Origin of the sequence: Sulfitobacter sp. SH22, assembly GCF_965641905.1 — a bacterium.
GTDB lineage: Bacteria > Pseudomonadota > Alphaproteobacteria > Rhodobacterales > Rhodobacteraceae > Sulfitobacter.
In genome coordinates, this window is the sequence record NZ_OZ282573.1 from 60,172 (window position 1) to 117,842 (window position 57,671).

The 57,671-nt window shown below is 59.1% G+C and carries 52 protein-coding genes, 1 tRNA gene and 1 other RNA gene (1 of these 54 running past the window's edge); 35 read left to right on the forward strand and 19 right to left on the reverse strand.

What is annotated here, in order from left to right; genetic code table 11:
- The 7 genes from ACSQ13_RS02390 to ACSQ13_RS02420 form a co-directional block, all read left to right on the forward strand.
- Nucleotides 1-1,257 carry the 3' portion of a DUF262 domain-containing protein gene (locus ACSQ13_RS02390; protein ID WP_295512866.1) on the forward strand. 369 nt of this gene lie to the left of the window's left edge, so the window shows 1,257 of its 1,626 coding nt (coding positions 370-1,626); its start codon lies beyond the left edge, outside the window; it ends in the stop codon at nt 1,255-1,257.
- A gap of 8 nt (nt 1,258-1,265) precedes the next feature.
- Entirely contained in the window at nt 1,266-1,547 is a 282-nt protein-coding gene (locus ACSQ13_RS02395) for a hypothetical protein (protein ID WP_295512865.1), read from the forward strand.
- 70 nt (nt 1,548-1,617) lie between these two features.
- Nucleotides 1,618-1,692 (forward strand) — tRNA-Gly (locus tag ACSQ13_RS02400).
- Nucleotides 1,693-1,945: 253 nt separating this feature from the next.
- Nucleotides 1,946-3,742: an ABC transporter transmembrane domain-containing protein gene (locus tag ACSQ13_RS02405; RefSeq protein WP_176248594.1), complete on the forward strand. Its 1,797-nt coding sequence runs from the start codon at nt 1,946-1,948 to the stop codon at nt 3,740-3,742.
- A gap of 65 nt (nt 3,743-3,807) precedes the next feature.
- Nucleotides 3,808-4,239, forward strand: coding sequence for a peptidoglycan-binding protein LysM (lysM, locus tag ACSQ13_RS02410; protein ID WP_176248593.1), 432 nt, complete (start codon nt 3,808-3,810; stop codon nt 4,237-4,239).
- A 213-nt stretch (nt 4,240-4,452) separates the two neighbouring features.
- A complete protein-coding gene (locus ACSQ13_RS02415) occupies nt 4,453-6,330 on the forward strand; it encodes an acyl-CoA synthetase (RefSeq protein ID WP_295512864.1) in 1,878 nt (625 codons plus the stop codon).
- Complete coding sequence (locus ACSQ13_RS02420) at nt 6,327-7,268, forward strand: alpha/beta hydrolase (protein ID WP_176248591.1); 942 nt, start codon at nt 6,327-6,329, stop codon at nt 7,266-7,268. Before ACSQ13_RS02415 ends, ACSQ13_RS02420 begins: the two co-directional genes overlap by 4 nt.
- Here ACSQ13_RS02420 and ACSQ13_RS02425 read toward each other — a convergent pair.
- From ACSQ13_RS02425 to ACSQ13_RS02450, 6 genes are all read right to left on the reverse strand, one after another.
- Nucleotides 7,265-8,101: an alkaline phosphatase family protein gene (locus tag ACSQ13_RS02425; RefSeq protein ID WP_176248590.1), complete on the reverse strand. Its 837-nt coding sequence runs from the start codon at nt 8,099-8,101 to the stop codon at nt 7,265-7,267. The two genes, ACSQ13_RS02420 and ACSQ13_RS02425, sit on opposite strands and share 4 nt — an antisense overlap.
- 77 nt (nt 8,102-8,178) lie before the next feature.
- Nucleotides 8,179-9,816: an ABC transporter ATP-binding protein gene (locus tag ACSQ13_RS02430; protein WP_295512863.1), complete on the reverse strand. Its 1,638-nt coding sequence runs from the start codon at nt 9,814-9,816 to the stop codon at nt 8,179-8,181.
- Nucleotides 9,813-10,628, reverse strand: a complete 816-nt coding sequence (locus ACSQ13_RS02435; RefSeq protein WP_176248588.1) for an ABC transporter permease — start codon at nt 10,626-10,628, stop codon at nt 9,813-9,815. Before ACSQ13_RS02435 ends, ACSQ13_RS02430 begins: the two co-directional genes overlap by 4 nt.
- Nucleotides 10,629-10,761: 133 nt before the next feature.
- Nucleotides 10,762-11,718: an ABC transporter permease gene (locus ACSQ13_RS02440; protein WP_176248587.1), complete on the reverse strand. Its 957-nt coding sequence runs from the start codon at nt 11,716-11,718 to the stop codon at nt 10,762-10,764.
- Nucleotides 11,719-11,730: 12 nt separating this feature from the next.
- Complete coding sequence (locus ACSQ13_RS02445; protein ID WP_295512862.1) at nt 11,731-13,335, reverse strand: ABC transporter substrate-binding protein; 1,605 nt, start codon at nt 13,333-13,335, stop codon at nt 11,731-11,733.
- A 131-nt stretch (nt 13,336-13,466) separates the two neighbouring features.
- A complete protein-coding gene (locus tag ACSQ13_RS02450) occupies nt 13,467-15,461 on the reverse strand; it encodes a CocE/NonD family hydrolase (RefSeq protein WP_295512861.1) in 1,995 nt (664 codons plus the stop codon).
- A gap of 368 nt (nt 15,462-15,829) precedes the next feature.
- Between ACSQ13_RS02450 and ACSQ13_RS02455 the strand changes: the two genes are divergently transcribed.
- The 6 genes from ACSQ13_RS02455 (at nt 15,830) to ACSQ13_RS02480 (ending at nt 25,340) form a co-directional block, all read left to right on the forward strand.
- A complete protein-coding gene (locus tag ACSQ13_RS02455; RefSeq protein ID WP_295512860.1) occupies nt 15,830-18,691 on the forward strand; it encodes an Ig-like domain-containing protein in 2,862 nt (953 codons plus the stop codon).
- A 44-nt stretch (nt 18,692-18,735) separates the two neighbouring features.
- Nucleotides 18,736-19,865 (forward strand): IS3 family transposase gene (locus tag ACSQ13_RS02460; protein WP_295513100.1). Its coding sequence is split into 2 segments (ribosomal slippage): nt 18,736-18,982 and nt 18,982-19,865, totalling 1,131 coding nucleotides; the frame shifts between segments, so codons are not numbered across the junction.
- A 48-nt stretch (nt 19,866-19,913) separates the two neighbouring features.
- A complete protein-coding gene (locus ACSQ13_RS02465) occupies nt 19,914-20,528 on the forward strand; it encodes a hypothetical protein (RefSeq protein WP_295511807.1) in 615 nt (204 codons plus the stop codon).
- 113 nt (nt 20,529-20,641) lie between these two features.
- Nucleotides 20,642-21,934, forward strand: coding sequence for a TolC family protein (locus tag ACSQ13_RS02470; protein WP_176248645.1), 1,293 nt, complete (start codon nt 20,642-20,644; stop codon nt 21,932-21,934).
- Nucleotides 21,931-24,153: an ATP-binding cassette domain-containing protein gene (locus tag ACSQ13_RS02475; protein ID WP_295511810.1), complete on the forward strand. Its 2,223-nt coding sequence runs from the start codon at nt 21,931-21,933 to the stop codon at nt 24,151-24,153. Before ACSQ13_RS02470 ends, ACSQ13_RS02475 begins: the two co-directional genes overlap by 4 nt.
- On the forward strand, nt 24,150-25,340 hold the full coding sequence (locus ACSQ13_RS02480; RefSeq protein ID WP_295511812.1) for an HlyD family efflux transporter periplasmic adaptor subunit: 1,191 nt from the start codon (nt 24,150-24,152) through the stop codon (nt 25,338-25,340). The genes ACSQ13_RS02475 and ACSQ13_RS02480 overlap by 4 nt, the downstream gene beginning before the upstream one ends.
- Nucleotides 25,341-25,448: 108 nt before the next feature.
- Here the strand turns inward: ACSQ13_RS02480 and dtd are convergent, their stop codons facing one another.
- From dtd to ACSQ13_RS02525, 9 genes are all read right to left on the reverse strand, one after another.
- On the reverse strand, nt 25,449-25,895 hold the full coding sequence (gene dtd, locus ACSQ13_RS02485; RefSeq protein ID WP_295511813.1) for a D-aminoacyl-tRNA deacylase: 447 nt from the start codon (nt 25,893-25,895) through the stop codon (nt 25,449-25,451).
- 1 nt (nt 25,896) lies between these two features.
- Nucleotides 25,897-26,571 carry a nitroreductase gene (locus tag ACSQ13_RS02490; RefSeq protein WP_176248580.1) on the reverse strand — a complete coding sequence of 225 codons (675 nt, stop codon included), beginning with the start codon at nt 26,569-26,571 and terminating at the stop codon, nt 25,897-25,899.
- On the reverse strand, nt 26,568-27,695 hold the full coding sequence (locus ACSQ13_RS02495) for a TFIIB-type zinc finger domain-containing protein (protein ID WP_176248579.1): 1,128 nt from the start codon (nt 27,693-27,695) through the stop codon (nt 26,568-26,570). Before ACSQ13_RS02495 ends, ACSQ13_RS02490 begins: the two co-directional genes overlap by 4 nt.
- A gap of 223 nt (nt 27,696-27,918) precedes the next feature.
- Nucleotides 27,919-29,028: an SPFH domain-containing protein gene (locus tag ACSQ13_RS02500; RefSeq protein WP_295511816.1), complete on the reverse strand. Its 1,110-nt coding sequence runs from the start codon at nt 29,026-29,028 to the stop codon at nt 27,919-27,921.
- Between the two features lie 32 nt (nt 29,029-29,060).
- Nucleotides 29,061-29,942: a DUF2927 domain-containing protein gene (locus tag ACSQ13_RS02505; protein ID WP_176248644.1), complete on the reverse strand. Its 882-nt coding sequence runs from the start codon at nt 29,940-29,942 to the stop codon at nt 29,061-29,063.
- Nucleotides 29,943-30,039: 97 nt separating this feature from the next.
- Nucleotides 30,040-31,206: a toxic anion resistance protein gene (locus ACSQ13_RS02510; protein WP_176248577.1), complete on the reverse strand. Its 1,167-nt coding sequence runs from the start codon at nt 31,204-31,206 to the stop codon at nt 30,040-30,042.
- Between the two features lie 34 nt (nt 31,207-31,240).
- On the reverse strand, nt 31,241-32,113 hold the full coding sequence (locus tag ACSQ13_RS02515; RefSeq protein ID WP_176248576.1) for a 5-bromo-4-chloroindolyl phosphate hydrolysis family protein: 873 nt from the start codon (nt 32,111-32,113) through the stop codon (nt 31,241-31,243).
- Complete coding sequence (locus ACSQ13_RS02520; RefSeq protein ID WP_176248575.1) at nt 32,113-32,343, reverse strand: hypothetical protein; 231 nt, start codon at nt 32,341-32,343, stop codon at nt 32,113-32,115. Before ACSQ13_RS02520 ends, ACSQ13_RS02515 begins: the two co-directional genes overlap by 1 nt.
- Nucleotides 32,344-32,439: 96 nt before the next feature.
- Complete coding sequence (locus tag ACSQ13_RS02525) at nt 32,440-33,450, reverse strand: pseudouridine synthase (protein ID WP_176248574.1); 1,011 nt, start codon at nt 33,448-33,450, stop codon at nt 32,440-32,442.
- A 63-nt stretch (nt 33,451-33,513) separates the two neighbouring features.
- Here ACSQ13_RS02525 and ACSQ13_RS02530 point away from each other — a divergent pair, with 63 nt between their 5' ends.
- From ACSQ13_RS02530 to ACSQ13_RS02540, 3 genes are read left to right on the forward strand one after another with little or no spacing between them, the layout of a single operon-like run.
- On the forward strand, nt 33,514-33,969 hold the full coding sequence (locus tag ACSQ13_RS02530) for a nucleoside deaminase (protein ID WP_176248573.1): 456 nt from the start codon (nt 33,514-33,516) through the stop codon (nt 33,967-33,969).
- Nucleotides 33,970-33,972: 3 nt separating this feature from the next.
- Nucleotides 33,973-34,593, forward strand: a complete 621-nt coding sequence (locus ACSQ13_RS02535) for a DUF5671 domain-containing protein (protein WP_176248572.1) — start codon at nt 33,973-33,975, stop codon at nt 34,591-34,593.
- Nucleotides 34,590-35,006, forward strand: a complete 417-nt coding sequence (locus tag ACSQ13_RS02540) for a hypothetical protein (protein ID WP_176248571.1) — start codon at nt 34,590-34,592, stop codon at nt 35,004-35,006. The genes ACSQ13_RS02535 and ACSQ13_RS02540 overlap by 4 nt, the downstream gene beginning before the upstream one ends.
- Nucleotides 35,007-35,025: 19 nt before the next feature.
- Here ACSQ13_RS02540 and ACSQ13_RS02545 read toward each other — a convergent pair whose 3' ends face one another.
- Nucleotides 35,026-35,718, reverse strand: a complete 693-nt coding sequence (locus tag ACSQ13_RS02545) for a metal-dependent hydrolase (protein ID WP_295511820.1) — start codon at nt 35,716-35,718, stop codon at nt 35,026-35,028.
- A 183-nt stretch (nt 35,719-35,901) separates the two neighbouring features.
- On the opposite strand from ACSQ13_RS02545, the gene gatC reads away from it, so the two are divergent.
- The 7 genes from gatC to ACSQ13_RS02580 all read left to right on the forward strand — a co-directional run bounded on the left by gatC (nt 35,902) and on the right by ACSQ13_RS02580 (nt 40,783).
- Complete coding sequence (gene gatC / locus ACSQ13_RS02550; protein WP_176248569.1) at nt 35,902-36,189, forward strand: Asp-tRNA(Asn)/Glu-tRNA(Gln) amidotransferase subunit GatC; 288 nt, start codon at nt 35,902-35,904, stop codon at nt 36,187-36,189.
- A complete protein-coding gene (gene gatA, locus ACSQ13_RS02555; RefSeq protein ID WP_176248568.1) occupies nt 36,189-37,676 on the forward strand; it encodes an Asp-tRNA(Asn)/Glu-tRNA(Gln) amidotransferase subunit GatA in 1,488 nt (495 codons plus the stop codon). The genes gatC and gatA overlap by 1 nt, the downstream gene beginning before the upstream one ends.
- A gap of 39 nt (nt 37,677-37,715) precedes the next feature.
- Nucleotides 37,716-38,459 (forward strand): hypothetical protein, encoded by a 744-nt coding sequence (locus ACSQ13_RS02560; RefSeq protein WP_176248567.1) that lies wholly within the window; start codon nt 37,716-37,718, stop codon nt 38,457-38,459.
- Nucleotides 38,460-38,468: 9 nt separating this feature from the next.
- Nucleotides 38,469-39,200: an N-acetylmuramoyl-L-alanine amidase gene (locus ACSQ13_RS02565; protein WP_255200083.1), complete on the forward strand. Its 732-nt coding sequence runs from the start codon at nt 38,469-38,471 to the stop codon at nt 39,198-39,200.
- 11 nt (nt 39,201-39,211) lie between these two features.
- Nucleotides 39,212-39,624, forward strand: an RNA gene (rnpB, locus tag ACSQ13_RS02570) — RNase P RNA component class A.
- A 185-nt stretch (nt 39,625-39,809) separates the two neighbouring features.
- A complete protein-coding gene (rpmG, locus tag ACSQ13_RS02575) occupies nt 39,810-39,977 on the forward strand; it encodes a 50S ribosomal protein L33 (RefSeq protein WP_005852281.1) in 168 nt (55 codons plus the stop codon).
- A 116-nt stretch (nt 39,978-40,093) separates the two neighbouring features.
- The gene (locus ACSQ13_RS02580; RefSeq protein WP_176248566.1) at nt 40,094-40,783 is read left to right on the forward strand and encodes a VIT1/CCC1 transporter family protein; all 690 of its coding nucleotides are present in this window, start codon (nt 40,094-40,096) and stop codon (nt 40,781-40,783) included.
- A gap of 60 nt (nt 40,784-40,843) precedes the next feature.
- Here the strand turns inward: ACSQ13_RS02580 and ACSQ13_RS02585 are convergent, their stop codons facing one another.
- Both ACSQ13_RS02585 and ACSQ13_RS02590 read right to left on the reverse strand, forming a co-directional pair.
- Nucleotides 40,844-41,152 (reverse strand): DUF1272 domain-containing protein, encoded by a 309-nt coding sequence (locus tag ACSQ13_RS02585; RefSeq protein ID WP_176248565.1) that lies wholly within the window; start codon nt 41,150-41,152, stop codon nt 40,844-40,846.
- A 159-nt stretch (nt 41,153-41,311) separates the two neighbouring features.
- On the reverse strand, nt 41,312-42,088 hold the full coding sequence (locus ACSQ13_RS02590) for a Bax inhibitor-1/YccA family protein (protein WP_176248564.1): 777 nt from the start codon (nt 42,086-42,088) through the stop codon (nt 41,312-41,314).
- A gap of 380 nt (nt 42,089-42,468) precedes the next feature.
- On the opposite strand from ACSQ13_RS02590, the gene ACSQ13_RS02595 reads away from it, so the two are divergent.
- The 5 genes from ACSQ13_RS02595 (at nt 42,469) to ACSQ13_RS02615 (ending at nt 46,784) form a co-directional block, all read left to right on the forward strand.
- Nucleotides 42,469-43,314, forward strand: coding sequence for a LysR family transcriptional regulator (locus tag ACSQ13_RS02595; protein ID WP_176248563.1), 846 nt, complete (start codon nt 42,469-42,471; stop codon nt 43,312-43,314).
- A 473-nt stretch (nt 43,315-43,787) separates the two neighbouring features.
- Nucleotides 43,788-44,162 carry a helix-turn-helix domain-containing protein gene (locus ACSQ13_RS02600; RefSeq protein WP_176248562.1) on the forward strand — a complete coding sequence of 125 codons (375 nt, stop codon included), beginning with the start codon at nt 43,788-43,790 and terminating at the stop codon, nt 44,160-44,162.
- A gap of 56 nt (nt 44,163-44,218) precedes the next feature.
- Complete coding sequence (locus ACSQ13_RS02605; RefSeq protein WP_176248561.1) at nt 44,219-45,025, forward strand: inositol monophosphatase family protein; 807 nt, start codon at nt 44,219-44,221, stop codon at nt 45,023-45,025.
- Complete coding sequence (locus ACSQ13_RS02610) at nt 45,022-46,362, forward strand: 8-oxoguanine deaminase (protein ID WP_295511827.1); 1,341 nt, start codon at nt 45,022-45,024, stop codon at nt 46,360-46,362. The genes ACSQ13_RS02605 and ACSQ13_RS02610 overlap by 4 nt, the downstream gene beginning before the upstream one ends.
- 47 nt (nt 46,363-46,409) lie before the next feature.
- Nucleotides 46,410-46,784 (forward strand): CAP domain-containing protein, encoded by a 375-nt coding sequence (locus tag ACSQ13_RS02615; protein WP_295511914.1) that lies wholly within the window; start codon nt 46,410-46,412, stop codon nt 46,782-46,784.
- A 135-nt stretch (nt 46,785-46,919) separates the two neighbouring features.
- On the opposite strand, the gene guaD is transcribed toward ACSQ13_RS02615, so the two are convergent.
- Nucleotides 46,920-48,212 (reverse strand): guanine deaminase, encoded by a 1,293-nt coding sequence (guaD, locus tag ACSQ13_RS02620; RefSeq protein ID WP_295511829.1) that lies wholly within the window; start codon nt 48,210-48,212, stop codon nt 46,920-46,922.
- Nucleotides 48,213-48,329: 117 nt separating this feature from the next.
- On the opposite strand from guaD, the gene mgtE reads away from it, so the two are divergent.
- The 7 genes from mgtE to ACSQ13_RS02655 all read left to right on the forward strand — a co-directional run bounded on the left by mgtE (nt 48,330) and on the right by ACSQ13_RS02655 (nt 57,287).
- Nucleotides 48,330-49,733: a magnesium transporter gene (gene mgtE / locus ACSQ13_RS02625; RefSeq protein WP_176248558.1), complete on the forward strand. Its 1,404-nt coding sequence runs from the start codon at nt 48,330-48,332 to the stop codon at nt 49,731-49,733.
- Nucleotides 49,730-50,293, forward strand: coding sequence for a 5-formyltetrahydrofolate cyclo-ligase (locus tag ACSQ13_RS02630; protein WP_295511831.1), 564 nt, complete (start codon nt 49,730-49,732; stop codon nt 50,291-50,293). Before mgtE ends, ACSQ13_RS02630 begins: the two co-directional genes overlap by 4 nt.
- Nucleotides 50,290-51,477: a hypothetical protein gene (locus ACSQ13_RS02635; protein WP_295511833.1), complete on the forward strand. Its 1,188-nt coding sequence runs from the start codon at nt 50,290-50,292 to the stop codon at nt 51,475-51,477. The genes ACSQ13_RS02630 and ACSQ13_RS02635 overlap by 4 nt, the downstream gene beginning before the upstream one ends.
- Before the next feature lie 95 nt (nt 51,478-51,572).
- On the forward strand, nt 51,573-52,385 hold the full coding sequence (locus tag ACSQ13_RS02640) for a TIGR00282 family metallophosphoesterase (protein WP_176248555.1): 813 nt from the start codon (nt 51,573-51,575) through the stop codon (nt 52,383-52,385).
- Nucleotides 52,382-53,311, forward strand: a complete 930-nt coding sequence (locus tag ACSQ13_RS02645) for a DMT family transporter (protein ID WP_295511835.1) — start codon at nt 52,382-52,384, stop codon at nt 53,309-53,311. Before ACSQ13_RS02640 ends, ACSQ13_RS02645 begins: the two co-directional genes overlap by 4 nt.
- Nucleotides 53,312-53,345: 34 nt before the next feature.
- Complete coding sequence (locus ACSQ13_RS02650; protein ID WP_295511837.1) at nt 53,346-55,118, forward strand: SLC13 family permease; 1,773 nt, start codon at nt 53,346-53,348, stop codon at nt 55,116-55,118.
- Between the two features lie 672 nt (nt 55,119-55,790).
- Nucleotides 55,791-57,287 (forward strand): recombinase family protein, encoded by a 1,497-nt coding sequence (locus ACSQ13_RS02655; RefSeq protein WP_295511839.1) that lies wholly within the window; start codon nt 55,791-55,793, stop codon nt 57,285-57,287.
- The last annotated feature ends 384 nt before the right edge of the window (nt 57,288-57,671 follow it).

Below are 57,671 nucleotides of genomic sequence, written 5' to 3' on the forward strand. Positions count from 1 at the left end.
AAGCTGATCGAGATCATCGCGTATGCGGATGAGGACGCTTACACTATCTTTGAGACCATGAACGACCGTGGCCTGTCCCTGACCCCGACTGATATGCTCAAAGGCTACCTGCTGGCCAACATCGACAACGTCGAAAAGCGGCTTGAGGCTGACAAGCTCATCAAAAAATATCTGGCGCTTTTTGCGGAACACGGCAAGGAAACCGACTCCGATTTCTTCAAGGCGTGGCTGCGGTCGCAATACGCACAGAAGATCAGGGAACGAAAGAAAGACGCCAAGCCTGAAGACTTCGATCTGATCGGCACCGAATACCATCGCTGGATCAGAAACCATTCCGCTGATCTGGGGCTGAACCAAAGCACTGACTTTTATCAGTTCGTTATGCAAAATTTCCGCTACTATGCAGCCCTTTATCTGCGGCTCTTGGATGCGGCCACCACACGTATGGACGGGTTGGAAAGCGTCCGCTATGTCGCGGATGCGGGGTTCACACTTCAACATCATGTGACCCTCGCAGCAGTCATGCCAGAGGATGACAAGGACACGGCCACCGCCAAGGTTGGGGTCATTGCTGGTTTTCTCGACTCCTGGCTAAACCTGCGCTTCTGGAATTTCAAATCCAATAGCTATTCCACCATGTCGTATGCAGTGTTCCTTGTGATCCGGAGCATCCGTGGCAAAACCCTGTCTGAAGTTCGCACCATCCTGCACGACCAGTTGAAGCACGAGATGTCCGAGATCGACTTTTCCAAACCGGTTCACCTGAGCCAATACACGTCCAAAGCGGTCCACCGCCAACTCGCCCGCTTCACCGATTGGCTGGAACAACAATCAGGTGTGCCAGGAAAATACGAGGATTACATCGTTCGGTCAGGCAAGAACGCGTATGAGGTCGAACACATTTGGGCCAATCACTATGACCGGTTCGCGGATGTGTTTGACCAACAGGGAGACTTTGACCGCACCCGCAATCATATCGGGGGGCTGTTACTGCTGCCCAAAAAGATCAACGCGAGCCTGAGCGACATGACCTACGCTGAAAAGCTGCCGCATTACCTCAAGGCCAACGCCCTGACCCAATCGCTGCACGAAGCGTTTTATGACAAGAACCCTGGTTTCCGGCAGACACTGCAAAGACACGGGCTTGAGTTCAAACCGCTGGAGGAGTTTGGGCTGACTGAGATGGAGAAGCGATCCGAGCTCTATTCCAGACTCGCCGCCCTGATTTGGTCGCCTGATCGGCTGCTGGGTGAATAGATAACGTAATGCTGGATGGACAATCCATATTTGACAGCTACAAAGACTGTGGCGTTGACTGGATTGGGCTGCTTCCTTCTGGCTTGAGCATCGTCAAAAACCGTGTACTCTTTCGAGAAGTTAAACAGCTTGGCAACGCGGATTTTCCGGTAATGTCGGTCTCCATCCACAACGGTGTTTCCACAGAGGAGCTATCTGAGGAGGAGTGTCCGGCCTGGCGGACCGCACCACAGCATCAGATTGCTATCGTAAATGGCGGTTTTGGGCCGGAAGAGGCTGTTGGATCGTAGATCTTTTTTGCTTATCCTTCATGGCTTACTTGACGCCCATACAGGTATGAAATACTAACGCTTTTGTCGAGCGGGCGTTGTGTAATGGTTAAGACCTCAGTTTTCCAAACTGAAGATGAGGGTTCGATTCCCTCCGCCCGCTCCAGAAATTCATTTCCGACACATTACCTACTAAGCCCGAAGTTCTCATTGATTAACCAATTCAATACATTTGATTAATCAGGTTTTGCGCCGCAGTTTTCCAAACTGAAGATGAGGGTTCGATTCCCTCCGCCCGCTCCAGTATCCCGTTGTGAAAATACTTCGTGCTGTGGTTTGCCGCAGATATGATGCCTTTGTCGGGCCTTGACCCCATGCGCCGTGCAGGCGATGACACGGGAGCATGAAAAGGAATTCCCATGGCTCGCAAACCCACGCCCGCACCCGCCCAAGAAGAACGCGAAAAATCCCGCGAACTGGGTGCCTTGCGTGCGCTTGCCCCGTTTCTGGCCCCCTATCGCGGCCTGATGATCGCAGCGATTCTGGCCCTGATCAGCACGGCGATGATTTCGCTGATGCTGCCATTGGCCGTGCGTCGGGTGATTGATAACTTTAGCAGCGGCGAGCAGTTGCTGGACCATTATTTTGTCGCGGCCCTCGCGATTGCGGCGCTTTTGGCGGTGGGAACCGGGCTGCGCTATGCCTTGGTCACGCGCTTTGGCGAACGGGTTGTTGCCGACATTCGCAAGGCCGTGTTCGACCGTGTGATCGGGATGAGCCCGTCGTTTTATGAACGCATCATGACCGGAGAAGTTCTGAGCCGGATCACCACCGACACAACCCTGATCCTGTCCGTGATCGGGTCGTCGGTATCCATTGCGCTGCGTAATGTACTGATCTTTAGCGGCGGGTTGATCCTGATGCTGATCACCTCGGCCAAGCTGACGGGGATGGTGTTGTTGCTGGTTCCGGCTGTGGTTGTGCCTATCCTGGTGCTGGGGCGCAAGCTGCGGGTGATGAGCCGCGAAAACCAGGATTGGATCGCAGCAAGTTCGGGCAACGCCTCCGAAAGCCTGAGTGCGGTGCAGACCGTGCAGGCCTTTACCCACGAGGCCGCCAGCCGCGCGCAATTCGCACAGATGACCGAAGCGTCCTTTGACGCCGCACGCCGCAGGATCAAGACGCGGGCTCTGATGACCGTCATCGTTATTTTCCTGGTCTTTGCCGGCGTTGTCGGGGTGTTGTGGATGGGCGCACGCGATGTGCGCGCGGGCGATATGACCCCCGGTGCCTTGGTGCAATTCGTGATCTATACCGTGATGGTGGCAGGCGGCGTTGCCGCATTGTCGGAAATCTGGGGCGAATTGCAGCGCGCGGCGGGGGCCACCGAACGTCTGGTCGAATTGCTGCAAACCAATGACGACGTGCGCGACCCTGCCACATCGACGGCATTGCCCGCCCCTGTCGCGGGCCGTATCGCGTTTGAAGACGTGCATTTTGCCTATCCCGCCCGCCCCGGCGTGCAGGCGCTGGATGGCGTGAACCTGACGATCAATCCGGGCGAAACCGTTGCCTTTGTCGGCCCGTCGGGGGCAGGCAAGACAACGATCATCCAGATGATCCTGCGGTTCTATGATCCCCAGTCGGGCCGGATCACCCTTGATGGCGTCGATCTGCGCGATGTGACGCGGGATACTTTCCGCCGCTCGGTCGCGCTTGTCCCCCAAGATCCGGTGATCTTTGCGGCCTCCGCGCGGGAAAACATCCGCTTTGGCCGCCCCGACGCGACCGATGCCGAAATCATCGCAGCCGCCGAAGCTGCGGCCGCACACCAGTTTATCAGCGCCTTGCCCGAAGGCTATGACAGCTACCTTGGCGAACGCGGCGTGATGCTGTCGGGGGGGCAAAAACAACGCATCGCGATTGCCCGCGCCATTTTGCGCGACGCGCCCGTGTTGCTGTTGGACGAGGCCACCAGCGCGCTGGATGCCGAAAGCGAACGCGCGGTGCAGGCAGCCGTCGACAAGCTGAGCGAGGACCGCACGACCCTGATCGTCGCGCACCGCCTGGCGACTGTGAAAAAGGCCGACCGCATTGTCGTGCTGGAAGCAGGCAAGATTGTCGACACAGGCACTCATGATGAACTGGTCGGCAAGGGCGGGCTTTATGCGCGTCTGGCCCGATTGCAGTTCACCGACGGTATCGCTGCTGAATAAAACACTTGTTAATCTTCCGTTAAAGTGGAAACAATCACGCGAATTGAAGCCAAAAGGAGATCAACATGGGTTTGTGGAGTTTCGTAAAAGATGCCGGCAAAAAAGTATTTGGCGGCGGCGATAGCAAAGAAGTAACAGGCGCTGCCTTGCAGGATGAGCTGAAGGAACTGGGCCTCGATGCCGAAGGTCTGGATATTCAGGTTGATGGGGACAAAGTTACCGTCAAGGGCAATGCTGTCAGCCAAGAGATGAAAGAAAAAGTCATTCTGGCAGTTGGCAACGTCGAAGGTGTTGCAGCCGTCGAAGAAGACATGACCGGTGGTGACGGTGACGGCACATTCCACACCGTTGAAAAGGGTGACACGCTTTGGGCGATCGCGGCCAAGACCCTTGGCAATGGCGCACGCTACGAAGAGATTTTCGAGGCCAACAAGCCGATGCTGAAGCACCCAGACAAGATCTATCCGGGTCAAATGCTGCGTATTCCAGCAAAGTAATCCGGCAGCCTTCCCGACCGGGAGTGCCAAATCGGACACATCAAAAGAGCGGCAGATATTTTCTGCCGCTCTTTTTTGCATTTTGCGCGCCAGAAACGCCGCTGACGCAACGTTCCAACACCGTCTGGCGCTTGCGAAATCCAAATTTAGCCATCATCCTTGGCGGCAGGGAATAACTGGATGCGGGCAAACCGCACCAAAGGGAGGATTACTATGTCATTTGCCGGGGTCGAAGACCGTAATGCAATCGAGGCAGAAATGCCGTGGGCTGACCGCGACGTCGCCAAAACCATGTGGAGTTTGCTCAGCAATACGGCTGGCAAATTTCCAAATCATAACGCCATCAGCTATCAGTTGTTTTCCGGTCCCAAGGACCACGCGGAAACGCTGACATGGTCGCAACTGCGCGGTCAAGTCGGGCGGGCGGCAAACCTGTTCCGTTCGCTGGGCGTTGGTCCGACGGATGTCGTGGCCTATGTGCTGCCGAACTGTAACGAAACGGTCATTACGTTGCTGGGTGGGTCTGTTGCTGGGATCGCGAACCCCATCAACCCGCTGCTTGAGGCCGAGCAGATCGGATCGATCCTGCGCGAAACCAATGCCAAGGTCGTGGTGACCTTGCGGCCCTTCCCGAAAACAGATGTGGCGCAGAAAACCGCTGCGGCTGTCGCCCTGGCCCCGAACGTAAAGCACGTGCTTGAGGTTGATCTGTGCCGCTATCTGACCGCGCCAAAGTCATGGATCGTCCCGATGATCCGCCCCAAGCAGACGGTCAGCAACCATGCGAAGTATCACAACTTCAACACCGCGCTTTCCAAGCAACCTGTCGAGCTGACCTTTGATGATCCGCAAGAAGACCGCGTGGCATTCTATTTCCACACCGGTGGCACCACGGGCATGCCCAAGGTCGCACAGCATAAATATTCCGGCATGGTCTATAACGGCTGGCTGGGTCACACGTTGCTGTACACCGAAAACGACAACATCATGTGTCCGCTGCCGCTGTTCCACGTTTTCGCCTGCCACGTGATCTTGATGGCGGCGGTAACATCCGGTGCACATGTCGTGTTCCCGACGCCGCAGGGCTATCGTGGCGAAGGCGTGTTTGACAACTTCTGGAAGCTGGTTGAACGCTGGAAGATCACCTTTATCATCACCGTGCCCACAGCCATTTCGGCCAAGATGCAGCGCCCGATTGATGCGGATATCTCCACCGTGAAAACCGCGTTTTCGGGGTCCGCGCCGCTGCCGCTGGAACTGTTCCGCCGCTTTGAAAAGGCAACCGGCATCACCCTGATCGAAGGCTACGGTCTGACCGAGGCAACCTGTCTGGTGTCGTCGAACCCGACCGATGGCGTGCGCAAGGTCGGCAGCATCGGGATCACCTTCCCCTACACGGATGTAAAGATCATCAAAGGCACCAATGATGGCCCGGTCGAAGCAGGCGTGGACGAGATCGGCGAGATTTGCATCTCGAACCCCGGTGTCTATGCGGGCAACACCTATACCGAAGCCGACAAGAACAAAGACCTGTATTATTTCGACAAATACCTGCGCACAGGCGATCTGGGCCGTATCGATGCAGATAAATACCTGTGGATCACGGGCCGCGCCAAAGACCTGATCATTCGCGGTGGTCACAACATCGACCCCGCCGAGATCGAAGAAGCATTGCTGGGCCACGAGGCCGTAGCCTTTGCCGGTGCGATCGGCCAACCCGATTCCCATGCAGGCGAAGTGCCTTGCGCCTTTGTCGAACTGGTCGGCGGTGCCTCCGTGACCGAGCAGGAGCTGCTCGATTTCTGCAAGGAAAGGGTTCAGGAACGCGCGGCGCAGCCCAAGCACATGACGATCATGCCCGAACTGCCCAAAACGGCTGTGGGCAAGATCTTCAAGCCTGACCTGCGTAAAATGGCGATCACCCGCATCTTTAACGAGACGCTGGAAAGCACCGGTTCTGCCGCACGTGTGGCTTCGGTGACCGATGACAAAAAACGCGGTCTGGTGGCACAAATCACCATGAATGGCGCATCCGAGGCCGATGTCGGCAAAATTCTGGATGTGTTCACCTTCGGCTGGGAAGCCGCATGAGCCAACCCGACTATCGCGTTCTGCTGGACGATGAAATCTGGGCCTATATGAACCGGTCCGATGAATTCTATCCACCAGACGCGGTCGGGCTGACAATCGAAGACCAGCGCGCGGTCTATAACAGGATGTGCGCTGCTTTTCACCAAACCCACCCTGACGGGGTAAAAACATGGGACGCAGCTTGTGCTGGCGTCCCATGTCGCTTTTACGAGGTCGGCGCATCCGACATCACGGTCGTTTATTACCACGGCGGCGGGTTCGTTGTGGGCGGACTGGACAGCCATGATGATGTCTGCGCCGAAATCTGTGCACGGTCCGGATACCGCGTGATCTCGGTCGATTACGGTTTGGCCCCCGAAGTGATTTTCCCCGGCTGTTTCAACGATGCCTATGGCGCGTTCGAGGCCATCGCCGCCGCTTACCCCGGTGACATTGTGCTAGCCGGTGACAGCGCGGGTGGTAATCTAGCTGCCGCTGTCGCCCATCATGCCCGTGGCCGCGTTGACGGGCGCATCAGGGGGCAGGTACTGATCTATCCGGGGCTTGGCGGGGACCGGACGCAAGGCAGCTATATCCGCCACGCCAATGCGCCCCAGCTGACGGTCGCGGATATGGAATTCTATCAAAAGGTCCGCTCCGGTGGGGAGCCGCCAAAGGATGATCCACGCTACGCACCGCTGCACGATACGGATTTCACCGGATTGCCGCCCAGCGTCATGATCACGGCCGAATGCGATCCGCTGTCCAGCGACGGCGAAGCCTACCGCGATGCCATTCTGGCGGCTGGCGGGCAGGCGATCTGGATCGAGGAGGCAGGGCTGGTCCATGGCTGCCTGCGCGCCCGCGTGATGTCACGCAAGGCGGCTGCATTCTTTGATCGGATCGTGGACGCGATCAGCCGACTGGGGGCAGGGGAATGGCCTGCAACGCGCCCCTAGCTTAGAAACGATTTCGCTTTCATGGTGTCGGCGACAGGGGCCCCGAGCCGGCCCAGAATGGTCGGTGCAAGCTGCAACTGGTCGATCACCGTATCCGCTGACGGGCCTGTCGCATCGCCAAAGTAATACAGCGCGGTTTCCTGCTGCAAGGCGCTGCGCCCGCCATGGTGGCCGCGTTCATCCTGCCCGTGATCGGCCGTCACGATGACCTCGTAGCCCATCGCACGCCACCGGGGGATAAAGGGGGCCAGCATCTCGTCCATCACCGCGCAGGCGTGATCCATTTCCTGACAATCGTGGAAAAACCGGTGGCCCATGCTGTCGAGCGTGCAGGTATGCAACATGCCGTAGTTCAGGTCGAACCGCTGTGCCAGATTGGTCAGCGTGCCGAACAGATCGACGTCAGACGGCGTCATCTGGTTGATCAGCCCATAGCCGGTCATGGTGTGGAAACGCCCGTGGTTGATCGTGTCGCTGTCGGGTTCATCATATTCGATGTCGCGGACAAAATCGAAAGGATGGCGGTTGAAGAACTCGGACCAGAAGGAATGCGCGACAGCCCCCGTGACACCACCAGCGGTACGGGTTTGCGAAAACACATCCTTGTGCTTCAGGCGGAATACATTGCCATTGCCGGTGCAGCCATGCTCGGCCGGGGCCACGCCCGTGTGGATCGACGCATAGCACGAGGCCGAGATCGACGGCAGCACGGCGCGCTGTTTCCAGACACGGGCATCGCCACTATCGACCCAACCTTCGAGGTTGCCGAACAGACGGCGGAAGTTGCGGTAAGGGACACCGTCAAGGATGATCAGCAGCAGTTTCTTGTCCATGGTCTGGTCCTACATTTGCGAGGTTGGTCGGAAAATTCGAATTTTCCGGTCCGGATTTTTTAAAAAATCCGGCGTCCCTAATTCCCGGCGCTTTCCATACGGCGGCTTTCGATGGTTTCTTCCAGCCAGCCGATTTTCATCTCCGGAACCGAGCTGAGCAGCAGGTCGGTGTAATCATCAAAGGGCGGTGCCAGCACCTGACTTTTCGGCCCGTAGCGCACAACCTTGCCCTGATACATCACCGCGATGCTGTCAGCGATGGCACGCACCGTCGCCAGATCGTGGGTGATGAACAGATAGGCGACGTCTTCGATCTTTTGCAGGTTCAGCAACAGCTTGAGAATGCCATCCGCGACCAGCGGATCAAGGGCCGATGTGACCTCGTCGCAGATGATCAGCTTGGGTTTGGCCGCAAGCGCGCGCGCAATGCACACCCGTTGCTTTTGACCGCCCGACAGTTCCGCAGGATAGCGGTCCTGAAAACCGTCGCCCAATTCGATCTCGTCCAGCAATTCCTGAATGCGCTTTTGCTTGGCTTTGCCTTTCAGGCCGAAATAGAATTCCAGCGGCCGACCGATGATGGTGCCCACGGTCTGGCGCGGGTTCATGGCGGTGTCGGCCATCTGATAGATCATCTGCATTTCACGCAGGTCTTCGATGGGGCGGGTCGCCAGTTCGGGGTTCAATACCCGTCCGTCAAAGGTGATCTGCCCGTCGCTGGGCGGCAGCAAGCCGGTGATCACGCGGGCCAGTGTCGATTTGCCGGAGCCTGATTCACCGACAACGGCCAAGGTCTGGCCGGGGTGGATATCGACGTTGATATTCTTGAGAACGTCGAAATTGGTGCCCTGATAACGCGCCGTCACATTCTCCACCCGCAGCACAGGCGTGTCAGTCGGGGTCTTTTCCTGATGGTCGATCGACCGGACAGAAACCAGCGCCTTGGTGTAGTCTTCTTGCGGGTGGTTGATGATCTGATCGACCGTGCCGTATTCGACCATATCGCCCTGTTGCAGCACCATGATGTGATCGCTGACCTGTGCCACAACGGCCAGATCGTGGGTGATATAAAGGGCGGCCACACCGGTTGCGGCAATCGCTTCCTTGATCGCGGCCAGCACGTCGATTTGCGTGGTGACATCCAGCGCTGTCGTCGGTTCGTCGAACACCACCAGATCGGGTTCGGGGCATAGCGCCAGCGCCGTCATGCAGCGTTGCAACTGCCCGCCGGACACCTGATGCGGATAACGGTTGCCGATGGTTTCAGGGTCGGGCAGGCCCAGCTTGGAAAACAGCTCGATCGCGCGCGCCTCGGCCTCGGCCTTGGTGAATTTATTCTGGAAGATGGCCGCTTCGGTCACCTGTTCCATGATCTTTTTGGCGGGGTTGAACGAGGCCGCTGCCGATTGCGAGACATAGGTCACTTCGGCCCCGCGCAGACGCCGCAGGTTGCGCAGGTTTTCCTTGAGGATATTACGCCCGTTGACCCAGACTTCGCCGCCGGTGATTTCAACACCGCCACGACCATAGGCCATTGCCGCCAGACCGATGGTGGATTTTCCGGCACCGGATTCACCGATCAGGCCCAGCACCTTGCCGGCCTCAAGGTCGAAATCCACACCATGCACGATTTTGATCGCAACGGGTTTTTCCCCGGGAGGATAGGCCGTCGCGCCGATTTTCAGGCCGCGGACTTTCAGCAGCGGTTCGGTCATCCCCGGCCCCCTTTCAGCGATGTGGTTCGGTTCAAAATCCAATCCGCAACAAGGTTGATCGAGATGCACAGCGTCGCAATCGCATAGGCGGGATACAGCGCCGCTTGGATGCCATAGTTGATGCCTTCCTTGTTCTCTTTCACGATGCCGCCCCAATCAGCCTGCGGCGGTTGAACGCCCAGACCAAGGAACGACAAGGTCGAGACGAACAGAACCGCAAAGATAAAGCGCAGGCCCATTTCAGCGACCAGCGGGGACAAAGCATTGGGCAGGGTCTCGCGGAAGATGATCCAGCCGATTTTCTCGCCACGCAGGCGGGCGGCTTCGACATAATCCATCACGGTGATGTCCACGGCCACGGCGCGCGCCAGACGGAACACGCGGGTGCTGTCGAGCAGGCCCATCAGTAAGATCAGGATCGGCACGGTTGTGGGCATGACCGACAAGACGACCAGCGCAAAGATCAGCGACGGGATCGACATGATCAGATCAACAAAGCGCGACAGCGTCTGATCCACCCAGCCGCCTGAAACCGCAGCAAAGAAACCCATGACAGATCCCAGCGTAAAGCTGAGGATGGTGGCCGCGGTGGCGATAAAGATCGTGGTTTGCCCGCCATAGATCATCCGGCTCAGCAGGTCGCGGCCGATGCTGTCGGTGCCCAGCAGGAACTCACTCGAGGAAGGCTCCCACACATCGCCGACGACTTCGGCCATGCCATAGGGGGCGATCCACGGGGCAAAGACTGCCATCAGGAAATAGATGCCGGTAAAGAACAGGCCGATCATTGCGGATATGGGGATGTTCTTCATGGGCGAAACCCTTTCGATGACAGGGTTCTAAAGTTCAGTGACGTTGCGGAGACTGGGTGTTTCGCTGCGCTTTTGCCTCGCAAGAACGATTGGTCGCGCACAGCGTATTTTTTCGGGGAAAAATGCACTGAACTCATTTGGGATGCCTCAGCCTTGGGTTGGCAAGGATCGACACGATGTCGGCAATCAGGTTCAGACCGATATAGACGGCAGCAAAGATCAGGCCGCAAGCCTGCACCACGGGCACGTCACGTTTGCTGACGTGGTCCACAAGGTACTGACCCATGCCGGGATAGGCGAACACAACTTCGACCACGACAACGCCGACCACCAGATAGGCCAGGTTCAGCATGACCACGTTGACGATGGGGGCGATGGCATTCGGGAAAGCGTGCTTGCGGATGATCTTGAGCATCCCCAGACCTTTGAGTTCAGCCGTCTCGATATAGGCCGATTGCATCACGTTCAGGATCGCGGCGCGGGTCATGCGCATCATATGCGCCAACACCACCAGCGTCAGCACCATCACAGGGATCGCAATCGCGTTCAGCTTGGCCCCAAGGGTCATGCTGTCGTTGATGATCGCCACTGACGGAAACATCCGCCATTTGATCGCCACCCAATAGATCAGCACATAGCCAATCATGAATTCGGGGATCGAAATGGTCGTCAGCGTCACCGCCGAGATCAGCTTGTCGGGCCAGCGGTCTTTGTAGCGCACCGCCAGTAGCCCAAGGAAGATTGCCAGCGGGACCGAAATAGCGGCCGCCCAGAAGGCAAGGAAAAGGGTGTTTTTCAAACGTCCGCCAAGGCTTTCCGCGATGTCGCGGCCATTGGTCAGGGCCGTGCCCAGATCGCCCTGCAACACACCGCCCAGCCATGAGAAATAGCGGGTGACGGCGGGGTCGTTCAGCCCAAGTTCGCGGCGCAGGTTCGCCAATGCTTCGGGGGTGGCAGATTGGCCTAATATGGATTGTGCCACGTCACCGGGCAAAATCGAGGTGCCTGCGAAAATCAGGACCGACGCGGCAAGGAGGAGCAGAAGGCCCAACGCTAAGCGTTGGGCGATCAGTTTCAATATCGGGTGCATCTAATGGTACCCTTAAGCGTCTTTGACCCAGCATTTGATCGGCGCTTTGTTGTTCATCAGCTCCGCGTTCGGGTCTTCGATCCAGCCGCCAACATTATTGGCAACACCGTCAACAAAGTCGTTGAACATTGGCAGGATCAGGCCGCCTTCGTCACGCAACATGCTGCCCATTTGGGAATAGATCGCCTTGCGCTTGGCTTCGTCCAGTTCGGCACGTGCCTCAAGCAGCATCGCGTCGAATTCAGGGCGCTTCCAACGGGTGTCGTTCCAGTCTGCGGTCGACAGGTACGCTGTCGAATACATCTGGTCCTGAACCGGACGGCCACCCCAGTAGGATGCACAGAACGGCTGCTTGTTCCACACTTCGGACCAGTAACCATCGTTAGGCTCGCGCTTGATTTCCAGCGGGATACCGGCTGCTTTGGCGGATTCGAGGAACAGCGACGCGGCATCCACGGCACCGGGGAAGGCACCATCGGCAACGCGCAGGATGATCGGGCTGCCATCGTGACCGGACTTGGCGTAGAATTCTTTCGCCTTTTCGATGGAATGTTCGCGCTGTGGAATGGATGCGTCAAACAACGGATAGGATGCGTTGATCGGCATGTCGTTCCCGATGGAGCCATAGCCGCGCAGGATTTTGTCGACCATTTCTTCACGGTTGATCGCGTATTTCAGCGCCATACGCAGGTCGTTGTTGTCAAACGGTGCCGTGTCGATATGGGCGATGAACACGTAGTGACCGCGACCGGACACGGATTTAACGCTCAGGTTCGGCGCACGGTCCAGCAGGGCCGCAACCTTTGGGTCAACGCGGTTGATCATGTTGACCTGACCGGATTGCAACGCCGCAGTACGCGCAGTCGCGTCGTTCAGCACCAGCACTTCGTTATAGTCGGTAAAGCCGCGGTTGTCGGCATCCCAGTAGTTTTCGTTGCGTCTAAAGCCGTGGCGCACACCGGGTTCGTCAACTTCGAGCGTGTAAGGGCCTGTACCGATACCGGCACCGGGGTTGTCCATGCCGCCATCGGGCTGGATCATCAGGTGATAGTCGGCCATCAGATAGGGAAGGTCAGCGTTGCCTACTTCGAGTTCGACGATAAAGTTGTCGCCATCGACCTTCATGCCGGAAATGCCGCGCATGATGCCCAAAGCACCCGACTGGCTGTCTTCGTTCGAATGGCGCTGCATGGTTTTCAGCACGTCCTCGGGGGTCATGTCCTTGCCGTTGTGGAACTGGATGCCCTTACGGATCTTGAACGCCCATGTTTTCGCATCGGCGGAGGCTTCATAGCTTTCGGCCATCCGGGGTTCTACAGAGCCGCTCGGGTCGACTTCGACGAGGGTTTCGTACAGGTGGCGCAGGTTGTCCAAAGGTACTTCGGATGCGGTCAGTGCCGGGTCAAGCGTGTTGGTGGATTCACCACCCGACGAGCCGATCTTGAGCGAGCCACCCCGGACCGGAGCCTCGTGCGCGGCGGCTTGGGCATTGCCCGCCAGCATCGAGTTCGCGACAGCAGCCGTCACACCCAAAGCAGCAGCGCGGCCCACGAATTCGCGGCGGGTCATCGTGCCTTTGGCCACTTGGCCGGTCATGTATTTCAGTTGATCATCCATGATCATATCTCCCTGTTTTGGTGATTTTATTATCTGCACCTACATTGAGGCATCTTTGTTTTTCTGCCTTACGTTTGCGCATTTTCTTTTTTGTCGCAAGGGTTAATACCTTGTAGTTTATGACGACTTTATTACATGAAGTGTCGCTTAACGCCATCCTCCAAGTCACGTTCATAGATCAGCTCGTCGTCTTGATACGCTTCGAGCCGCGCGGTCAGAAAAAAGGTCGTGGCGTCAGACCACATTCTCGAATGGGTTTCGGTGCGCAATCTGATGCCGTCCCGCTCAAGCTCTTCGGTCCAGTGACATGTGCCGGTCGCACTCAGCGGATCTGCGGGGTTGATGGTCCAGCGTTCGCGCGCGACAGACCCTGCGATCAAGCCGTGATCGGCGTCCTTTACCTTGCCGAAATCGTCCTCGATCACGAGCGATACATCGCCCGTGACCATATCGGTTTCCTGCCGCCGGATGTGGTTTTCGGGGCGCAAGGTTTCGGTTTCCCACGGGGCCGCAGCGGTGGGGGGCGGGAATGTATATTCGTCACCTCCGGTCGTGGGGCGTTGGGGCAGGGCAATGTCGCCTGCCGTCAGCGTCAGCGTCGCGGCATCGGGGCTGGGCCAGATCAGCGGCCAGTAAGCGGTTGAAATAGACACGCGTAAACTGTGCCCTGCCGGTACGCGGTAGGCGATGTGATCCAGAGCAAAGCTGATGTCTTCGGCCTTGCCCGGCTGCATTGCGGCGGGGTTTTCGGCGCTGTTTCGGTAGCTGAGATTCAGCACCCCATAGGTGATGCGCGCGCTGGCCCCGTCGGGGTGGATGTGGTTCAGCCGGACCGCGATCTGCCCTTGGGGTTTGTCGCAAGACAACCGCAAGGTGATGCGCGGCGCGCCGACGATGTCCATGTCTTTGGCCAGCGGTCCGGTGTCAAAGGTGGTGGAAAGCGCATCGTCTTGTCGCTGGTCGCCGGGCATTTCGGGGCCCAGCCAGATCGCGCAGTATTCACCGGCGCTGGCACCGCAATGGGCGGGTGACGCGACCGTCGCGTTCAGCGAGGCCGGTTCGGCGGCAAGCCCTGCGTCTGTCAGGTGCAGCGACTGGACCGGCAAATGCGATGTGGCACCGGTGTCTTCGGCAATCCAGCGGCCGGGGCGTTCCAGCACCCATGTCGCGGGGCGCATTCCGTCCATCAGATAGGCGCGATAATCGGGGTCGTCCTCGACGCCGGTGTCGATGTCTTTCAGCCAGCGGTCCCACCAGCGCAGCGCTTCTTGCAAGAAACCGATGCGCGGTTCGGGGATCGCGAAATGGGGGTATTTATGCACCCAAGGGCCCACGATACCCTTGGCACCGGGCAGGGCTTCTACCAATTGGGGAACCGCGTTTTTATAGGCATCGCCCCAACCGCCCACGGCCAGAACCTTGGCCTTGATCGCGGCATAATCCTCGATCACCGACCCCTGTTTCCAATAGGCATCGCGCGACTGGTGGCGCAGCCACAAGGATGGAAGAAACGGTTCGGCCTTTAGCCTTTCCAGCCACATTTCGCGCCAGTCGGCACGCAAGGCAGGGTCGGGCGCGCGGCTGGAATAGGCCCACATCGTCGCCCCCCAGCCCAGGTTTTCATTCAAAAGGCACCCGCCCTTGTAATGAATGTCATCGGCGAAACGGTCCACGGTCGAACACAGGGTGATAACCGCCTTGAGAGCTTCGGGATTATGGGCCGCCACTTGCAGGCCGTTAAACCCGCCCCAGCTGATCCCCATCATGCCGACATTGCCGTTGCACCAGCCTTGGGCGGCGAGCCAGTTGATCACCTCGATGCAGTCGGATTGTTCAAGCGGGGTGTATTCGTCTTCCATGACCCCCTGGCTGTCCCCATTGCCGCGCATATCGACGCGCACGCAGGCATAGCCGCGTTCGGCAAACCACGGATGGGTCAGCGCGTCTCGTGCCGTGGTGCCGTCGCGTTTGCGATAGGGCAGATATTCCAGAATGACGGGTACAGGCGCGCTGTCTGAATTTTCGGGTCTCCAGATGCGGGCGGAAAGGCGGCAGCCATCAGAGAGCGTGATGCCCAGATCCGGGTCTTCGATCAGGGCGAGCGGGGCGTTTGAGCTGGTTTTCATGCCGTCAGCGTTGCGGCGACTTGTTACGCTTGTCAACAAATTGCTGAAGGGGAACCCCAAGGCTTTCGACAATGATGAACGACCCGCCAATCCGGTCGGCAACAGGGCGCGGCTTGGGCTGTTCGGCGACTTTCCCGCATGGGTTGAAACTGTGGCCCCTGTGCACATAAAAATAAGTCGGTAATAAGGCAAAATGAATTTAAAGTTGGCATTTGGGAGCTAATAAATATAGAATGAAAAACAATAACATATTCGCGCTTAACGCGAGTACGATCAGGCGTCTGCACGGTTGGATTAAACGAACCGGCAGTCAATAAAATAACCAGGTGATCCGCAAAGAACGGGCATCGAGGTAGAGCGGTGGTATTATGAAGACGATAGATTTCGTCGTTCGCGATCAAGCGGGCGCATTGCAACGTGGCACGGTAGCCGATGGCTCCAAGTTCCATGTGATCCAGGCGCAAGCCGGACAGGAAATTTCCCTTAACTTGCGTCAAACCGATTTCTTGTCCCAGCAGCGGGCAGGAAATGATCTGGTCATGACCATGGCCGACGGGTCAGTCATTACAATTGAAAACTATTTTAACGAGACGGGCGCGGCAAACCGTCTGTTTGTCTCGTCCGATGGCTATTTGAACGAAGTCGCCTTTATCGAGGGCGAGGGCGGCAGCCTGCACGCGCAATACGGTCCGACCGAACAATGGGGCAAGTGGAGCCCTTCGGATGATCTGATCTATCTTGGCCGCACGGATATGGTGACGGCCCCCGGTGGCATGGTCGGCGGCGGCGACGACGAAGTGTCGATGCTTGCAGCGCCTCTGCTGGGCGCTGGTTTGATTGGCGGCGGCGGTGCTGCGGCTGCGACTGCGGCGGCGGTTGTCGGTGGTGCGGCTGTGATTGGCGGCGGCGGTGGTGGTGGCGGCGGGTCTGTCGCGGCCCCATTCGTGAACGAACCTGAATCGGCTTCTACAGTCGGGGGTGACGGCGCTGACAAAACGGTGACAGTCACAGGCGGTGGTGAACCGGGCGCTGACGTCGTTGTGACCATTGGCGACAAGCAAGTCGAAACCACGATCGGTGCCGATGGCACATTCGAAGCCGTCTTTACCGGCGACAACTTCCCGGCGGATGGCAATTACGAAGCCGTTGTCGAAGTAACCACAGGCGGGGCGACCACCACGCTGGATGGCCCGACATTCGTGATCGACACAACGGCCCCGACGATAACCGTATCTGAAGGCACGCAAAGCGTGTCCGACTACTTTAACGGTGAAAGCTTTGCCCAGGGTGTGACGATCAATGGCACCGGCGAAGCGGGGTCCACCATCGACGTTACCGTTGGCGGTGTGACGCGTTCCACCACTGTCGGCGAAAACGGCGCATGGTCTGTGACCTATGAAAGCGGCGCGTTGCAGGGCGGCGAATACCAATCCGAAGTCACGATCAAATCGACCGACCAATTCGGAAACTCTGCCATCACAACCGAAACGCTGGTTGTTGATACGGTGGCCCCGACGGTCGTTGTGACATCTGGCACGCAAGGGGCCGGCGACAGCTTTAACGCGGCTTCTTTTAGCAATGGCGTGACCATCAGCGGCACGGGCGAGCCGGGTTCCACGGTTGAACTGACAGTCGGCGGTGTGACCCGCACGGCAACAGTCGGCGGCAATGGCGCGTGGTCGGCAACATGGCAGTCGGGCACTTTGCAGGGCGGCGAATACGTCAGTGATGTCACGATCGTCACAACCGATACATTCGGCAACGCAACCACCACCACCGAAAAGCTGGTTGTTGATACAGTGTCCGAAGTTTCCGTTGCGGATGACAGCGCGGCGGGCGACGGCACCATCAACGCGACAGAGCGTGGCGATGGCGTGACCCTGACAGGCACGGCACAACCCGGATCGACGGTACAGGTCACCTTTGGCTTTGCCACCCATCCTGCAACGGTTGCGGCTGATGGCAGCTGGACTGCGCAATTTGCGACCAACGAAATCCCTGCGGGCGAGACAACGGCAACAGTCACCGCCGTTGCGACCGATGCGGCGGGCAACAGCTCGATCGCGACGGGGCAGATCGAAATCGACACCTTTGTTAACAGCCTTTCCTTTACCAATCAGGCAGGCGGGTCCGACGCGACCATCAACGCTGCCGAGGCGGGTCAAGGTCTGGTCATGACCGGCCGCGTCGAGGCGGGTTCGACCGTTTCGGTCCAGATGGGCAATGCAACGCATATGGCCACCGTCGACCAAAGCGGCAACTGGTCGGTGACCTTTGCGCCGGGCGACATTCCATCCGGCACCTATGCCAGCTCCATCGTGGCAACTGCGACGGACGAGGCAGGCAACAGCCGCAGCATCACGCAATCGGTTTCTGTCGATACCGAAGCAGGCCTGCTGACGATCAGCCCGACCCCGGTCGAGGGCGACGATGTGGTCAACGCGGCAGAAGCCAGCGATGGCGTGGCGATCTCCGGCACCGCGGATGCGGGCGCATTCGTGACCGTGACATTGGCGGGTGTTTCCCACACCGTCCGTGCTGACGCAAACGGCCAGTGGACATCCTATTATGCCGCAGGCGAGGTGGCCCAAGGGGTTTATACCGCCAACATCACGGCAGTCACGACCGATGCAGCCGGCAACAGCCGCTCTGCCACCGACAGCGTTCAGGTTGACACTCGCGTCGATAACCTGTCGCTGAACACGGTCGAGGGCGACAATATCGTCAGTGGCGCAGAGCGTGTGGCCAATGGTGGCGTTCTGGTGACCGGGACATCCGAAATCGGGTCGTCCGTGGTCATCACGCTTGGCAACGCATCTGCCAACGGCACGGTTGACGCCAATGGCAACTGGGCGGTGACCTTTGCACCCGGTCAGGTACCGCAGGGCACGATCAACACCACCGTTTCGGTCAAGGCGATTGACCGGGCCGGCAACTCTGCCACAGCGAGCCATGCCGTGTTGATCGACACGGTTGTTGATCCGCTTGATATGAACCAGGCGGGCGGCACCGACGGTGTTGTCAGCGCCCGCGAAGCCGCGATCGGCATTGATCTGAACGGTCAGGTCGAAGTGGGGTCGACCGTTGTGGTCAATTTTGACGGCACCAACTATACCGCCAATGTCGATGCTTCGGGCAACTGGAGCGTGACAATCCCGCCTGCGAACATCCGTCCCGGTACCTATGATGCAGATATCTCGGTCACGGCGACTGGTCTTGCCCCGTTTTAGTTCCGGTCTCTTTCGAGCAATGTTTGCTATGAAGGAGATAAGGAATGGCAAAGCGATACACAGACGAGTTTCGGCGTGATGCTGTGCGAATGGCGACGACCAGCGGCTTAACGCGCCCGCAGCTTTCATCGGATTTAGGGGTTGGCGTCTCCACGCTGAACAAGTGGGTTCAGCAACATCAGCACGACGATCTGATGTCTGGGCCGCATGAGGATGTTGAGAAGGAAAACATCCGCCTTCGCAAAGAAGTCCGGCTACTGCGCGAGGAGAGGGAAGTGCTAAAAAAGGCGGCAATCTTCTTTGCAGGCGAAAGCCGGTGAGGTTCGCCTTCATCGACGCCTGGAAGGAAGCTTGGCCCGTAGAATTTCTCTGCCGTATCATGCAGGTCACGTCTCGTGGGTTTCGTGCGTGGCGGATACGCCCAATGAGCCAACGGCAGCGAGATGATATGGTACTTCTCGCCCACATCCGTGAGCAGCATCGGCTTAGCCTGCAAAGCTACGGACGCCCACGGATGACTGAAGAACTGCAAGAACTGGGGCTGAGCGTCGGCCACGGGCGTGTGGGCCGTTTGATGCGCGAGAACGGCATCAAGGTCGTCAGGACCCAAAAATATAAGGTCACAACAGATAGCGATCACACGTTCAACATCGCGCCCAACCTGCTGGATCAGGACTTCACTGCGGATGGCCCGAACCAGAAATGGGCCGGTGATATAAGTTACATCTGGACCAGCGAAGGCTGGCTATATCTGGCTGTCATCCTCGACCTCTACTCTCGCCGCGTCATCGGCTGGGCTGTCAGCAACCGCATGAAACGGGATTTGGCGATCCGGGCGTTGGACATGGCTGTGGCGCTACGGCAACCGCCCGAAGGCTGCATTCACCATACGGATCGCGGGTCGCAATACTGTTCCAACGAGTATCAGCGCCGCCTGTCAAAGCACGGCTTCAAGGTCTCGATGAGCGGCAAGGGCAATTGTTACGACAATGCGATGGTTGAGACATTCTTCAAATCCATCAAGGCAGAGCTGATCTGGCGCAATCGTTGGGACACACGCCGCCAGGCAGAAGGCGCGATATTCCAGTATATCAATGGCTTCTATAATCCACGCCGACGTCACTCATCGCTCGGCGGGAAAAGCCCCTTGGCATTCGAACGAAAGGCCGCATAAATGAGTTGAGAGACCGGAACGTAACCGTGACAAGACCAGACCGACCATGTGGGCAACATTGATTCAATTAGCGACACGCTGGCGATTGATACCTATGCGCCAGACGGTCCGGTAATTGAATCCTACACCCGCGATGGCGACGGTATCCGCGCCATTTCGACCGAGCAAAGCGATGACAGCCTCGCGGTGCACCAGATCCACGCGGATAAATCCATCACCGAGGTTCAGGCCGATACGCTGGACAACGACTTCCTGAACGAGACGAATTTCTACTTCAACTCGGATGTTCCGGACGGGTCCGACCTGATCGTCACGGCGACAGATGCAGCTGGAAACTTCTCTGGTACCTATCTTGCGCTGGATGATGAAAGCGCAAATACGCAGCTTGGTCTGACCAACCCGAACCTTGCCAATTTCAACATCGAAACGGTGGACCTTCAGTTCGCAGAAGAAGCGCAGCTGACCATTACCGAGGCGGCGTTGGTCAATCTTTCCAGCAATACCAACACTCTGGTTGTGAACGGTCACAACGATGACACGGTCACAATCACCGGGGCAACACGCACCGGATCCGAGGTCAAGGACGGCCAGACCTACGATATCTATTCGCTGGGCACCGAAGGCACGTTGATGATCGACGACGACATCAATGTCGTAATCTAAGGCCGGCACAAGGCTAGGGCGCGGGGGGCAATGACCCTCCCGCGCCGACAAAACAAAAAAACCGGCACGTTAAGGGCAGGCGAATGGGGCAGAAACTGAATAGGGCAGGGGGCATGTGCGCAATGGCGCTGGCCCTGTCTGGCTGCATGTCAGACATCGGGGGCGGATTTGCCCCGGCCGATATGGTTGCGCGGTTCAAGACCCCCAATGCGTCGCAAAACATCAAACCGACCTATGCAGAAAAAGTGACCGCAGACAGCCAGATCATCCAAGGGCTGGCCCTGCGGTTTTCGGTTTTGCCAAAGGGCAGCGTATCGGACACGGTCGCCGCATCCGTATTGGCTGCCAACAGCCGCACGGCCGAAGCGGAATTGCGCGCAGCGACCTTGCGGTCCGAGGCGGCAAGCAAGAACTGGCTGCCCAAGATCGGTCCCCAGATCAGCCTGACATCGCTGGGCTCGCTCGCGGCCAATCTGGTTGTTGATCAGGTGTTGTTCGACAATGGCCGCCGCAAGGGCGAACGCGAATTTGCGGTCGCCGATGTCGAAGTGGCCGCTGTCTCACTGGCCCAAGATACCAACAAACGCGTGGCAACGGCGCTCAAGCTTTATACCGCCGCTGCCGAAGCACGCGAAAACGCGACGCTTGGCAAGGCGACGCTCAAGGATATGACCCATTTCGAATGGGTCATGCAGGAACGGGTCAAGGGCGGCGTGTCCGATATGTCCGACCTCACCATCCTGCGCCAGAAACTCTCGGAAATACGCGCCAGCTATGAGGCCGCGGTCGAGCGGGAAGCCACTTCGCTGTCGGAGCTGAACGCCATGTCGATCCAGCCGCTGACAGACCTGCGCGGCGTGCCTGAAATTCCCGTCGATGCCTTTGCGGGCGCGCCTTTGATCGTGGTGCGCGCCGAGGCCGAAAAAACCCGCTCCATTGCGGCCGCCAAGGTGGAACGCGCCGGAAAGCTGCCCGGTTTGTCCGCAGGCGGCACCATTGGCGAAGGCAGCAATCTGGGGCTGACCGTCAGTTCCGACCAATTGCTGGGCTTTGGCACCAAAGCATCGCTCGAGGCGACTGCATTGGCCGAGGAAACCTCGACCCGGAAGGTGCGTCAGGCGGTCGAGGATTCAAACCGCAACCTGCGCCGTCTGGAAAAGCAGATCAGCGCCAAAACCCGTCAGGCCGACGAAGCGGCGACCCTTGCAGCGCAGGCCAAGCGGAACCTGGATATCTTTCAAGAACAATATGATGCGGGCCAGCGTCAGGTGATGGATGTTGTCGGGGTCTATGAAACCTATGCCCGCCAGCAACAATCGCAGGTCGTGCTGAAATATGACGTGGTGCGCCTGCGCATCGAGATGGCCCAGATTCAGGGCGTGCTGGCCGACGGGAGCGCGATTTGACCCAGAAGCCGACCTTTACGCTGACAATCACCAACGGCAATCAGGGTCGCCTTAGGGCGGCAAACGCCCCGCTACCCAAGGCGGAAAACGTCAACCGTCTGGAAGACCGGCTGATGGCGCGCGCATCACTGGCCGCGACCTATGCGGGGCTGTTGGGGGTCGAAACCACCGCCCGCGATGTGTTCGAGACGATTGCCGCCAATACGGTCGAGGGCGCGCAGGCGGATCAGGAAGCCGACGCAATTGCCAAAGGCATGCAAAACGTTGGGTTGCTGACGCAGGTCAGCCGCGTTGATGGGGTGTCAAAGGATCTTTGGCCCGCTTTGGCCTATATGACATCGGGGCAGGTGCTGCTGGTCATGGGGCAGTCGCGGGGCGATCTGATCTTGTATGACACGACCTGCACGGACAACCGCGCGATGGTGCCGATCACTGATTTCAAGCCCTTCTTTGCCGGTCTGGTTGTCCGCGCCGAAGCGTCTCTCAAGACTGTCGCCAAAACCCACAAAACCGACAGCATCAAGGAACATTGGTTCTGGGGGCAGTTTCCGCGTTTCCGCCGCCAGTTGATCGAAGTCGCAATGGGATCGTTTGTGGCCAACCTGCTGGCGGTGGCCGTGGCGCTGTTTTCCCTTCAGGTCTATGACCGCGTCATCCCCCACCAGTCCGAGGCGACGCTTTGGGTGTTGGCTGCGGGTGCCGGTCTGGCGCTGCTGATGGAATCTTTCCTCAAGATGGCGCGGGCGCGGTTGATGGACGGGGCAGGTCGCCAGATTGAGCTGTCGGTCCAGGATATCCTGATGCGCCGCCTGCTGGGGATGCGGTCGGACCACGGCGGTCAGGCCCCGAACCAGTTGTTTTCCGCAATGCGCGAATTCGGGTCGGTGCGTGAATTCTTTACCGCCTCGACCATCGGCACAATCGCCGACATTCCGTTCATCTTTGTGTTTCTGTTCCTTGTGGCCAGCATTGCGGGCAACGTGGTCTGGGTGCTGGTTCTGGGTGGTATCCTGATGCTGATCCCCGGTTTCTTTTTGCAAAAGAAGGCGATCCAGCTGACGCAGGAAACCCAAGGCGCATCGGCCAAATCCTCGCGGTTGCTGCACGAGGCGATCTTTGAGCTCGACACGGTCAAAACCCAACGCGCCGAAGACCGCATCATGCGCCTGTGGACCGAGCTGAACACATTGGCATCGGTCAAATCCTCCGAGCAACGCAAGCTGTCGTCTTTCCTGACGTTCTGGAGCCAGGGCATCCAGCAGGCCACCTATGTGGCGGCTGTGATCGTGGGCACCTATCTGGTGTTTGCCGGGCAGTTCACTGTCGGGTCCATCATCGCCGTCGGCATCCTGACGGGCCGCACCTTGGGCCCGCTGACCCAGCTTTCGGGCACGATGGCCCGCTGGGGCAATGTCAAAGGGGCGCTGGACGGGCTGGACGCCATTGTCGCTGCCCCCCAGGACGCCGCCGAAGACCGCACATACCTGCGCCGCGAAAAGCTCAAAGGCCAATATGAACTGCGCGACGTGATCTTTCGCTACGAAGATGACGGCGCGCCCACGCTCGAGATCAAAGCGATGATGATCCAGCCGGGCCAGCATGTGGCCGTGCTGGGGGCCAACGGGTCGGGCAAGTCGTCGCTGCTGAAATTGCTCAGCGGGCTTTATGCCCCGACCGAGGGCCGTGTTCTGATCGACGGCACCGAAATGACCCAGATCGAACCGCGCGACCTGCGCCGTCTGATCGGGTATCTGGGCCAGGACGTGCGGCTGTTTTCGGGCAGTCTGCGGGACAACCTGAACCTGACCATGCTGGAACGCGACGACGACCGCCTGTTAGCGGCGCTTGACTTTGCGGGGCTTGGTCCTTTCGTCAAGAACCACCACAAGGGGCTCGACCTTGAGATCAAGGATGCGGGCGCGGGCCTGTCCATCGGCCAGCGTCAGTCGATCGGCTGGGCGCGGTTGTGGTTGCAAGACCCTGCCATCTGCCTGCTGGATGAACCGACCGCAGCACTGGATCAAAAGCTTGAAGCGACACTGGTATCGCGCCTGCACACATGGATGGAAGGGCGGACGGCCATCATCGCCACGCACCGCGCCCCCATTCTGGCGCTGACCACCCGCACGCTGGTTTTGCAAGACGGTCGCATGACAGTGGATGGCCCGAAAGACAAAGTACTGGCGCATCTGGCCGGCAAAACAGGAACTCTCGCATGAGCAATGCCAGCACCACCACTCTGGGCGCGCAGATGAACGACACTATGCGGGGGCCATCCATGGTGATCTGGCTGTGTGGGGCCACGGTGGTGCTGTTCATTCTATGGGCCGCATTCGCTTGGGTGGACGAGATCGTGCGCGCCGAAGGGTCGATGATCTCAAGCTCGCGCCCGCAGATCATCCAGAACCTCGAAGGCGGCATTCTGGCTGAACTTGCCGTGGGCGAGGGCGATATCGTTGAAAAAGGCGATGTTCTGGCGCGGCTGCATGGCACCCAGTTCCAATCCTCGGTGGATGATCTGCAAGACCAGATCAGCGCTTTTGAGATCCGCCGTATGCGTCTTGAGGCGGAACTGGCCGGGCAGTTCGACTTTGACGTGCCGGACGAGTTTGCGCAGCGCACCCCCAGCATTGTTGCCTCAGAGCGGGCGTTGCTGAAAGCGCGGCAATCCGATTTCGTGTCCCGCTCTGACGGGGCCAAGCGCGTGTTGACCGAAGCCGCCAAAGAACGCGAGCTGTTGGAAAATATGCTGAAGAAAAAGATCGTGTCGCTGATCGAGGTCACCCGCGCGCGCAAGGTCCATGCCGATGCGCGGATCAAGCTGGACGAGATCACCACCGGCACCGAACTGGACCGCGCGCAGGAATATTCGGACGTGTTGAAAGAACTTGCCACGCTCAAGCAGAACCTGAAATCCAGCACCGACCAGTTGAACCGCACCATTCTGACCAGCCCCTTGCGCGGGATCGTCAATAACCTGAGCGTCACAACCATCGGCGGCGTCGTGCGCCCCGGCGAGGAAATCTTGCAGATCATCCCGCTGGACGAAGAACTGTTCGTAGAGGCCCGCGTGAAGCCCGAAAACATCGCCGGTGTACGTCCGGGCCAAGAGGCGACGGTCAAGCTGTCGGCCTATGATTACACGATCTATGGCACGCTCAAGGGCACGGTAAAGCTGATTTCGGCAGATACGTTCAAGGACGAGCGGTCGCGCAATCCTGATGGCGATCCGCATTACAAGGTCACCTTGCAGGTCGATACGCAGCACCTGACACCGCGTCAGGCGTCGCTGCAAATCCGGCCGGGCATGCAGGCAAGTGTTGAACTGCACACCGGATCGAAGACGGTTTTGCAGTATCTGTTGAAGCCGCTGTATAAATCCAAAGAGGCGTTTCGCGAGCCTTGAGGCCGCGCATGGGGGCAGTCTGCACCGTCATCCATCGGACTTGGCCAATGGTGCAACAATCAACCGTCCCACAAGGATATTTTTGAGCCAGAGAAGAGGGGACCGCAGTTACGGGTTCTCTGTGTCGAGCCAGATCGTAACGGGGCCATCGTTGGTGAGCGCGACCGACATGTCTGCGCCGAATTCACCGGTTCGGGTGGGAATGCCGAGGGCGGTCATGCTGGTGATAAAGTCAAGATAGAGCGCTTTTGCGGCGTCCGGTTTCGCGGCATAGGAAAAGCCGGGGCGCGTGCCGCGCGATGTATCGGCGGCAAGGGTGAACTGGCTGACGATCAGGGCGCTGCCGCCGGTTTGCGCAAGGCTCAGGTTCATTTTGCCATCGTCGTCTTTGAACAGGCGCAATTTGGCGATTTTCGCGGCAAGGGTGGCACCGGTGGTTTGCGTGTCGCCCGGCATGGCGCAGACAAAGATCAGCAGGCCTGCGTCGATCTGGCCAATGATTTTGCCGTCTACGGTAACGGAGGCTTGGTCGGCCCGTTGGAGTAAAGCACGCATATCAGGATTTCCAGTCGATGATGTCGGCGGGGTCTGCCCGCTCGGTGCGGAACTGGTTGATCGGCGCATCCGTATCGGCATAGCCGAAGGAGATGGCGCAAAGCACCAGCCGGTCATCCGCGATATCAAGCTGTTCGCGGACCAGCGGTGCATAGGCTGCAATGGCGGCTTGGGCGATGGTCGCCACGCCAAGCGCTGTCGCGGCCAGGGTAAAGGCGGTCACAAACCCGCCGCTGTCCATCGCACCGTAGGGGCCAAGCTCGGCCGGGGCGGTGATGATGGCCACATGTGGCGCGTCAAACAGGGCGTAGTTGCGCAGCATTTGTGCGCTACGGCCTGCGCGGTCCGATTTGTCGATCCCCACCGCATCATAAAGCTGAAAGCCACAGCTGCGCCGACGGCTGCCGTAGACCCCTGAATATCCCTTGGGCCAGTCCAGATCGGGGGTGGGCGGCACCCCTTTGCTGGCGGCCTGCATCAGGGCCGTGCGAAACCGGTCTGTCGCATCGCCTTTGGTGATCGTGACCTGCCAGGGCTGCGCGTTGCACCAGCTTGGAACATGGCGGGCTGTGCCGATGATCCGGGTGATCACGTCATCGGGGACCGGATCGGCCAGAAAAGCGCGGCAGGAATAGCGCGCCTGCAAGATGTCGGTAAGCGTGTCGATCTGGGTCATTGTTGCTGCGCCATGAAATAGCCGATCACACCTGCGGCCAGAAGGCCAAGGATCACGGCAAAGGTTATCTTGATTGCGGAATAGGGGCGTTCGCCCTGCACATTACCGGTGCGGCCATTGACCACAAAGCGATACGTCTTGCCGCGGTATTTATACGCCGCAAGCCAGACCGGCAGCAGGATATGTTTGAAGGTGATATCGCTGATCTGGGTCTGGACGTTATGGATGCGCTGGCGGTCGCCGCCGATGTCGAACCGGACATCCCGTTCGATCATCGCATCCATGATTTGCCGCGCTTCGACAAAGCCGTCATCAAGGGTGATCGAATAGGCCTCGGCGCGGAAACCCGCCAGATATTCGGGTGCATAGGGTTCAAGGGCGGCCAGATCCCACGGTTCAAGCGCATCGGTAAATGTCTTGGGCAGGGATTTTGAGGCCAGCACCAGCACATCGTCAAAGAACCGTGCCACCCGACCGGAGGCGGGTCGCCAGCGGACTTTTGGCACCTGTCGCTGTTCGGGTTTGCCATCGCGCATCACGGTGACGGTTACGTAATATACCGTGCCGCGTTCGCCGGTATAGCTGGATTTCGTATCGGCGTCATAGGTCCAGTAGGGGACATAGATCCCCTCCATCCGGCGGCCCTTGCGGGCATATTCCTGCAACCCGTTCGGGGCGAACCAAAGGCGGCCCAGCCAGTTGGTCATGGCGTCTTTGGCCACGGTTTCGGTCAGCGCAAAGGGCAGAACGCCACGCGGCTTGATGTGACGGTTCAGCCCGGTATCAATCACCACAGGGGTGGCGCAGAACGGGCATTCGGTGGCGTGTTTGTCTTCGTCGAATTCGACTTGGGCCGCGCAATTGGGGCAGGTCGTGACGCGGGTTTCTTCCATCTCGGTCTGGGGCAACTGGCTGGCGATGGCGGCGCGGAAATCAAGTTCGGCGATCGGTTGATGGGTCCGCCGCCCCGAGATGGCTTCGGTGTTGCCGCAGTGATCACAGACCAGCAGATATTTGGCAGGATCGAACCGCAGATCGGACCCGCAGGTGTCACATGGAAAGCGGTGTTCCTCCACCGGGGCTGGCGGAGGGGGAGGTGGGGCAAAGGAGGGATTGTCAGGCATCACGGCGTCCTTTGGGCGTGCTGGGCCTAGACATAGCCTGACACGGGCTGCCTCACCAGACCCGAGTTATAAAAACCGGCGCGGCGGGCTTGCGGGGGATCGTCAGCGGTCGGCGCATCGGTTGGAAAAAAGAAAATCCCCCGGCGCGGAGGGCGGGGGATCATCCTGTTGCTTTGCAGCGCGTGGCCAATTCGGGCGGTTTGGCCACGCGCCGCAACATGGGTTAACCGGCGGGCGGCGGTGGCGGCGGCATGACGGTAAAGAGTTGCGCCAGTTCATCCACATCATCGGCTTTTTTCCAGCCGTCCTGACCAGGGGTCCAGACCAGTGTTTCGCGGGTCAATGCACCGTCGTGGGTCATCCGGCCAAGGGTCGCCTTGGAGAACGGGCCTGTGGTCTGGCCGTTTTCGGCCAGATGCCAGACCTTTTCGGCAGCAGGCGGTGGCGGTGGTGTTTGCACGGCGGCAGGGCGTGGGCCCCACGGGCCTGCCTGAGCCGCAGCGGCCTGACCGATCTGCATGCCCAATCCGGCACCCAGACCCGCCTGCATCGCGGCACCCGCGCCACCATCACGGCCCAGGGCCTCGGCGGCCTGAAACCGGGTGTACTGGTTCAGATCACCGATCAACCCCATCGAAGACCGCTTGTCCAACACCTGTTCCACGGCTGGGGGCAACGAGATGTTTTCGACGTAAAGTTCAGGGATCGTCAAACCGTATTCCCCAATCGTTGCCGAGATTTCAGCGCTGACCAGCTTGCCCAGCTCGCGGGTATTGGCGGCCATATCAAGGATCGGGATATTCGACATGGCGATGCTGCGCGAAAATTCCTGAACGATGATGTTGCGGATCTGATAGCTGATTTCATCCATGGTGAATTCGCCGTCGGTGCCGACGATTTCGGTCAGGAAATGCGCAGGGTCGGACACTTTGACAGAATAGGTGCCAAAGGCGCGCAAACGCACGGGGCCAAATTCGGGGTCACGCACGATGATCGGGTTCTTGGTGCCCCATTTCAGATCGTTGAACCGCGTGGTGTTGACGAAATAAATCTCGGATTTGAAGGGGCTTTTGAAACCGTGATCCCAATGCTGCAACGATGTCATGATCGGCATGTTGTTGGTCTCGAGCATATACAGACCGGGGGTGAACACATCGGCCAGCTGGCCTTCGTGGACAAGCACCGCCGCCTGACCTTCGCGCACGGTCAGCTTGGCCCCGTATTTGATTTCGTGGCCTTCACGCTCGAACCGCCAGACCATTGTGTCGCGGGTGTCGTCGGTCCAGTGAATGACGTCGATAAATTGGCCAGAGAGGAAATCGAGAATGCCCATAGGTGTGGTCCTTTCGGGAAGGTGGTAGCAATCTAAAGGGGGCCGCCCGTGAGTTCTCGGGCGATTGTGCGGACGATCGGGGTTGCCTCTTCGGCGCTTATGCCCGCTTCGAGACGTGGGTCGTACAGAATTCGTAGCAGATTTTCATCATGACGTGTCAGCAATGCAAATTCATCGTCATCGTTAAAGATCGACGGGCGCGCGGTGGGGCTGTCATTGGCCAGCCCCAACCCCTGGGCCAGTTCTTCGTGGATGCACGACAGCCGCATCAGCGACGGGTTTTCCGCACGGATCACCGCCACAGCGGCGGTATAGGTGCTGGGGTCGGTGCCCCCCGCATAGGCGGCAACGATGCAATAGGTATCGCGGCGCAGGTTCTGCAACGCGGTCAGACTTGCAGGGGTCACACCGGGGATGCGCCGTGCCGCTTCGGCCAGGGCGGCTTCACGGTCATCTTCGCCCGCGATAATCACCATGAAATTGGGGGCACCCCCCACGGATATCGGATGACCCGTGATGCCCGCCAACCGCCCGGCATAGGCGTTGACCGCCCCCATGTCGGTCTCGCGGGTTGAGGGGGGGACGCCATCGCCAAAAACCACGGCCATGCGCACCGGTTTTTCCCAGCGGCGCATCAACGTCTTTTCACCCCGCCCCGAAAATGTGGCGTTATATTCGTTGTAAAACGCGATCTGTTCAAAGTTCCGCACCAGCATGTCGGCGGTATAGGGCGTATCGGGGCCACCCCCATCGCGGCGCAACAACCCCTGGCTAAGCTGCGCTTGCTGGACCTGATTGAAATAGCTGCGCAGCTTGGCGCTTTCCTGCGAGGTCGGCTGCGCCACGACGGGCGCGGGCAGGGCCGCCTGAACGGTGGGGCGCGCAATGGGCTTGCGGACCGGTTCAACAGGCATTTGCCAGGCACAGGCCGTCAGCAGCAAACCTGCCGCCCCTGTCCCTAACCAACGTTTGAATTGACCGATCCGCACCACCGTTAACCGCGCCTCACCCTTATGCGGCGGGTTTCGAAGCCGATGCTGCTGCGAGCGTATCGCGCAGTTTGGCTTCCATTTCCTCAAGATCATGTTCGGCGGCAGCGCGTCTGGCTTTGCCTTCATCCGCGATCTGGAGCGATTCCTCGATCGTGCCGATCAGATCCGCATTGGCCTGTTTGACCGCTTCGATGTCAAAGACGCCCCGCTCCATCTCGGTGCGGATGATTTTGTTGCTTTCGCGCAGGTTTTTCGCGTTCGAGGTCAGCAGCTCGTTGGTCAGGTCATTGGCTTCGCGCACGGCCACGGCCGCCTCGCGGGACCGCTGGATTGTCACGGCCTGCGCCAGCTGCGTTTCCCAAAGCGGCACAGTGTTGACGAGGGTCGAATTGATCTTGGTGACCAGGGATTTGTCGTTTTCCTGAACCAGACGGATGGAGGGCAAGGATTGCATCGTCACCTGACGGGTCAGTTTCAGGTCATGCACGCGGCGTTCCAGATCATCGCGCGCGGCACGCATGTCGCGCAGTTCCTGGGCCTGGATGACCTGATCGTTTTCAGGCGCGGCTTTAACGGCGGCTTGCTTGGCAGGGATGTCGGTGGCATCAAGCTCGGCCAGCTTGGCCTCTCCTGCTGCGATATAAAGCGCCAGTTCATCATAGAACTGCAACGTCTTTTCATAGAGCATATCCAGCGATTTGATGTCTTTGAGCAAGGTGTGCTCATGGCTGAGCAATTCGTCGGTGACGCGGTCGATCTGGCCTTGGACCTTTTCAAACCTTGCGGTGAATTTGGCAAAGGGGGCGGCACGGCCCAGCAGGCGTTCCCACCAGCTGCGGTCGCGGCGGACGTCCAGTTCGGATACCGAAAAGCCACGGATGGTGGTGACGATGTTGCGCAGGCTGTCACCGGCGGGGCCGACATCCTTGTTGCGCACGTCTTGCAACATGGCCTGACTGATTTCTTGCAATTCGGCCTGTGCGGCGGACCCGAACGAAATGATCGACTGGGTTGCAGCCATATCGATTTCGGCCATGCGGCTCTTGATTTCCTGGCTCAGCGGGCCGTCGGCTTTTTCAAGCGGCACGATGGCATTGGCCGGCGCGGGATCGGCCAGCACAATAGCGTTAACTTCTTCGACCAGTGCAACAGTCTGGGTGGCTTTTTCGCGAACGATGTCGGACATTGTGGTTCTCTTTCTAATCGTTGGTGGACGCGCTTTATTTCAGGCGCACGCCTTCTCGGGACAGCCGCTCGCGCAGCACTTCAATCTCAATGTTCAGGTCGGTCTTGTCTTCCAATAGCGATTTTTGCGTTCTTGCGGCAAAGTTTTTGTCCAGATCATCCAGCAACGCAAGATAGTCGGCACGGGCCTGCGCGTCGCGTGTGTTGGCATAGATATCCGCGAATTTGATTGTCGCGTCGCGGGCCCCCAACAGATAAACCGACAGATACTTGCGCGCACCGGTCAGGTCGCGGGGGTCTTCCTCGACGGTGCGGATCAGGGTGCGGGCGGTGGTCTGGAAATCGGCCAGCCGCTCTGACGCCTGACGGTCTCCGGCGCGGGCAATTGCAGCGGTCATGGCGCTCAGGTGTTTTTCCGCCTCTTCGACCACACGGGCCACGCGGTCCTTTTGAAAGCTGTCGACCCCTTCCATGCCCTTGGAGGAAAGCGGATCAATGCCAAATGCAGATACATGCAGGCCAAGGGCGGCCAGCCCATAGATCACGGCGGCGGCAAGGCTTGGGTCATTCTTGTAGGCGGCCAGTGCAACGCCAATTCCGGTCAGCGCACTTGCAATCATCTTGCGGGGCAGGGCGGGGCGTTCGGCGACCTTGCGGGCCACATAGGCGGCTTGCGCCTTGAGCCCCTCGCGCAGCATCAGCGCCGCAGCGGTCAGAAAACCGGCCGCGACCAAGCCCAATGCCAGCCCCTGCGCACCGTCATTCAAGGACGTAAAGACCAACACGACAGCAGGGATAAACAGCACATTCGCGCGGCCCCCCACGGGGTCGACTTCGACACGTTTTGCAAGGGGTTTGGGGGCGGTGTCACCATTCTGGCTGTATTTGCCACCGTAACGCTGGACCATCAGAGCCCCCCCAGCCAGCCGGTCGCGACGCCGAACAACAGCACAATCAACGCAGCATAAGTGATCTTTTGAAACGGTGTTGGTACCATCAGGCCCTCTTTGGTTTGTCCGTGTTGGGGTCTCAACATGTTTTGTCCCGCGTCCAACGTCCGGGTCACAATTGTCAACAATACGTAAACAATCGCAAGAACCAGCGCCAATAAAATGGCAAATAGAAGCAATCGAGCCATCTAAATTCCCCTCTGAGCCGTATATAGGCGTTCTTTGGGCGGCTCGCTAGGGATTCCGGGGCAATGGCAGGGGCAGGCTGCCCTACGTCAACGCGGTTACGAGTTTCGCGTGCTTTTGACCCGCGTGCCGAATTTGCGCGGGGCAGGGCCATCTGACGCGGGGCGCGCAGGCTTGGACTTGCCGTAACCGGGCTTGGGCTTGCCGGGGATGGTTTTGCCGGTCGCGGTCTTTTCGCCCGGTTCTTTGGGCAGACCGGGGCGGCCGGGGCCGGGCATGCCGGGCTTGCGCGGCTTGCGCTTGACGATGTGGCTCGGCTTTTTCTTGATCGCGGTGCCGGTGTTGTCCTCGATCTCAAGGCCCAACTGGTCGCGCACGACCTTGCGCTTCAGCTCTTCGACTTCGCCGGGTTTCAACTCACCCAGCTGGAACGGGCCATAGCTGGTGCGGATCAGACGGTTGACCGACAGATGCACAGCCTCCATCGCGCGGCGGATTTCGCGGTTCTTGCCTTCGCGCAGGCCCACCGTCAGCCAGGCGTTCGCGCCTTGCTGACGGTCCAGCGTCACGGTCATGGGCTGGAACTGTTCGCCATCCACGGTGATGCCCTGGCGCAGGGGCTCAAGCGCTTCGTCGGACGGGCGACCGTTCACGCGAACACGGTAGCGGCGCAACCAGCCGTTCGAGGGCAGTTCAAGCTTGCGCTTTACCTCGCCGTCATTGGTCAGCAGCAGCAACCCTTCGGAGTTCAAATCAAGCCGTCCCACGCTCATCACGCGCGGCATGTCTTCGGGCAGATCGTCAAAAATCGTGCCGCGCCCTTTTTCATCGCGGTTGGTCGTCACAAGGCCGGTCGGCTTGTGATACAGCCACATGCGCGGCGGTTCTGGGTCGCCCACAGGTTTGCCATCGACGCTGATCTGGTCGGACGCCGTCACGTTCAACGCGGGCGAATCGATCTGGACGCCGTTGACGCGGACGCGCCCGGCTTCGATCATGCGTTCGGCTTCCCGGCGGCTGGCAAGGCCAGCGCGGGCCAGAACTTTGGCGATACGGTCACCGGCGGGTGTGCCGGCTTGAGGGGGCTGTGTGGGTTTATCTTGGCTCATAATTCAGCGCTTACCTTGTTTCGCGCCCTTGCGAAAGACCTGCATTTGCGGCCAAGTGAGCGGATGGCCTTTACTTCATATATGTCAGCCGCATTGGACGAAGCCCGCGCCGCCGCCTTGCGTGGCGAAGTGCCTGTGGGCGCTGTGGTCGTTGGACCGCAAGGCCAGATCGTGGCGGCAGCGGGCAACAGAACCCGCGAATTGAATGACCCCACCGCCCATGCCGAAATGCTGGCGATCCGGGCGGCCTGCGAGGCCACCGGATCGGAACGGTTGGGCGATCACACGCTTTATGTCACGCTGGAACCCTGCGCGATGTGTGCCGGTGCGATATCGGCAGCACGGATTGCGCGGCTGTATTACGGGGCCAGTGATCCCAAATCAGGGGGCGTGGCACAGGGCGCACGGGTGTTCAGCCACGCGCAATGCCACCATGTGCCCGAAGTATACGACGGGATCGCCGCCCAAGAGGCCGAAACCGTGCTAAAGGTATTTTTCACTGCAAAAAGAAAAGGATAGACGATGGCAAATCGAGACGAGTTAAGCCTTTTCGTGCGCGATGCGCTGGTCGCGGGCAAAAGCCGGCCCGATATTACCGGCGCGTTGATCGAGGCCGGCTGGAGCGAGAGCGAAATCAGGGAGGCCTTGGGGGCCTGGGCTGAAACGCCATTCACCCCGCCCGTGCCACGGCCTGTGCAAACGGTGTCTGCGCGCGACTTCTTTATCTATGCGCTGACATTCGGGGTGCTGTTGATCGGTGCCATCAATCTGGTGATCGTGCTGCAAGTGCTTGTCGATATGCTGTTCGAGGATGACAGCTATGTCGCCATTGAACGGATCAGGTTTGGCGTCTCCGTGCTGATCGTCACGGCCCCGCTGTATTTGTGGCTGACCTTGCGCGAGCGGCGGAAACTGGCCCATGATCCGGCTCTTTACCGGTCTGCCATTCGAAAATGGCTGACCTATATTGCGCTGCTGCTGGCCGCGGCCACGTTGCTGGGGGATCTGATCGCGACGATCTATGCCCTGCTGACGGGGGATTTTACCCTGCAATTCATGGCCAAGGCCGTGATTGTCAGCCTTGTCGCGGGCGGGATATTCCTGTTTTACGCTAATGCGATGCGGCAGGGGGAGCCTGAATGAACCGACTGTTGTTCATCGGGTTTTGTCTGGTGGTCGCCTTTGCGATCGGGGTCGGGCTTTGGGTGGTTGGCGGGCCGGAATATGCCCGCATGGTCGACCAGGATCGCCAGCGCGTGTTCGATCTGGATGTGCTGGCAGATCAAATCGCCTGCGTGGGCCAGCCCAAACGCGTCTTGCCGGACAATCTTGAAGAACTGGAACCCTGCTTTGGACGGCCGGACGCGAACCGGAATGATCCCGTCACGAACATGCCTTTTCGCTATACCGTTCTGGGGCCTGACGCATTCGAGCTTTGCGCCGAGCTTGCCATTGATCCCAAAGCCGCGCGCAGGACGTTGCCGTATAAAAACGACCTGATCCTGCGCAGCGGCAATACGGTTTGTCTGGTGCGCCGCAAAGCTGTTGCGGATTAGTCTTGGTGCGGATTGACGGTCAGAGTGTGATGGGCTGCATCACTTGCGGTTCGATCACATCCACGCCGGTAAGGCCTGCGATCAGGGTCTCGGCCGATTTTTCCAGCGCGCCGAAGGTCCGGTAATGGCAGGGGATTACGGTCTTGAAATCAAAGTATTTCTTGGCCGCATAGGCTGCCTGCGCCATGTCCATCGTGTAAAAACCGCCCGCGCTTAGGATGCCGATATCGGGTTTGTGATAGTCGCCCATCCATTCCATGTCGGCCATGATCCCCGTGTCGCCCGAGACATAGATCGTGTGGCCTTCGCCCGAGATCATGAACCCGGTTTCGGCACCCGTGTAGACCGGGCCGTTGTCACCCTGAACCGAAGATGAATGGGACGCAGGCACCATCGTCACGGACACTTTGCCACATTTGATCGTGCCGCCCTTGTTGAAACCGGTCGTGTTCTCGACGCCATGCGCGCCGAAATAGCCCATCAACTCGACCATCCCCGCAACCGGCGCACCGGTTTTTTCGGCAACCATCTTGAGGTCTTGAGTGTGGTCGAAATGGCCATGCGTCACCAGAATTTGCGTCACACCCGCCAGCGCGTCTGCGTGGTGTTCATCGCCTAGCATCGGGTTTCCGGTCAGCCAGGGATCAATCAAAATCACCTGATCTTCGAGTTCGATGCGAAAGCTGCCGTGGCCTAGCCAAATGATATTCATGTGTCATTCCTTTGTTTCATTACCGAGAGTTTAGCGTGTGTTGCCGCTTTGGGGAGCCTCCGGCGGGAGTTTATTTGGCAAAATGAAGCTGAGAGGGCCGGATTGGGCCAATGACGGCCTGCCCCGGACTTGCAGGGGGCAGCGGGGGGCGGTAAACGGCAGATAAAGAGATTAGGAGCGCCCATGTCCATTGACGAGACCACCGCCGCACGGGTGGCCAAGCTGGCCCGTATCAAGGTTGAACCAGACGCATTGCCTGCGCTGGCACAGGAATTCAACAACATCCTTGGCTTTATCGAGCAGCTGAACGAGGTGAATGTGGATGGCGTCGAGCCGATGACCTCGGTCACGCCTCAGGTTTTGAAGCGGCGCGATGATGTGGTGCGTGACGGCGATCAGCAGGCCAAGATTCTGGCCAATGCGCCCGACGCGCGCGAAGGATTTTTTGCGGTTCCGAAGGTGGTTGAATAATGGCTGATTTGAACAAACTGGGTCTTGCCGAAGCTCGCGATGCGTTGCGCAAGGGGGATGTATCGTCGGTCGAGCTGACCAACGCCTGTTTGACGGCAATTGAGGGGGCAGGCGCGTTGAACGCCTTTGTCCACCACACGGCCGAACTGGCTGGCGATCAGGCAAAGGCTGCCGATGCGCGGATCAAGGCGGGCGATGCGCCTGCCATGTGCGGCCTGCCGATCGGCATCAAGGATCTGTTCTGCACCAAGGGTGTGCCGTCGCAAGCCGGTTCGCGCATTTTGCAAGGGTTCCTGCCAGAGTATGAAAGCACCGTTTCGCAGAACCTGTTTGACGCGGGCGCTGTGATGCTGGGCAAGCTGAACATGGACGAATTCGCCATGGGGTCGTCGAACGAGACATCCGTCTATGGCAATGCGGTCAACCCCTGGCGGCGTGCGGGCGATGATGCGCAGCTGACACCGGGCGGATCGTCGGGCGGGTCTGCCGCGGCGGTTGCAGCGGATCTATGTCTGGCGGCAACGGGGACAGATACGGGCGGGTCCATCCGCCAGCCTGCGGCCTTTACCGGTACAGTCGGGATCAAGCCGACCTACGGCCGGTGTTCACGCTGGGGCGTCGTGGCCTTTGCGTCCTCGCTGGATCAGGCGGGCCCGATGACCAAAACCGTGCGCGATGCGGCGATCATGCTGGGTGCGATGGCAGGGTATGACGCCAAGGACAGCACATCAGCCGACCTGGCCGTGCCTGATTTCGAAGCGGCGCTGACCGGCGACATTCGTGGTAAAAAGATCGGCATCCCACGCGAATACCGCATGGATGGCATGCCCGAAGAGATTGAAAAGCTCTGGCAGGACGGCATTGCGATGATGCGCGATGCCGGGGCCGAGATTGTCGATATTTCGCTGCCGCACACCAAATACGCGCTTCCCGCCTATTACGTGATTGCTCCGGCCGAGGCATCCTCCAACCTCGCGCGCTATGATGGTGTACGCTATGGTCACCGCGCCAAGCTGGACCACGGCGACGGCATCACCGAGATGTACGAAAAAACCCGAGCCGAAGGGTTCGGCCCCGAAGTGCAGCGCCGCGTGATGATCGGCACCTATGTGCTAAGTGCCGGGTTCTACGACGCTTATTACAACCGTGCCCGCAAGGTACGCACGCTGATCAAGAAAGATTTTGAGGATGCCTTTGCGGCAGGTATCGACAGTATCCTGACGCCAGCGACCCCGTCGGCCGCCTTTGGTCTGGGTGAAATGACGGATGCGGATCCGGTGGCGATGTATCTGAACGACGTCTTTACCGTCACGGTCAACCTTGCCGGTCTGCCAGGTATTGCGCTGCCGACAGGCACCAGTTCGCAGGGCCTGCCCTTGGGGCTGCAACTGATCGGACGCCCCTGGGAAGAGGCCGATCTGCTATCAACCGCCTATGCGCTTGAGAAAGCGGCCGGCTTTGTAGCCAAGCCTGCGAAATGGTGGTAAAACAGCGCCAATTAAGCAGTCAATAAAAAAGCAGAGCCAATGATTAAACCTATTTCGCTTGTCGCAGCCTTGGGCATGGCCTTATCGGCGTGCCAACCCGCAATACCCGATAGCGGTCGCGGGGCTGGGTTTGATTCATTCCAAGCGCAGCAATTCAAACGTGACGCGGCCTTGGCCACAGGCGTTCAGACGGCATTGCCTGCACCGTCGGCGGTCAACGCGACACCGTTGAATGCTGTCGATGACGGCTCTGCCGCCTCCACGGCTGCCGAAACGGCGCGCGTGCTTGATGCGACGCGCCCGGGCGGCTTGGGCAACGATGCTGCGACCAACTCTGGCGTTGAACCCATTAATGCCAGCCCCGCGAATGCAGCACCGCCGGTTCTGAATGCCGAAGGGATTTCGCAGGAAAACAACTTTGACGCTGTCTCGGGCGAGCGCAGCATCGAAGGCGATGCGGCAATGATCGCGGCCAACCGGGCGCAATACCGCGTTGTCCAGCCCGAAGCATTGCCAGACCGTACCGAAGCAGGCCCCAATATCGTGGCCTACGCATTGCAGAACAAACATAGCGTGGGAACGTCGGTCTACACCCGCCGCGGATTTAACAAAGAACGTAAATTCGCCCGCGCCTGTGCAGAATACAGCCACCCGGATCAGGCGCAGATTGCGTTCCTGAGCGCAGGTGGCCCGGAACGTGACCGCGCCGGAATGGACCCGGATGGCGACGGCTATGCCTGCAACTGGGATCCGTCGCCTTATCGGCGCGCCATTCAAGGGTAAGCCCTTGGCGTGACGGAAATCATCAAACATCTCTCGCCAAATCAAGGGCCGCGCCGGGACGGGCTGCGGCCCTCGCTCGTTGTGATCCACTATACCGCCATGCAATCCACCGCAGATGCGCTGGAACGGCTCTGTGACCCCGCAGCCGAGGTGTCAGCGCACTATCTGATCTCGGGGCAGGGCGACATCATCCAGATGGTCGAAGAAGACCAACGCGCTTGGCACGCAGGGCAGGGCGAATGGGCAGGGCAGGACGACATCAACTCCCGCTCGATCGGGATAGAGCTGGACAACAAGGGCACCCATCCGTTCTCCGAGCCGCAGATACGCGCCCTTGAATGCCTGCTGCGCGGCATAATGGACCGCTGGGGCATACCACCAGAAGGGATCATCGGCCATTCTGATATGGCACCGGGGCGCAAGTCGGATCCCGGCCGCCATTTCGATTGGGCGCGCCTTGCACGGCAAGGTCTGGCAGAGCGGGCAAACGCTTCGGCATTGACCGCAACCCCAACCGAAGAGGCCTTTAAAGCGCAGGCGAAAAACGCGGGCTTCACAGCCGACGTGCCGATCGCAACGCTCCTGTCTGCAACGCGCCTGCGTTTCTCACCCTGGCTTTCCGGCCCGCTTTGCGCAGAAGACATGTGTTTTCCCGCGCCTCTGCTTCCAAATGGAAATAAATCCCCGCCGGAGGCATCCCCGGATCAAAACAGATTGACCCCGCAGGGCTCAAGGCGCTAGGCGTGCAGCGCGCGGAGGGCTGGATGGCCGCGGTCCTGGCAACAGGGTCGAGGAAAGTCCGGACTCCAAGAAAAAACGGTGCCGGGTAACGCCCGGGCGGGGCAACCCGACGGATAGCGCCACAGAAAACAAACCGCCAACCCCGGCGGGTCGGGCAACCGATACCACCGGGGCGGTAAGGGTGAAACGGTGCGGTAAGAGCGCACCGCGGGGATGGTAACATCGCTGGCACGGCAAGCCCCACCGGGAGCAATGCCAAATAGGGACCGCGTGCTGCGTCTGGCAACAGGCACAGCGGGGCTTTTTCTGCCCCAGCAGGTCCGGGTTGGCAGCTATAGCCCTGCAGGTAACTGCAGGGTCAGAGGAATGGTCATCCCCTGTCTTCGGGCAGGGACAAAATCCGGCTTATAGGCCCTCCGCGCATCTTTTCAGACCCCGATCGGAATTTTTTGAAAATTCCGCTACGGAAAATTCGAATTTTCCGGCTCCTTTCCGCATTGGTGGGGAAATAGCGGTTGACTCGGGGGCTGGCGTGACTAGAACCCAAATCTCAGGATTTCACGAGGCTTGGCCGAAAAGCGGCCTTCTCGTACTTGCAGGAGAACGACTATGGCGAAGCCAACCACGATCAAGATCCGTCTGAACTCGTCCGCGGGCACAGGCCATTTCTACGTAACAAAGAAAAACGCGCGTACCATGACCGAAAAGATGGTCATCAAAAAGTACGACCCCGTTATTCGGAAGCACGTCGAATACAAAGAAGGCAAGATCAAGTAAGATCTGCCCTTCTAACGGATTGCAGGACCGCACCCTTGTGTGCGGTCTTTTGCGTTTATTACCAGTGAACCTGCAGCACCTGCATCCAAAGGTGATCGGCATCCAAAGGTGATCCCATGCCCAAAGACGGCCATTTTATCAACCGAAGCAATTGGCTGCGTGCGGCAGTGCTTGGGGCCAATGACGGCATCGTGTCGATATCGAGCCTGCTTGTCGGGGTGACCTCGGCGGGGATGGTGTCTGAAAACATCGCACTGACGGGGATTGCGGGTCTCTCGGCGGGCGCATTGTCGATGGCTGCGGGGGAATATGTATCCGTCTCGGCGCAGGCCGACGTGGAATCAGCCGATCTTGAGCGCGAACGCATCGCCCTTGAGGACGATCCCGACTACGAGTTGGAAGAGCTGGCCGAAGGGCTGGCGACCCGCGGCGTGGAGCCGAAACTGGCGCTGAAAGTGGCGGCGCAATTGACCGACCACGACGCCCTTGGGGCCCATGCCCGCGAGGAGTTGGGCATGTTCGGCCTTGCAGGTCAGGCGAACCCGCTACAGGCGGCAGGTGCTTCGGCTGGGGCGTTTTTCGTGGGGGGTGCCTTTCCCTTGGCGGCGGCCCTGCTTGTCTCAACGATCTATAATATTCCGGCCATTGCGGCTGTCGCGGTATTGGCGCTGGCCCTTTTGGGGGCGGGTGGCGCGCGGCTGGGCGGCGCACCGATGCGACCCGCCCTGATCCGCGCCGTGGTCTGGGGTGTCGTGGCGATGGTGTTCACCGCAGGCGTTGGCCAGTTCTTCGACGTCGCCGTCTGACGCGCCCCTTTTGCACTTAGGCATAATGATCAGTCGCGTTTACACAGGCCCTGAAGGGCCCTAGCGGTCTTGCGGCGGGATGGCTTTGGTTGCCGCTGTGTTTGCCGCGATATCCTCAATGCTGTATTTCAGGCTGCGGCGTTTGTCAGACGCCGGTTGGTGCAGCAGACTGACGCCCCTGCGCCGGGCGGTTTTCGGGCGGATCGGACGCGGCACAAAGCCGCCCGCGCAGTTGGGGCAAACGTCGTGCAATACGTCCTCAACACAGGTGGCACAAAAGGTGCATTCGTAACTGCATATCCGCGCCTCAGCGGCGTCTGGCGGAAGGTCTTTGTCACACATTTCGCAATTGGGGCGGAGTTCCAGCATGGGGCGGTCCTTTCTGTGCGCGGGCTTATGCCTAACACACGCGATGACCTGGGGGCATGCAAGGGGCAATGGGGACCAGAGGGGGAACTGGCAGGCCATGAAAAAGGCCCGCCAGATTGCTCTGACGGGCCTCAATAGTCTCAAGCGTAGAAGAAACGCTTATTCGCGGTTGCCGAACAGTTGCAGCAACATCATGAACATGTTGATAAAGTTCAGGTACAGGCTGAGTGCGCCCATGATACCGGACTTTGCCAGCCACTCTTGGTCGCCGTGATGGGCGTGGGCAAGATAGGTGGCTTTGATGTTCTGTGTGTCATACGCGGTCAGACCGGCAAAGATCAGCACGCCGATGGCAGAGATTGCGAAAACCAGCGCAGGCGACCCCAGGAAGATGTTGACGACAGATGCAACGATCAGGCCGATCACACCCATGATCAGGAAGCTTCCCCAGCCAGAGATGTCTTTCTTGGTGGTGTAACCCCAGAGCGACAGACCGGCAAAGGCGATCGAGGTGATCAGGAAGATCTGAACGATCGAATATCCGGTAAACACCAGGAAGATCGAGCTGATGGACACACCCATGACAGCGGCAAACGCATAAAACAGTGTTTGCGCAGTCGCAGCCGAGATTCTGTTCATGGCGGCACCAAGGCCGAAGACAAAGGCAAGCGGCGCGAACATGACGACCCATTTAAGCGGCGACATGTACAGGGCCGAGCCCAAGGACGTCAGGTATTTGTCAGTACCGATCTGCGCAACGGCAGCTGCGGGGTCGGTTGTCACCGCAAGACCGGAAATTGCCCAAGCAGCAGCAAAGGTGATCAACATGCCAATCGACATGGTGCCGTACACCTTGTTCATGTGGGTGCGCAGCCCCTCGTCGATAGCGGCGGCGCGGGATCCGGCTGCGGACCGGATTGTATTCACGTCGGCCATGAAAGTCCTCCAAATAGGTCAAAAATTTACGGGATTGGTATTCCTATCCCGGTATTGGTTTGAATATCGGGTGACTTGCATTGGTTTTCAAGGCTTTTCGCACGATTATCCTTGGGTGGTTAAAATACTGCTACCGCATTCCGGCATCGACTGTTTCCGCGGGTTTTGGCACCCAATTCCCGCCGGTTGGCCGCCCGATTGAAAATTTGTCCGCCCGACCGTAATTTATCCCTTTGATTGAAATTTACGCAGCAATCTGACCCGGAAAACCTAATTTTCAGTGAATCTCAGTCCTGAGCGGCGGATTGCACGCGCAGAGCCTTGCCATAACCATCACATTTGTGAATGGTTCGCATGAATTCAATCGCATGGACAGATGAATGAGAAACCTTGATATCACCACGCTTCGATCCTTTGTCGCGGTCGCCGATTCAGGGGGCGTGACCCGTGCAGCAGGGTTCCTGCATCTTACACAATCGGCTGTTTCCATGCAGCTTAAACGGCTCGAAGACCTGCTGGGCCTTGAGCTTCTGGACCGCTCAGGCCGTACGATTGCCTTGACGGCCAGCGGCGAACAGGTGCTGACTTACGCCCGCCGGATGATCGCCTTGAATGACGAAATGATCGGCAGGCTGACCGATCAGGCGCATGAGGGGGTGATCACCCTTGGAGTGCCGCATGACATTGTCTATCCGACCATTCCCCAGGTGCTAAAGCAGTTCAAGTCGGCTTTTCCCCGTGTGCGGGTGCAATTGGAATCCTCCTATACCCGAACCCTGAAGGACGCGTTCGCCAAAGGCACATGCGATTTGATCATGACCACCGAAACCGCGCTGGATACCGGGGGCGAAACGCTGTGCACCAAGCCGTTGGTCTGGATTGGCGCGCAGGGTGGGGCCGCGTGGCGCCAGCGGCCGCTTAAACTGGCCTTTGGCAGATTTTGCACCTTTCGGCCCAATGTCGTCGAAGCATTGGACCGCCACGGCGTAAAATGGGACGTCATCGTTGAAACAGAAAGCGACCGCACCATCGAGGCGACGGTCAGTGCCGACCTTGCCGTGCATGCGATGATCGAAGGCACCGAACCACCCCACCTAGAGCGCGTGAGCCATCACGGCGCGCTGCCGAATCTGCCGGGCCAGAATATTAACCTTTACGGTGCCTTATCGACGCGCAACACGGTCCATGATTCGCTTGCGACAATGATCCGTGACATGTTCGCGTAAACGGGCTTCCAGCGGGGTTTATCAATGTTCAACGGCGGTCTCTGACAAATAACCAAGAGCGTTCGCCAAACCTTGCGCTGGTTTGTCCCTGTTTAACGATTTCGGATGGTGGTTCTAAACGGCTGAAAGTAAGCTGTTTTCCAAATGGCAAAAATTGAATTCCCCCGACGAGGGTGATTTTTGCCGAAAATTAAGCCAGATTACACAAAGTCATTTTGCACACATAGGTTTTAGTGTTAGAATGTTTGCACGTCATGGATGTATTTCCTTTTTCTTGGAACTGCCGCCAATAACGCCACTGGAAAATTGTTGGCGCACAAGCTATTTATAATCAGCCGCACAGGAGGTTTATTGTGGCTGGTTAATGATTTGAAATGTTCACAAGTAGGCGGGGACGGTCATGTTGACCCGCTTCCGTTAAATGTAAAAGTACAGCACCCCAGCGGGTGCTTACAACTGGAAAGAGTATTTTTATGCCACACAAAGTAGATGTTCACGTAGGGCAACGTATTCGACAGCGCCGCTGGTTGGCCGGAATGACGCAACAAAAACTTGCTGAACTGGTGGGGATTAAATTCCAACAAATTCAAAAATACGAAACCGGGGCGAACCGCGTAAGCGCATCGCGTCTGTGGGATATTGCGGATGCATTGGGAATTGAAGTCGCACATTTCTTTGAGGGGCTTGAAGTCGAAAAGCATAAATCCGCTTCCGTACCGGACAACATCCCCGCCGATCTGGTTGGCGATAAGGAAGCGATGGATCTGGTGCGTTCTTACTATGCAATTCCTGAAAACCAACGCCGCCGCCTGTTCGAACTGGCGCGCGTGTTGAGTGATGTGGCCTGACGCGGCATCCCCGCAGGGTTCTTGCAACGATTGCAATATAGTGGCAGTTCAATGCCATGAGCACACCAGACACCCTTGACCCCGATATCATGCGCGTTGGCCATTTGCTGGCCGATGCAGCGCGGCACGAGACCCTTGCCCATTTCAGAACGGCGGCGCTGTCTGCCGATAACAAACTGGCGCAAGGCTTTGATCCTGTCACCATAGCTGACCGCGCAGCAGAGCGGGCGATGCTGGACATTCTGGCCCGCGAACGCCCCGATGACGCGGTGTTGGGCGAAGAATATGGTGCCGTTGCCGGTACCTCTGGTCTGACATGGGTGTTGGACCCGATTGATGGCACACGCGGGTTCATGTCTGGCACGCCCACATGGGGGGTGTTGATCGCGCTGAGCGACAGTACGGGGCCGTTTTTCGGGATCATTGACCAACCTTACATCCGCGAACGGTTCATTGGCGGGCCGGGGCTTGCAACGGTGACGGGGCCAAGCGGCACCCATACCCTGAAAACCCGCGCCCCGCGTGATCTTTCCGAAGCGATCGTTTTTACCACATTTCCCGAAGTCGGCACCGGCATCGAAGGCGCGGCCTTTGCCCAAGTGGCACAGCGCGCGCAGCTGACCCGCTATGGCATGGATTGCTATGCCTATGCATTGGTCGCGGCCGGGCAGGTCGATCTGGTGATCGAAGCAGGCTTGCAAGCCTATGACGTTCAGGCACCCATCGCGGTGATCCAGGCCGCCGGTGGCATTGTGACCGACTGGCAAGGTGGTCCCGCCCATCAGGGGGGCCGGATTATCGCCGCTGCAAACGCCGAAATCCACGCGCAGGCCTTGGCCATTCTGGGGGCTTGTCCGGAATGACATCTGTTCTGATCCGCAACGCCGACAGCATCCTGACGATGGATGATACCCGCCGCGAATTGTCCGGTGCAGATATCGTGATCCGCGACGGTGCCATTGCCGAAATAGGGCAGGGGCTGACGTGCGAGGGCGAGGTCATTGACGCGGCAGGATGTGTCGTCACACCGGGCCTTGTGAACACGCATCACCATTTGTACCAGACGTTGACCCGTGCGGTTCCGGGCGGACAGGACGCGCTGTTGTTCGGGTGGCTGCGCACGCTCTATCCGATTTGGGCGCGGTTCACGCCGGACCATATGTTCACCTCGGCCCAGATCGGCCTTGCGGAGCTGGCGCTGTCGGGCTGTACGCTAAGTGCGGACCATCTGTACCTCTATCCCAACGGCACGCGGCTGGAAGACACCATTCATGCCGCCGCTGAAATCGGCATCCGGTTTCAACCGACCCGTGGCGCGATGAGCATTGGCGAAAGCGATGGCGGCCTGCCGCCCGATGCCTTGGTCGAAGACGAAGCTGCGATCCTGAAAGACTGCATTCGCGTGATTGACGCCTTTCACGACGCCAGCCCCGCGTCGATGTGCCGTGTCGCGGTTGCCCCCTGTTCGCCTTTCTCTGTCAGCCGCGATCTGATGCGCGATGCCGCAGCGCTGGCACGCGACAAAGGGGTGATGATGCACACCCATCTGGCGGAAAACGATCAGGATATCGCTTATTCTTTTGAAAAATTCGGCTGTCGTCCGGGGCAATATGCACAGGATCTGGGCTGGGTTGGCCCAGATGTCTGGCATGCCCATTGTGTCAAACTGGACCAAAGCGAGATTGACCTGTTTGCGCAGACCAGAACCGGTGTTGCCCATTGCCCCTGTTCCAACTGCCGTCTTGGGTCGGGCATCGCGCCTGTGCGTGCCATGCGTGACGCAGGTGTGCCTGTGGGGTTGGGCGTGGACGGATCGGCCAGCAATGATGCAGGCAATCTGATCGCCGAGGCGCGTCAGGCGATGTTGCTGCAACGTGTGGCCCTTGGCGCTGACGCAATGAGCGCCCGCGAGGCGCTGGAAATCGCAACCCGCGGCGGTGCCGATATTCTGGGGCGGCCTGAATGCGGGCGGATTGCCGTCGGCGCGCGTGCCGATATTGCCATTTGGGACGTCAGCGGCATTGAAAGCGCTGGCAGCTGGGATCCGGCGGCCTTGCTGATGGCGGGCCCGCGTGTGGTGCGTGATCTGTTGGTCGAGGGCCGCAGGATCGTTCAGGACGGGCAGGTCCAAACCATAGATTTGCAGGCCCAAGTAGCGCGGCAAAAGACGCTGGTCCAAGGGCTGCAGGCCCAGATGTGAAACAATTTGCGATAATATGTGCTGTGTTGGTGGCGATATCGTCACCGGTGCTTGCCAACCCGGCGGCGACGCAAGCCTTGAACGACTTGCGTGCATCAAGGGGCGTGGCACCAATTACCTATTCGACCCAGCTTGAGGCGGCGGCAAAGGCCCATGCGCTGGATATGGCCAAGCACCGCTATTTTTCCCACGAGGGACGTAACGGGTCATCGGTCGGCGACCGCGTGAAAAAGCAGCGTTACAAGTGGTGTTTCGTTGCGGAAAACCTGGCCAAGGGCCAGCGCGACCTTGGTCAGGTCATGCAAGGCTGGGCGACGTCTCCGGGGCATTATGCAAATATGGTCAACCGCAAGGTAGTATCGTTTGGCCTGTTTGAGGGGCCGGACCGCATTTGGGCCATGGTCCTCGCGGCACCTTGTTGAGCCAAGCCAGCGGCGTGGCTGCGCCACATTGTTTTTATGGGTGCCAGGGGGCGGGGTGAGCCCATAGTTTCAGACCGCCTGCGCGCAGCTATGTCGGATGCTCCGCAGGGAGTTTATTTGGCAAAATGAAAGGGGCTAGGCCCGTTTTTTGCCGCCGACCCAGACGTCGCGGATGGCGCGGTCATCGCCCATCATGATGGTGGCAAAGAGTTTGTCCCAGATGGTTTCCGCGTTTTTTGCCCTCTGTGCGATGGCGGGGGTGGAGGACAGGCCGAGCACGGTGATGTCTGCCTCGTGTCCTGGGGTAAGGCTGCCGATTTTGTCGTGCAGGTGCAGGCTGCGGGCAGATCCGGCTGTGGCGAGCCACATCAGCTGTGCGGCGTGCAACGGGGTGCCGCGCAATTGACCGATCTCGTAGGCTGCGGCCATGGTGCGCAGCATTGAAAAGGACGAGCCACCGCCGGTGTCGGTCGCAAGGCCAATTGGGATGTTGCGGGCAGCAAGCCCGGCCATGTCAAACAGTCCCGATCCGATAAAGGTGTTCGAGGTCGGGCAATGGATGATTGCCGCCCCGCTTTCGGCAATCTGGGCGATCTCGCGGGGGTCTAGGTGGATCGCATGGCCGAAGACGGCGCGGTCGCCCAGCAACCCGTGTTCCTGATAGGTGTCAAGATAGTCGCGCGCATGGGGGACAAGTTCGCGCACCCATGCGATTTCGTCGACCTGTTCGCTGAGATGGGTTTGCATCAGGCAGTCGGGCCGTTCCGCCCAAAGCGCCCCCAAGGCGGCCAGTTGTTCCGGCGTTGAGGTCGGTGTGAAGCGGGGCGTGATCGCATAGCTGGCGCGCCCCTTGCCATGCCAGCGGTCGATCAGGGTCTTGCTGTCGTCATAGGCCGTTTGTGCGGTGTCGCGCAGCCCGTCTGGCGCGTTGCGATCCATGCAGGTTTTGCCCGCCACGATCCGCTGTCCGCGTGCTGCGGCGGCGGTAAAGATGGCGTCGACGCTGTGCGGGGCGATTGTCGCATAGCTGCACACCGTTGTGGTGCCATGGGAAAGGGTCAGATCGAGATAGCGATCGGCGATCTGGCGGGCATAGTCCGGATCGGACAGGCGCATTTCTTCGGGGAAGGTATATTGGTTCAGCCAGTCGATCAGCCGTTTTCCCCAGCTGGCGATGATGGCCGTTTGGGGATAGTGTACATGGGCATCGACAAATCCCGGACAGATCAACGCATCGCCATAGTCGGTCACCACCGCTTGGGGATAGGCCTTGCGCAGGTCGGCGGCGGGTCCCACCGCGACGATGTGGCCCTCCTTGATCACAACGCCGCCCGCCGTGTCGATTGACACCGCGTCCTCCCAATTTTGGGTCAGCGGGTTTGCAGAGAAAACCAGAGTATGGCCGATGAGCAGGGTGTGCTGTGTCATGGTGCTACCTTAGGGCCTTGGAGGGGGAGGAACAATTGGTCCAGTGCCCCTTTTCGCACCATTGTATCCCTGCTTGGCGATGCTTATTGTCCGCGAAAATCACCAAGGGGTCGCGCAATGTCTGATGAAACGCAAGAACTTGAATTCAGCCCCGAAGTTGAAGACGAATCCGAGGCTTACAAGCTGAACAAAAAAGCCGTTGCCTCGATCCTTTATGCGGTCGAGATTGATGATGCCGAGCGCCTGACCGAGCTGATGGAGCCGCTGCACGCGGCGGACATCGCCGACCTTTTGGAGCAGATCAGCAGTTTCGAGCGGACCAAGCTGATCCGGCTTTATGATCGCGAGTTTGACGGGGAAATCCTGTCGGAGCTTGATGAATCCATCCGCGAGGAAGTCATCGGGATTCTGACGCCGCAGGTCTTGTCTGACGCTGTGCGTGACATGGACAGCGATGATGTTGTTGACCTGATCGAGGATCTGGAAGACGCGCAGGCCGAAGCAATTTTGGGCGCGTTGGAAGATGTCGACCGCGCCGCCGTCGAACAGGCGCTGGCCTATCCGGAATATTCCGCAGGCCGCCTGATGCAGCGCGAGGTCGTGATGGCCCCCGAGCATTGGACAGTGGGCGAAGCGATTGATCATCTGCGCAAAACCCCCGAAGAGGATTTGCCAGACCAGTTCTATCACATCGTGATGGTTGACCCGCGTCTGCACCCTGTGGGCAACGTGACCTTGGGCAAGCTGATGCGCTCAAAACGCGCGACCTTGCTGAAGGATATTCTGGAAGACACATTTCAGGTGATCCCCGCCATGCAGGCGGAGGGCGATGTCGCCTATGCGTTCAACCAGTATCACCTGATTTCTGCGCCCGTGGTCGATGACGAGGGGCGGTTGATCGGGGTGATCACCATTGATGACGCCATGTCGGTTCTGGATGAGGAACACGAGGAAGACATCTTGCGTCTGGCGGGTGTGGGCGAGGGGTCCCTTTCGGACCGTGTGATAGAGACGACCAAGCAGCGTTTGCCGTGGCTGGCGGTCAACCTGCTGACCGCGATTGCCGCGTCCATGGTGATTTCGCAGTTCGAAGTCGCCCTTGCGCAGATTGTGGCACTGGCGGTGCTAATGCCGATCGTGGCGTCGATGGGCGGGAATGCAGGCACCCAAAGCCTGACCGTGGCGGTGCGCGCGATTGCAACACGCGATTTGACCGGATCGAACGTCTGGCGGGTGATCCGGCGTGAATGTCTGGTGGGGTTGATCAACGGGGTCATCTTTGCGGTGATCATGGGGATTGTGGGCGTGATCTGGTTCGGGTCGCCCGCGCTGGGCTATGTGATTGCCACGGCGATGGTGATCAACATGGTCGTGGCCGGATTGGCCGGGACGGGTATCCCGATTATACTGGAACGGATCGGCGTTGATCCGGCCCTTGCATCGGGGGCCTTCGTGACCACCGTGACCGATGTGGTCGGCTTTTTCGCGTTCCTTGGCCTTGCGGCGGCGGTGTTGCTGTGACCGATCTGGCGGCCATCAAGGATGCGGCGCGCAAGGCGGGTTTCGCCCGGCGCAAACCGTTGTTTGATGCTGCCAATGGCGCGCAGGCGGGATATTTAAGCGAGGTGTTGGCTGGCTATCGTGGCGTACCTTTGTCCGGTTTCATGCCCATCCGCACCGAGATCGACCCGCGCCCTGCAATGGCCGAGGCCTCTGCCCATGGGGTGGTTGGCGTGCCGGTTATCATCGGGCCGGACCAGCCATTGCGGTTTTCGCGCTGGACGCCGGATGCCGCGATGACCGACGGGCCGTTCGGGGCACTGATCCCTTTGGTCGAAGATTTCTTTGAGCCCGAAATCCTGATCGTGCCCTTGCTGGCCTTTACCCGTCGCGGGGACAGGCTGGGCTATGGCGGTGGTTTCTATGACCGCAGCCTGGCGCAACTGCGCGCGCGGCGCGCGACGCTGGCGATCGGTTTTGCCTTTGCGGGCCAAGAGGTCGACGAGCTGCCCTTGGAACCCACAGATGAACCGCTGGATATGATCGTCACCGAAGCAGGCGTGATTGACATAAAAAGGTGATTTTGACGGGCTCCATACTTGGGGCGATTGCCCTTGCGGCGCTGCTGCTGTGGTCGGGGCCCCTGCGCCGCTCCACCGTCTGGGAGGCAATGACGACACCGCTGGCTTCCATCATCGGCAGCGGCTTTCTGGTTCTGGGGCCGATCCTGATGGCGCAGTTCGGCTGGCTTGCCCCGCCGGTCATGGCGGTCCTTTGCGTGGTGGCCTATCTGTTCGGGGGCGCGATCCGGTATAATATGCGCAGGATCGAAGCTGGCGAAGTGTTGGCACCGGGGCTTGAGGCGACATCCTCCTGGGCGCTGAGCTTTGCCTATATCGTGTCCGTCGCCTATTATCTGAACCTTTTCGGGGCCTTCGGGGTCAGTCTGACCGCGTTTGACAGCGATGTCGGGGCACGGGTGCTGACCAGTGCGGTCTATCTTGTGATCCTCTCTGTGGGCTGGACACGGGGGTTCGCCTCGCTCGAGCGGATGGAATATATCAGCGTCACGATCAAACTGGCGATCATCGCGGGGCTGCTGGTGGCGCTTTCGGCGTTCTTTTGGGGCAAGGCGCAGGCGGGAACGCTGGTGGTGATCCCGACGGAATTGTCGGGCTGGGCGGCGCTTACCTTGGGGTTTGGCCTGATCGTCACTGTGCAGGGTTTCGAGACCTCGCGCTATCTGGGCGACAGCTATGATACCGACACCCGTGTGAAGTCGATGAAATGGGCGCAATGGCTGTCTGCGGCAATTTACATGATCTACATCGTGCTGCTGGCCTATGTGTTCGAACGCCATGACCTGTCTTTCAGCGAAACCGCCATTGTTGACATGATGGGCATCGTCGCCCCGATCTTGCCCGTTCTGCTGGTCGTTGCTGCCCTGGCCGCGCAGTTCAGTGCGGCGGTGGCCGATACCAGCGGGTCCGGCGGGCTGATGTACGAGATGTCGGGCAGGCGGATCAGCCCCCGCATGGGGTATGTTCTGCTGACGCTGATCGGCTTGGTGCTGACCTGGGGGGCCGATGTGTTCCAGATCATCAGCTATGCCTCGCGGGCCTTTGCGGTTTACTATGCGCTGCAAGCGGCCATCGCGGCGCTCAGCGCGGGCAGACAGGGCGCAGGCCCACGCTGCATCGGCTTCGCCTTGCTGGCCGCATTGGGCTTTGCCATCGCGGTGTTCGGCCATGCCGTCGAAGGCTGATACCGCTGCGTCTTGGGCTGCGTTTTGGCAAAGCGGGCAAATTTCCATCGCACAGCCCCTTGCCCTTGGCCGCGCCTCGGCCTAACGCTGGGGGCATGAAAATACTCTTTCTTGGCGATGTCATGGGCCGTGCCGGCCGCCGTGCGATCAGTGAAAACCTGCCCCGTCTGCGCAAGGACTGGAAGCTCGATTTCATCGTGGTGAACGGCGAAAATGCAACTTCGGGCATGGGGCTGTCCGGCCTGCATGCCAAAACCCTGCTTGATGCGGGCGCAGATTGTCTGACGCTGGGCGATCATGCCTTTGACCAAAAAGACATGCTCAGCTTTATCGAACAGGAACAGCGCATTATCCGGCCGTTGAATTTTTCGAAAAATGCACCGGGCCGCGGCGCGCGCCTGTTCACGGCACAAAACGGGCGCAAGGTTCTGGTGGCGCAAGCCCTTGGTCAGGTGTTCATGAAACGGCCCTTTGACGACCCGTTTTCCGCGCTTGAGCCTGTGTTGAAATCCCATCCGCTTGGCGGTCTGGCATCGGCGATCATTGTCGACATGCATTGCGAGGCGACATCGGAAAAGATGGCGATGGGCCATTGGTGCGACGGGCGCGCCAGCCTTGTCGTGGGCACCCACACCCATGTGCCCACATCCGACGCGATGATCCTGCCCGGCGGCACCGCCTATCTGACTGATGCAGGCATGTGCGGCGATTACCATTCCGTTATCGGGATGGAAAAAACCGAACCCTTGCGCCGCTTTATCACCGGCATGCCCAAAGACCGCTTTACCCCCGCCAACGAAGAGGCAACCCTGTCCGGCGTCTATATCGAAACCGATGACCGCACCGGCAAGGCGACCCGCATCGTCCCCGTGCGCCAAGGCGGCAAGCTGCAACAAAGCGCCCCGTGACACGCGGCCAGATAGCCTTTTACACCGCGTTTCTGGCGGTGCTGGGGGCGGGCTGGGGCTTTACCCAACCATTGACCAAGATTTCGGTCAGCACTGGCTATCAGCATTTCGGGCTGGTGTTCTGGCAGATGGTGATCGGTGCCGTGTTCATGACGGCGATCAACGCGGCACGGCGCAAACCCCTGCCGTTCGGCCCGCGCTATCTGCGGCTCTACCTGATCCTCGCGGTGATCGGCACGGTGCTGCCGAATTCAGCCTCGTATCAAGCGGCGATCTGGCTGCCATCCGGTGTCCTGTCGCTGCTGCTAAGCCTGGTGCCGATGTTCGCCTTTCCGGTCGCGCTGGCCATGGGGCTCGACCATTTCAGCTTTCGCCGCCTTGGCGGGCTGGCCTGCGGGCTGGCGGGGGTGTTGCTGCTGGTGGCACCGGGCACGGCGATGTCCATGAACCTGCCGGTCATCTGGATCCTCATCGGGCTGATCGCGGGCCTTTGCTATGCGTTCGAGGGCAATATCATCGCCAAATGGGGCACCCTTGATCTGGACGCGTTTCAGGTGCTGCAAGGCGCATCGCTGATCGGGGCGGTTTTGCTGCTGCCCGTGACGCTGATGACCGGCCAGTTCATCGACCCGACCCCGCCGTGGGATCTGCCGCAATGGGCGCTGGTGGTGTCCGCGCTGGTGCATGTGGTCGTTTATGCCGGATACATGTGGCTTGTGGGGCGGGCGGGGTCTGTCTTTGCCGTTCAGGTCAGTTATCTGGTGACCGGCTTCGGGCTGATTTGGGCCAAGATCATCCTGTCCGAAACCTATGCGCCGACACTTTGGATCGCGCTTGCTATGATGTTTGCCGGCCTGTATCTGGTGCAGCCAAGGCCCAAAGCGGCGCTTGCCCAAGCGGCTGCAATCGGCGACACTGACCTCTGATTTATACCCCTCGGATAGGCTGGATACACCCCGAATGGATTTTCTCAATCTGTCGCAAAGCACCTCTGCGATCCTTGCGCTGACGATTGTTGTGGTCATGTTCATCATGTTCCTGCGCGAGTCCCTCCCGACCGAGGTGGTTGCACTGACAGGGGCCGCCGTGATGCTGGTCCTTGGCATCCTGCCCTATGACGACGCACAGGCGGTGCTGCAAAACTCGGCCCCCTGGACGATTGCGGCGATGTTCATCGTGATGGGCGCGCTGGTGCGCACAGGCGCGCTGGACGTGCTGACGCGGCTGGCTGAACGCTATGCAAAAACCCATCCGAAAACGGCTGTGGTGGGGGTGATTATCGCGGTCATGGCGGCCTCGGCGATTATGAACAACACACCTGTGGTGGTGGTGATGATCCCGGTTGTCGTGCAGCTTAGCCAGACCTTGGGCACCAAGGCATCCAAACTGCTGATCCCGCTCAGCTATGCCGCGATCATGGGCGGCTCGCTGACCCTGATCGGGACCTCGACCAACCTGCTGGTGGATGGTGTGGCGCGCTCCCAGGGCCTTGAGCCCTTTGGCATTTTCGAAATCCTGCCCATTGGCCTTGTGGTCTGTGCCTGGGGCCTGATCTACATGGCGGTCTTCGCGCCCAAACTTCTGCCCGCCCGTGACAGCATGGCGTCTATGCTGACCGACCGCTCGAAGATGAAGTTCTTTACCGAAGCCGTGATCCCACCTGAATCCAACCTGATCGGCCGTGATGTTCTGGACGTGCAACTGTTCAAACGCGAAGGCGTGCGGCTGATCGACGTGGTGCGCGGCGACCAGTCGCTGCGCCGCGATCTTGGCGCGGTTCAGCTCCAGGTCGGCGACCGCGTGGTCTTGCGCACGCAGATGACAGAACTGCTCAGCCTGCAAGCCAACAAGGAACTCAAACGCGTTGACCAGGTGTCGGCGGTTGAAACCTCGACGGTCGAAGTACTGATCACACCGGGCTGCAAAATGGTCGGCCGCTCGCTGGGCGCGCTGCGCCTGCGCCGCCGCTACGGGGTCTATCCGCTGGCGGTCCACCGCCGGAACCAGAACATCGGGCGGCAACTGGATGAACTGATCGTAAAAGTCGGCGATACATTGCTGCTCGAAGGGGCGATGGCCGATATTCAACGGCTTGCCTCCGATATGGATATGGTTGACGTGTCGCACCCCTCTGCACGCGCGTTCCGCCGCGGACATGCACCGATCGCTATTGCGGCCCTTTCGGGCATTGTTATTCTTGCCGCCCTGAACGTGGCCCCCATTCTGCTGCTGGCGGTGATTGCCGTGGCGCTTGTGCTGGCCACGGGCTGCATCGATGCAGACGAGGCCTTCACCTTCATCGACGGGCGGCTGCTGGCACTGATTTTTTCGATGCTCGCCATTGGGGTCGGGTTGCAAAACTCGGGCGCAATCAGCCTGATCGTCGACACGATCGCGCCGTTTCTGGGGACGCTCTCGCCGTTCTATGTGATCTTTGCGGTGTTCCTGCTGACCACAACCCTGACCGAGATCGTCTCGAACAATGCGGTGGCCGTGATCATGACGCCCATTGCCATCAGCCTCGGAGCGGCCCTTGGGATGGACCCGCGCCCGCTGGTGGTTGCGGTGATGATCGCAGCCTCCTGTGCCTTCGCGACACCCATCGGCTACCAAACCAACACGCTGGTCTACGGCCCCGGCGGCTACAGATTTACCGATTTCATGCGCATCGGCATCCCGCTGAACCTGACAATGTCCGTGATCGTCTCGGCGATCATCCCCCTCATCTGGTAGAACGCCTCGCCCCCCGTTCTCTGGCTCGGAAATATCCCGGGGGTGTGGGGGCTGGCCCCCACGTGGTGCTGTGTGTGAGGGCTGGCCCTCAATTTATGCTATGCGTGGGGGCCAGATCACAACGGCCAGAACACCAAAATCGCCGGAATGGACACCGCGACGACGATGATCTCAAGCGGCAACCCCATGCGCCAGTAATCCCCAAAGGAATACCCCCCGGGTCCAAGGATCAACGTGTTGACCTTATCTGGGGTATAGCATTATCCATTGAGTGTGACGCTGAGTTGCACCCAAGGTTTCTTCGTTATCTCTATGTTTTATGGGTGTTTTCCAGTGTTCACAGATGAGAGTTAACCCAAAGGGTCCGATGTGGACCTATAGCCAACTGGAGAAAACACATGAACCTGAACCACTTTGAGACACCCGAAGCCGCCTTGCAGTATGCCGTAGACACAGCCCTGTGGGACCTACGTGAAGACCTCGCCCGTATGACTGGGAGTGAAGCCGAAAGGTATAGCGATGAGGACTGTGCTGCTCTCGAAGACAAGATAGCCGACATTGAAGCTGTGTCCTTTCAGTGAGGCGAAGGGGGATCGGGTGGTTCGCTCGGTCCCATTTTACCCCTCTCCTGATTTACTCCATCACCGTTTGACCGCTTCGAGAGGATACGCCATGAACATGCACAACATGCCAGATCAACATCAGACCATCGCCTACAGCTACGTCAGGTTCTCCTCGGAGGGCCAGAGGGATGGTAACTCCATCGAGAGACAGACCAAGCGGGCGCAAGAATGGTGCCAGCGGGAAGGCTACAGCCTCTCAACAGAGACCTTCGAAGATAAGGGCGTTTCAGCCTTCAAAGGTGCCAATGCTGATGTAGGGAAGTTGGGTGCATTCCTTGAGGCCGTTGAGAAGGGGGCGATTGAAGAAGGCTCAATTCTCATAGTTGAGAACCTCGACCGCCTGTCACGTCAGCACTTTGACGAAGGGTACATGTTGATCAAGCGTATCACTCTGGCTGGTATCAATGTGGTCACCTTAAGTGACAACAAGATGTATCGAGCAGGGGAGCCGCTCTCACTTGGGGATGCCTTCATTATGCTGGCTGGTTTCGATAGGGCGAACCAAGAAAGCAGGTACAAATCTGAGCGGGTAGGGGCGGCGTGGAAAAGCAACGCTGAGAAGGTGGCCGATGGTAGCCGTAAGCGTACCACCAAGGTTCCCGCGTGGATCAAGTTCAAGGGTGACAGCCTAGAGAATGGCACGTTCACAGTCATTGAAGACAAGGCCGCTCTCATCCGAGAACTGTTTGAACGATACGCCAACGGTGAGCCAACCAGCGGTATGGCCACTGATCTTCGAAACAGAGGCATTCCCACGTTATCTGGGAAAGGCAACTGGACAGGTCCGCTTGTCTACATGTTGGTACGCGAAGTGACCCCCTACGGCACACTTCAGATTGGCAAGGGGACCAAGAAAGAGCGCGTGATCATCGATACTGTCGCAGACTATTACCCGCGTATTGTCGACGAGGAAATCGCCCGCCGTGTCCGTCACCGCATTCAGACAGGCGCTGCACCGCTCAAGGTGAAACAGCAGGGCCAATGTCGGGGCCGTCTGGTAGGTGTCTTGAAGTCTGACGAGGGCAACAAGGCCAAGGCCAAGAAGAACAACAGGTCGGTGTCCTACGTCGATTACGTCACCAACAAGTATCTGGGGGCTGTGTCCTATATCGACCAAGTGCTGATGGATGAGTGGCCAGAGATCGTCAAAGCCTTTGGCGTGGAGACAAGTGCAGAAGCAGAAGGCCTTGAGGGGGAACTCATGGCCGCTCAGGACAACCTCGAGTATCTCCAAGCCCGCGTGGGCAAACGCCCCAATGCAGCCTTAGACCGCCTTGTACTTGCAGCCGAAGCAGAGGTCGAAGAGAGCCTCCGCAATCTGGAGACCGTCTCAAGGTCAACTCGCGTTTACGGTTCGGTTCCCTCCGAGATCGTCCTTCTGTCCATTCCTGAGGCCAACCAATGGGTCCGCAAGCTGGTCGATGAGGCAAAGGTCTATCGCGATGGGAGGGGTGCCAGCCAGCGTATTTCGATCTGGATACGCTTGAAGAATGGCGTCCGTTTGTCGGTCGGGGACGCCTCGGTGGGTCTGAAATCGAGGGTCTGAAAATGTGTTTGTTTTCAGGTGGTTAAATTCCACCCCCCTTATGAGAAGACGTACGAGGGTAAATTCTATAGTTCCTCTATGGGCATTCCTCAGGTGTATCTCCAGTGAAGGGTACGTGTTGGTGAATGGTGATCATCCCATACCAACTACCTTATTGTGTATAGACGATCAGTATCAGGCCATGCAGGTAGGTCACACCCAATCCCAATCACCATAAGCAGACCCGTCCAGCGCCTTCATCGGTGACTGTGACCTTTTACGTCTGCACCCCAAACCCATAAGCAAGGAGGTCTGCCATGCACCATCCTTGCAGCAACCTCGCGTGTTCCGCAGCGATAGCCCCAAGCGATCTCAAAGCCCGCCGAGAGACAGGCTTATGTTGGC

Coding starts and splice junctions, on each gene's coding strand:
- ACSQ13_RS02395 (WP_295512865.1), top strand. CDS start 1,266: ATGCTGGATGGACAATCCATATTTGACAGCTACAAAGACTGTGGCGTT.
- ACSQ13_RS02405 (WP_176248594.1), top strand. CDS start 1,946: ATGGCTCGCAAACCCACGCCCGCACCCGCCCAAGAAGAACGCGAAAAA.
- lysM (WP_176248593.1), top strand. CDS start 3,808: ATGGGTTTGTGGAGTTTCGTAAAAGATGCCGGCAAAAAAGTATTTGGC.
- ACSQ13_RS02415 (WP_295512864.1), top strand. CDS start 4,453: ATGTCATTTGCCGGGGTCGAAGACCGTAATGCAATCGAGGCAGAAATG.
- ACSQ13_RS02420 (WP_176248591.1), top strand. CDS start 6,327: ATGAGCCAACCCGACTATCGCGTTCTGCTGGACGATGAAATCTGGGCC.
- ACSQ13_RS02425 (WP_176248590.1), bottom strand. CDS start 8,101: ATGGACAAGAAACTGCTGCTGATCATCCTTGACGGTGTCCCTTACCGC.
- ACSQ13_RS02430 (WP_295512863.1), bottom strand. CDS start 9,816: ATGACCGAACCGCTGCTGAAAGTCCGCGGCCTGAAAATCGGCGCGACG.
- ACSQ13_RS02435 (WP_176248588.1), bottom strand. CDS start 10,628: ATGAAGAACATCCCCATATCCGCAATGATCGGCCTGTTCTTTACCGGC.
- ACSQ13_RS02440 (WP_176248587.1), bottom strand. CDS start 11,718: ATGCACCCGATATTGAAACTGATCGCCCAACGCTTAGCGTTGGGCCTT.
- ACSQ13_RS02445 (WP_295512862.1), bottom strand. CDS start 13,335: ATGGATGATCAACTGAAATACATGACCGGCCAAGTGGCCAAAGGCACG.
- ACSQ13_RS02450 (WP_295512861.1), bottom strand. CDS start 15,461: ATGAAAACCAGCTCAAACGCCCCGCTCGCCCTGATCGAAGACCCGGAT.
- ACSQ13_RS02455 (WP_295512860.1), top strand. CDS start 15,830: ATGAAGACGATAGATTTCGTCGTTCGCGATCAAGCGGGCGCATTGCAA.
- ACSQ13_RS02470 (WP_176248645.1), top strand. CDS start 20,642: ATGTGCGCAATGGCGCTGGCCCTGTCTGGCTGCATGTCAGACATCGGG.
- ACSQ13_RS02480 (WP_295511812.1), top strand. CDS start 24,150: ATGAGCAATGCCAGCACCACCACTCTGGGCGCGCAGATGAACGACACT.
- dtd (WP_295511813.1), bottom strand. CDS start 25,895: ATGCGTGCTTTACTCCAACGGGCCGACCAAGCCTCCGTTACCGTAGAC.
- ACSQ13_RS02490 (WP_176248580.1), bottom strand. CDS start 26,571: ATGACCCAGATCGACACGCTTACCGACATCTTGCAGGCGCGCTATTCC.
- ACSQ13_RS02495 (WP_176248579.1), bottom strand. CDS start 27,695: ATGCCTGACAATCCCTCCTTTGCCCCACCTCCCCCTCCGCCAGCCCCG.
- ACSQ13_RS02500 (WP_295511816.1), bottom strand. CDS start 29,028: ATGGGCATTCTCGATTTCCTCTCTGGCCAATTTATCGACGTCATTCAC.
- ACSQ13_RS02505 (WP_176248644.1), bottom strand. CDS start 29,942: ATGCCTGTTGAACCGGTCCGCAAGCCCATTGCGCGCCCCACCGTTCAG.
- ACSQ13_RS02510 (WP_176248577.1), bottom strand. CDS start 31,206: ATGTCCGACATCGTTCGCGAAAAAGCCACCCAGACTGTTGCACTGGTC.
- ACSQ13_RS02515 (WP_176248576.1), bottom strand. CDS start 32,113: ATGGTCCAGCGTTACGGTGGCAAATACAGCCAGAATGGTGACACCGCC.
- ACSQ13_RS02520 (WP_176248575.1), bottom strand. CDS start 32,343: ATGGCTCGATTGCTTCTATTTGCCATTTTATTGGCGCTGGTTCTTGCG.
- ACSQ13_RS02525 (WP_176248574.1), bottom strand. CDS start 33,450: ATGAGCCAAGATAAACCCACACAGCCCCCTCAAGCCGGCACACCCGCC.
- ACSQ13_RS02530 (WP_176248573.1), top strand. CDS start 33,514: ATGGCCTTTACTTCATATATGTCAGCCGCATTGGACGAAGCCCGCGCC.
- ACSQ13_RS02535 (WP_176248572.1), top strand. CDS start 33,973: ATGGCAAATCGAGACGAGTTAAGCCTTTTCGTGCGCGATGCGCTGGTC.
- ACSQ13_RS02540 (WP_176248571.1), top strand. CDS start 34,590: ATGAACCGACTGTTGTTCATCGGGTTTTGTCTGGTGGTCGCCTTTGCG.
- ACSQ13_RS02545 (WP_295511820.1), bottom strand. CDS start 35,718: ATGAATATCATTTGGCTAGGCCACGGCAGCTTTCGCATCGAACTCGAA.
- gatC (WP_176248569.1), top strand. CDS start 35,902: ATGTCCATTGACGAGACCACCGCCGCACGGGTGGCCAAGCTGGCCCGT.
- gatA (WP_176248568.1), top strand. CDS start 36,189: ATGGCTGATTTGAACAAACTGGGTCTTGCCGAAGCTCGCGATGCGTTG.
- ACSQ13_RS02560 (WP_176248567.1), top strand. CDS start 37,716: ATGATTAAACCTATTTCGCTTGTCGCAGCCTTGGGCATGGCCTTATCG.
- rpmG (WP_005852281.1), top strand. CDS start 39,810: ATGGCGAAGCCAACCACGATCAAGATCCGTCTGAACTCGTCCGCGGGC.
- ACSQ13_RS02580 (WP_176248566.1), top strand. CDS start 40,094: ATGCCCAAAGACGGCCATTTTATCAACCGAAGCAATTGGCTGCGTGCG.
- ACSQ13_RS02585 (WP_176248565.1), bottom strand. CDS start 41,152: ATGCTGGAACTCCGCCCCAATTGCGAAATGTGTGACAAAGACCTTCCG.
- ACSQ13_RS02590 (WP_176248564.1), bottom strand. CDS start 42,088: ATGGCCGACGTGAATACAATCCGGTCCGCAGCCGGATCCCGCGCCGCC.
- ACSQ13_RS02595 (WP_176248563.1), top strand. CDS start 42,469: ATGAGAAACCTTGATATCACCACGCTTCGATCCTTTGTCGCGGTCGCC.
- ACSQ13_RS02600 (WP_176248562.1), top strand. CDS start 43,788: ATGCCACACAAAGTAGATGTTCACGTAGGGCAACGTATTCGACAGCGC.
- ACSQ13_RS02605 (WP_176248561.1), top strand. CDS start 44,219: ATGAGCACACCAGACACCCTTGACCCCGATATCATGCGCGTTGGCCAT.
- ACSQ13_RS02610 (WP_295511827.1), top strand. CDS start 45,022: ATGACATCTGTTCTGATCCGCAACGCCGACAGCATCCTGACGATGGAT.
- guaD (WP_295511829.1), bottom strand. CDS start 48,212: ATGACACAGCACACCCTGCTCATCGGCCATACTCTGGTTTTCTCTGCA.
- mgtE (WP_176248558.1), top strand. CDS start 48,330: ATGTCTGATGAAACGCAAGAACTTGAATTCAGCCCCGAAGTTGAAGAC.
- ACSQ13_RS02640 (WP_176248555.1), top strand. CDS start 51,573: ATGAAAATACTCTTTCTTGGCGATGTCATGGGCCGTGCCGGCCGCCGT.
- ACSQ13_RS02650 (WP_295511837.1), top strand. CDS start 53,346: ATGGATTTTCTCAATCTGTCGCAAAGCACCTCTGCGATCCTTGCGCTG.
- ACSQ13_RS02655 (WP_295511839.1), top strand. CDS start 55,791: ATGAACATGCACAACATGCCAGATCAACATCAGACCATCGCCTACAGC.